Here is a 45509-nt window from a genome sequence, read left to right as displayed (position 1 = left end):
GAACTGTCGAGGTGCAGAGGAGCAGCCGCTGCCAGGCGATGTCCCAGCGGTTAGCCGGCGAACCAGAGCCTCTACCTCGCTACGACGCTCTTGTCTTTTTCAGTCGATGAGCGGACCGCGTCCGTCGCTTCAGGCGGGCACGATAGAGAGCTTGTTTGGCGCGATTTCCACAGAGAGTCATGCTGCACCAGCGGCGGGCTTGTCCGCGGGTCCGGTCAAGGAAGAATAGCGTGCAAGGTGATTTTTCACACGATTTTACCCGCGTAAGATCCTCAGAGGTAAGGAAATTCGCAATCGCGTGCGCAATCGGCAAAAGCAGAGCGTCCGGCGAGCGCCAGCGGCGCAGGGTACGCCACTCAAGTCCAGACGGAGCCGATCGATCGGCCGCATCGACTGGTCTCGCCACTATTGCCCCGTAGGCATCGTCGCGTTCCAGTATCTTATTTAGCGGCCCAAGTTCGTGTAACGAGTCTCTCGTCAACGAACGGCCCCGGTGTGCGAGAACGAAGCTTCGGAACCATTCTCTAAGGGCGCGGGCTTGAGCAGCAACCGCATCAAGTTCTCCGGGAAAGCAATTGGCGCGTATCGTTGCGGCCGCTTCGGGGGTCAGAAGCTCGGCTTGCTCAAGCCAGCTCATAAGGTCCTTTCCGTCTGCCAGCCATTCAACCACCTCATCGACCGGTGTGCCTATGGAATTAAGAAAGTCGAGGCTTGGGTCCCCGCCGATGAACATCGCGGGGGGACGAGTGTCGTTTGTCGCCATTCAGTCCTGGATGCTGCTCCTAAATTTTATTTTAGCAGGCCCTGGTTCTCTGCTAAATCTCGACCTAACCGCTCGCATCGCTCTTGACAGGTTAGCTAGTGTCAGGTAACCACATTAGGGTCTTCAGTCAGGTTACCTGCCACAATTAAACCATTTCTTTTGAGGAGTATTCTCATGCCCACAGTCCACTATCGAGCCGTCGATGTCGGTGGTCTTAAGATTTCCTACCGCGAGGCCGGCGGGCCAAACGCTCCAACCTTGCTGTTGTTGCACGGCTTTCCGACCGCCGGGTATATGTTTCGCGATCTAATTCCGCTGCTCGCCGAGAGCTTTCACCTTGTCGCGCCTGACCTGCCCGGCTTCGGCCAGTCAGACCTGCCTGCCCGTGACAGGTTCAAATACAGCTTCGAAAATCTTGCGGATGTAATCGATCGCTTCACCGATGTCATCGGGTTGAAACGGTTCGCGCTCTACATCTTTGACTACGGCGCTCCCGTGGGCTTGCGGATTGCTCTTAAGCATCCAGAACGCATATCCGCGATTGTGTCTCAGAACGGCAATGCCTACGAGGAAGGGTTGAGCGAAGGTTGGAACCCGATCCGCGCTTATTGGGAAGTCCCATCGCAGTCGAACCGCGACCAACTCCGCGCCTTCCTCAAGCCTGAGACAACCGCCTGGCAATACACGCATGGCGTCCCGGATGCGACGAGGGTTTCGCCCGACGGCTTCACTCTTGATAATTTCTACCTGGCTCGCCCGGGCGCGGATGAGCCGCAACTCGATCTATTCGGTGACTATAAGACCAACGTCGCGCTCTACCCGACCTTCCAGAAGTATTTCCGAGATCACAAGCCGCCGCTCCTCGCGGTGTGGGGAAAGAATGACCCGTTCTTCCTGCCGGCGGGCGCGGAAGCGTTCAAGCGGGACATTCCCGGGGCAGTCGTGCGCTTCTTCGATACCGGACATTTCGCTCTGGAAACTCACGTATCCGAGATCGCAGCCGCCATCCGCGAGTTTCTTGCCCGTTAATTTGGCGACTCGGTACGCTTCGCGCCGCGCGCGAGAGGCGGGCCGCCTATCCAGAGGAGAAACACTATGCGTGCGATCGTTCTCGAGAAGTTCGGCGGGCTGGACAGTCTCGTTTATAAGGACATTCCTGACCCGGAGCCCAAGGCCGGGCACGTGGTGATAGAGATCAAGGCCTTTGGTCTCAACCACGCGGAACTGCACATGCGGCGGGGTGAGTGGGCGGAGGCGGCTCCAGTCAGCGGCATCGAATGTGTAGGCCTCGTGAAATCCTGCCCGGGCGGCGAGTTTCCAGTCGGGGCAAAGGTTGCGTCTTTGATGGGCGGGCTCGGTCGGACCATCAATGGCAGCTATGCTGAATACACGCGCGCCCGCGCCTCAAATGTCGCGCTCATCGAATCCAGTCTCCCCTGGGCAGAGCTAGCGGCAATCCCCGAGACTTACGCGACTGCCTGGACCTGTTTGTTTCGTAACCTGGAAATCAAAAAGGGAGACTTGCTTCTTATTCGGGGTGCGACCTCCTCGTTCGGCCAGGCCGCGCTGAAGATGGCCCTAAATGCGGGGGTTCGCGTGATTGGGACGACCCGCAATCGCGAGCGCTTCTCCATGCTGGAGAAGTTGGGAGCCGAGCGGTGCGAGATCGAACGCCGCGATCTTTCGAAACATCTCTCGGAGGTAAAGAAGGTCGATGCGATACTCGACCTAGTCGGTAACAGTGTCGTGCTTGATTCTCTGGAGATACTCCGCCGGGGTGGTCGTTCTTGTCTGGCCGGGTGGCTCGGCGGTCTCGATCCAATTCCCGACTTTAATCCGCTGTTGCAGATGGCAAGCGGAGTTTATTTGACCTTCTTTGCGAGTTTCGCCTTCGGAACTCCCGGCTTCCCCCTGTCGGATGTGCCTCTCCAGCAGATCGCCGAAGATGCCGCTGCCGGTCGGCTCGACGTGAAGCCATCGCGGATCTTCGGCTTCGATGAAATTCGCGAGGCTCATCGGGTCATGGAGGCCAATGAGGCTGCTGGAAAGATAGTTGTCGTTCGCGCCTGACATCGCTGCCTCCAAAGGGCTAGGAAGTTTCGACCGAAACGGAGGAAGTGAACAAACAGGAGTGTAGTCAGATGGCTGTTCTTCCCCTGATAGTCTTCGACGTCAATGAGACGCTACTGGATCTTACAACCCTGGAGCCGACGTTCGAGCGTATCTTCCGCGAAAACGGCACCCTGCGCCTTTGGTTCGCCAACTTCATTTTGTATTCCTCAGCTCTCACGGTAGCCGGATGCTATGTGCCTTTCACGGATATCGGTTCGGCCGTGATGAAGATGCTGGCTGACACCGCGGCATCAGGATCGAAGAGGCGGATAAGAAGGAACTATTTGAAAAGTTCTCGACGATGCCCCCCACCCAGAGGTGCCGGGCGCACTGCAGAAGCTCCGCGAAGCAGGGTTCCGGTTATTTACCTTGACGGACAATTTGTCGGAGGTGCAGACCCGTCAGCTCGAACACGCTGGGATTGTCGGTTTCTTTGAGCGTCGCTTCAGCGCGGACGGCGTCAAACATCACAAGCCGTCGCGGCTGGCCTATGCCCAGGTTGAGAGGAGTCTCGGAGTCGAGCCCTCTCAGCTCTGTCTCATCGCTTGCCATACCTGGGACACCCTTGGCGCCGTCGCTGCGGGCTGGCAGGCGGCCCTGATCAAGCGGGTTGGCAACGACCTCTTGGGAGTCGGCGCGCAGGCGCAGAGATCGTCGGTGCCGACTTGGACGACGTCGCCGATCGGTTGATCGCGCGACAAAAGGAGTAAACTCATGTCGCGCGACAATGTGAGTGTTGTTGTAGTCCACGGAGCTTGGGCGGACGGATCGAGCTGGGCCAAAGTCATCGGGCTGCTGGCTGCCGAAGGCGTCAGGGTGCTAGCGGCGCCGTTGCCCCTGACTTCGTTTGCCGATGATACGGCGGCCCTTGAGCGCGCCTTGGAGCGAGTTTCCGGTCCGGTAGTCGTCGCCGCCCACGCTTATGCCGGGGCCGTAATCGCGGCCACACGGAATGAGAAAGTGAAGGCCCTCGTCTACGTCGCCGCCCTCGCTCCTGAGGAAGGCGAGACGGTCGCCGATGTGTTCTATCGTACCGAACCTCACCCGCTGGCTCCAAAATTGGCACCGGACAATCATGGGCTGATCTATCTGCCGGAGGAGGCGTTCGGCGCGGCTTTCGCGCAGAATGCCGCTGCCGACGAATTGGCCCTACTCTTCGCGGTTCAGCGGCCGATTTCGCCCTCGTGCATCACGGTACCTATGACCCGTCCACTTTGGAAAGACCGCCCCAGCTGGTTTCTCACGGCGGAACACGACCGCATGATCGTCCTCGAGACGCAGCGCTTTATGGCGGAGCGGATGCACGCTCGGGTGCGGTCGCATTCTGTAGACCACGCACCCATCGTTACTGCGCCTCGCCTGGTCGTCGACATCATAAGCGATGCAATCAAGGAAGCGTGCAGCAGCTGATCGATCCCATTCACGATCGACTGCACGCCATCCGCGACAAACGAAAGCCGCAATGGTGATGACTCTCGGCGCCGACCTGCTTCGAGACTAAAACCGCGACCGATGCGGGCCCTCAACGATCGCTGGCCCCTCTGCAGCGTTTTTGAAAGCCGAGCGGCCCGGGATTCGCGTTACCTTCAATCTGTCTACTGTAAGGATACACCAGACATTTGAGCGGCCGGTTCACCGTCCTGATCGCCAAGACCTGAACTCCGACGAGGTCCGCGGACGCGTGTCAGGGTCGTGAAGGCGACCGTTCGCCCAGCTTTCCCTTGGTGCCCGAGACAAGATCAGGTTACACGGCCACGTTAATCCCGCTTTACAGTGTCTCGCTAGATTAACATCGGCGGTTAACCTCTCCTTATTTTCAGCACTCATCGGGCGATCTTTTCGCGGCACCGCCTTTGCTGACTCACTCTGAGTGGATGGACAACACAAGGGGACACCCAAAATGTCAGTCAATATCAAGACGGTCAGCATTCCTCAGATAAGGCACTTCGCGGGAGACAACCAAGTCAGCGAGCCGCAAGGGTTCGCGCAGTGCAGTCGGCTCGGCGAGCTACCCGGGTTGATCTTCGGTCTGATGACTCTAGTTTACGTCGTAAGCTCGCTGTGGTTGCTTGGCTGACCCTCGCGGAAACTTACCGGATTCAGATGCGATACGGTCGAAAAAGATTGCCTTTTTCCGGTGAACACCGAGGACTCCAGTGACTCGCGATCGCACACTGCTTTTCTTAACCGTCGCCATTGCCTACCTCACAGGTCTGGGGTTGCTACCCTCGGCCATTTCCGAGGTGCCTGTAGTTCCGGATACACCCGCGGCAATCGTCTCCAACGCCGCTACCGATAGTGGCAACTCCGTGGGCTCCGAGGTCCGAGGCGCAGCCCGAGCGCGCGGGCTCGACACCGAAGGCGATGTTGAGCTCGACCGGGAAGCACTTAGACAAGTGTGCAGTTTACTGGGCCAGCCGGTCGAAGCGTGTGTGTCGAGGATGATTCGACTGGGGCGGGATGACCGTTCCGGTTCGCCCGGTGCGAACTCCGATCGCCACGTGCAGATGAACATAAGGACTTTGATCATTACTCTCCCCGATCCCTACGAAACCGCGCTGGGCGAGGAATTTGACTCCTACTACAACGCCCTCCAGCGTGCCGCTCAGGAACAGGGTTACCTGCTGAGCCAATTCCAGATTCCATGGAACAAAAGAGCGACCGCAAGTGACGATCACGCTTCCGAATCTCAAGACCAGACCAGTGGCGTCAGCGACTCGCAAGGACCAGAACCCGGTGTCGTGCTCTTTCGGCGGCCTAGTCAGGACAAGGTTAAGGGCGCGTTGCTTGTGGTTTTTCTGGTTGGCGAGCTACCTACCAAAGGAGTTCACAGACGGGCGATGCGTATGGCGCTCGCGACCGCTGATTTTCTTAACCACTCTCTTTTCTTCGATCCGCCAGATGGTAGACAACTGACAATTTCAATCCTTGGACCTTCGTTTTCCGGATCTGCCGACTCGATCGCCTGGTCGATCTATTGGCTTGGGACCAGAACACCTGTCACCCAGTCCGGACGCTCTCCTGGTGGCGACCTTAGGGAGACCTCGGGGCAAATTACAAACACTGTCCCTGCGAATTTCGCCGGACAGCGGCCTCGGCAGGCTGCGTTGATGTTCGACGTCATGACCGGATCTGCGACCAGCATCGACGTCTCTCATTTTCATGAGATCGTTAGCCGAAACTCCTGTCTGCGGGTGAGCTTGCACTCAACGGTAATTCCCGATGCGGACGCATTGCGAGATCTCTTCGAATTTCTCAAAAGAAACCTGCACGTCAAGTCCGAGGAAGTTGCAATCTTAAAGGAAGAAGGAACAGCTTACGGGAGGATGACCGCGCCCCACGGCAGGCATGTGCTCGAGCTTAATTTTCCTCTCCACATCAAGGAACTGAAAGAGAAGGCAGACCAACTGGCTCTGGAGCAGCGTTCTCGAAATTCTCTTCCATCCTGGCGGCCCGAAATCCCTCTACTGGAGGATCACGGGGAGGAGCAAGACATCTTTCCGATCCTTTCACAAGCTGAGACGAACACGAACGAATTGCAACTGGAGCGGACTCTTCGAATAGTCTCGGAACGGCATATTCGCTACGTTCTAATCGCCGCGACCGATCCACTCGATATCATATATCTCACTCAACAACTGCACGATTGGAGCCCTAACTCGAAGGTTATCGCGCTCTCCAATCACCTTCTCTTCCTGCATGGCAGCGTTAATCCCGATTTGCGGGGACTGTTGATCTTATCCACATATCCAGAACTGGACGCCAATCAGATCTGGACGCCGCCCTATAGGGGGATCGAACAGCCCAGCGAATTTGCCAGTGATTCCACCGAAGGTACGTTCAACGCGGCGACCGCACTGCTTCAACGCCAGGAGGGGCACGAGGATCGTGATTCGGAAGGCGATTCCTCTATTCTGTTTGCTCCTTCAGAAGAAACGAATCTGGTCGAATATGGTGCGCCCTTCGACTGGTCGAACAGTCATCGGGAGCCCGTGCTTTGGCTTACCGTGCTTGGACGAGCGTCTGCTCTCCCGGTGGAAACCATCTCGTCAACTCCAAAAGCTTCAGCGGGCGATCCTTTTTTACGGCGTGATGTCCACCCTCCACACTCGTGGAATGACCAAGCAGCGCGCGCCATACTGCCCTGGCGCACTCTCGGCTGGATTTTTGTCTTGGATAGCATCTGTGCTTGCCTCGCTATTCTGGTCATCCTGGGCGGCAAAGAAGACGGCCAGGACCTCTTGGGGAATCTCGGCGGCTGTCTTCCCCTGACGCTTCTCAAGTTATTTGGCGAGTGTCCCCCCGTCCGGAACCGCGCCCTGGATAGCGAATACGCTGCCGCCCTCGCCCGCCGAAGGTGCTGGCTTTTCAATCTCTCGATCATCTCAGGCGCCATACCTTTTTCGTTCGTGGTCCTAATGACCGTAGCGGCCCACGACTTTCCGTCGTTTCCTTTCACGAGCTTTCCGGATCGATGGGCAACGGCGGTGTGGGTTTGGTGTCTAGTGACGGTGACGTTCTGCGGTGTGGCAGCCGTGCGGAGCTTCAGTCGTATTTCCGTGGGCCATTCGTGGTGGTTGGGAGTCGTCACATTTGGAATCGCGGTGACCGCGGCCATTTCTCCGGTACTTTTGTCTGGGCATATAGAACGCGGTGAGCAATTTTCTCACCACCACCTGTTTGTGGTGATGCGCGCATTTCAATTCACCAGCGGGGTTTCACCTCTGACGCCAACCGTGTATGCGATCGCAGCGACTTTGGCCCTATGTTATGGCCGTTTGCTCTGCTCGCGAGTCCTCGTCGAGCGGCCCCTGCTCAAGATAGGCAGCCGATTTTTGCCTCTCAAGTCCTTCACCGACGAGATCACGCTGAGAAATATTCTGATTTGCAAAATCCTAACTCCTCTTGGCGATAAGCGCGGCTGGATTCAAGTGGCACCCCTGCTCGCATTTATAGTCGCGCTCGGCGTGGTATCGCTATTCCGTCAATGGCCGGAGAGCTCGATCGACGGTCGACTATTCGACTTTTCATTCGTGTGTTTGTCGACCGTAGTCTACGCGGCCATAGCATTGAGCCTTTATCAACTCCTGAACGTTTGGTTGATGGCGCGATCCCTTTTGCGCCGCCTGTATCGACATCCGACCCGGGAATACTATGCACTTTTCAACAAATTAACAGGTGGCAAGGTCCATGATCGCATCAATTTCCTGTCACTAGGGCCTACCACCAACTTTTTGGCCATCGCCCTTGAACGAGCAAGGAACTTGATAACGCTAGCCGCAGAAAAGCATCCATCAGGTGGGTCAGCAGAAGAGCGAATCCTGAGAGACCTCAATGACCATTGACCGCAGTGCCGTGCCCCACAGGTGGGGCTCGGAAACTTTATTTCCACCCACGACCCTGCAACGGCGATCAGTTGGAGAGATTGGCAGAGCGCGCTCGAGGATACCTGGAGAACTGAGGCGGCCATTACTGACCTTGGTGTTCGGTTGCTCGCGCCAGTCGAACCTTGGTGGGGCGTCGAATTGAAGAAGGAAGCACAGAACCCTAGCGACCGAGAAGCAGCTGCCGTGTTCGACAATGCTGGTCTTTTAGTCGCCAGTAGTGTCGCTGGATTTGCGAGAAACATTCTACCCCACCTTCAAACACTTGCGATCACCAGCACTCTGGCCAGCATCCTGATGCTTTTCGGGAGCAGCTCGTACTCGCTATTCGTGAATGCAAGCGACCTATTAACGATTAACTGGATAGTCGTACTTTCTTGCATTGCGACGACTGTCGGTGTTTACGCATCAATCAACCGCGACCGCGTTCTAAGCCTCATTTCAGGAACCGATCCTGGAGAAATCACCTGGAACAGTCATTTCATTGGACAACTATTGGTCCATGGAATAGTACCCCTGGTCGCGATTCTTGGGGCGTCGTTTCCAAGCCAGTTCTACCAAATGATTACTCAGGTCTCCGGCCTAATAGGCAAAGGCTAGTTCAATCTTTCCAAGATGGCGGCACAAAAAAGCCTAAGCAGGTGTTACGAAGTAAGATTGCTGTGAACGTCCGCTCCGAAGACGTCTCAGGCGGCCGCTACTGAAAAATGTGACCGCTGCGGCTCTGGTGCGCGAAATCTACACCCGGTTTACTGAGAGGTTCGACGCAGCGGATTTAAGCGGCGAAAGCGTTGCTCGAGGAGCACAATCGTAGCGCAGCAGGCCATTCGATGAGTGATCGCGGTTCTCGATCGGGCGCACTCCTGCCTAGCGAGGCGAGAAAGTGAGGCTGTTGCCGCGAAGCGCGTTCAATCGAATCTGAAGACCTTGAGCACGTTGTCGCGCAGATAGCCACGTTTCGCAACGTCGGCGAGTGGAACCTCCCAACCTTCACGCGCGCATCGCTCCAGCGACAGCAAAGGATGATCGCTGGCCCACATCAGCTTGTCGGGACCGCGCTTGTTGGCCAGTTGCCACAACTCAGCCGGGACGTGTTTAGGAGCCCAAGCGGAGGTGATGAGGTAAAAGTTCCGATGCTTCTGCAGCAGCGCTATCACCTCGCCCTGCCACGGATGACCCAGATGACACCCGACGACCGTGAGATCAGGGAACGCCAGTAACACCTCATCGAGCGCACCCGGCTGTTGCAGCACCGCCGGACGGAGAGGTCCTGGCACGCCCACGTTGAGCTTGATTGGAATGTCGAGCTCAACGCATTTGGCGTAAATCGGAAAGTAACATGCATGATTGGGCGGTAGGCCTACCAGGGACGGCATAATCCAGCATGAGCGGAAGCCAAATTCCCTAACTCCACGCTCGAGCCATCTCACGGCGCGCATCATGCCGGTCGGATCGATGCCGAGGCAGCCGTGAAAACGCCCGGGATGTTGTAAACGAATCTCCGCAACGCGGGTACAGAGTTTTTCGTAGGTTTCGTCGGAAATGTTTTGCCCTACTGAATAGGGGCTGGGCGCCATCCGCAATGCCGCGGCGGTAAGGACTCCCTTTTCGACACCGGCAGCGTCCATATCGCGCACCAACTCCTCGAGCGTGAAACCAAATTTTACCGCATCCCCGGGTTTAAACCATTTGGCGATATTTGGATCGATTTTCTGCTCCTGGGCTCTCCGCGAGAGTTGCGGCATCTGGAGAAAGGCATCAACCAGCTTATACCCTGCGGTCATCCTAAACCCCTCCGAAAGCTAGCGCGGGAGTTTCAGCACGCGTTCGCCGATGATGTTTCGCTGGATCTCATTGCTTCCACCGGCGATCGTCCCTCCGCGGGAAGTTAGGGCTCGCTCGAGCCACTTGCCGCCATCTATGGCGAATGGCTCTTTCCCATCAAGCTGCGCGTAGGCGCCTAGCAATTCCATCGCGAACAGCTGAATCTTGAGGTTTAACTCGGTGCCACAAATCTTGATGGTGGAGCTTTCCGGACCGGGCGACTGTCCTTTGACGCGCCGCGTAATGCCTCGAAATGCCGTGTACTTGACGGCTTCGGCCTCGCACGCGAAGGCGGCGATCTTTTGGCGCACCGCGCTGTCCTCCGAAGCTGGGCGACCATTGATGTGAACTATTTTGGCCAGCCGCGCAAGATCGCGCACGACATTGGGATAGTGACGGCCCCCAACAGTGCGCTCGTAGGAAAGCGTAGTGGTGGCAACCCGCCAACCTTCGTTCTTCTTGCCAATCAGATTCTCTCTGGGAACCCGCACATTGTCGAAGAAGACCTGGTTGAAGCTCACTTCTCCGTTTATCTCGACCATCGGACGGGTGGTGATGCCTGGGGTTCTCATGTCGACCAGTATGTAAGACAGACCACGGCTGCCCGGTGCGTTGCGATCGGTTCGACACAGAAGGAACATCCAATCAACGCGGTGCGCCTGCGAAGTCCAAATCTTCGAGCCATTGACGACGAAGTAGTCGCCCTCCTCTTCCGCCGCAGTCCTTAAGGAGGTCAGATCAGATCCGGCATTCGGCTCCGAGTATCCCTGGCACCAGGTCTCCTCACCAGAAAGTATCTTGGGAATAAAGCGGCGCTTTTGTGCTTCGGTGCCCCACTGAATGAGAGTGGGCCCGACCAGCGCGACACCTGCACCGATATAGGGAAGCTGGGCGCGAAAGCGTGCCAGCTCTTCGTGAAAAACCATCGCGTGCATTACCGGGGCGTCGCGGCCGCCATACTCGCGTGGCCAACTGATTCCTACCCATCCGCCGGAGTGGAGCTTGCGATACCAGTCCTTGCGCGCCTGCCATTCCTTATCGTTGGCTACGGTTATGGTGTCATAGGGCCGGTGCTCGCCCCGGGGGGCGTTGACTTCCAGCCAGGTGCGGATTTGCTGGCGAAAAGTTTCAGCCTCGGGCGGATATTTTAGATCCACAATCCCAGATCCTCTGAGAGTTCGATCTTATCGCAGCGTTTATCATCCTCGCATCGCCGGTTGCAATTTGCCAGACAAGCGCGCTGCGGCAGACCATTCTCATGTGATCGATGCCGCCATCGCTTTCGCCCGCATCCAGAACTGGACCGTCGTCGTCGGCGTGGGAATCCCTAGGCTCGGGCTATATCTCGAACTGCGCCCGGCAGGGCGAAGGATTCGTAAACAACCGGCCGCTCGAACTTGGCGGTGACTTTCACATCAACACGCACCCGTGAGCTTCATTCGAAGCTGCACGTGTGCGGGATCGGCGTGGAAGAGACTGCGATAATTTCGCTGACCGGTTGCGCGCTTTCCTTCGATGAATCACTTTGTCGTCGCGCTCGTTTCCGTCGAACCGAGCGCTCGATGCCAAATTTGCGTCTGTCCGAATAACGGAATGCCGATGTACGGATGAACCTCAAGGTGGTCCGCATCGAGTTCCCTCATACGACAGCGATACGTCTTGCCATTTTCGCGGTCGTAGATGTAGCCGGTCCAGACTCCGTCGCCCGTCGAGGTGAAGTCGTGCATGATTTTAAGACCAGTCCCTGGCACGTTGCTGGCCATCGATTTGCCCGGCGTGCTCATCGAATTATTTGCCAGCACGCGGACCGCGGTCCCGCACAGAGCCTGCCCGCAGGGCGCGATCTCGATCTCCAGATTGCCGCTGGCGGTGATCCATCGGCCGGTCTGAGCGTAGGCGGTTGAGGCCAGCACACACAGTACCAAACTCACTAGCGCGCACTTCATGAGGACCTCCGAAAAGGACTGAGTTTTGAAATGTTATCACTGCTTACAATTTAACTCGTCCGATGTCAACCTGAAATACGCACTGCTTACATCGGCGCGTCACCGATGCTAGGGTCGAAATGATGCCCCAGTCGCCTATCAAAACGGAGCCGCGCCGGCGAGCACGCCGGCGCACCAGCTATCATCACGGGCATCTCAAGGAAGCGCTGATCGCGGCGGCCCTCAAGATGGTCAAGGAACAAGGCGTCGAGAGCGTCAGCGTACGCGAAGTCGCGAAACGCGCGGGAGTTTCGTCGGGCGCACCGTTTCGTCATTTTCCCTCGCGCACCACTCTGATGACCGCGGTTGCGGAGCAGGCGATGCGCAGGTTCCGCGATGAAATCGTGCGCGCGCTGGAGGAGGTCAAAAGCGACGCGCCGCGCGATCGCTTCCGCGCTCTGGGAACCGCATACATGCGATGGGTGGTGCGCAACCCTGCGCATTTCCAGGTGATCTCGAACCGTAAGCTGATCGATTTCGATGGTTCTGAGTCGCTCCGCCGTGACAACGCCGAAATCAGAGAGCTGATGGAACAACTACTGACCGAACAACGCCAACGTGCTCCGCTGCTCCGTGACGACATAAAGGCGATCTCGTTTGCAGCGCGTGCCCTGGCGTATGGAGTCGCGCGGATGTACGTAGACGGACACTTTCCGCAGTGGGATATTCCGGCCGATCAGGCTGAGAGCTCTTTCGAAGCGGCGTTCGACCTCTTCACGGACGCCATCGTTTCGCAACCCAATCCGCGGTCGTAAGGACTTACGGTTCTTCGAAGGCGCGGGCCGCGCAGATCAACCACTGTCGACCTGCTCGGCTCTCCGAACGAAAACCTCCACCATGGCGAGCCACGGCTGGATCGCCGGCCGCGAGCCTCCTTGGCGTGGCAAATCAACCTTGGTGACCCACCCTCGCAGACCTAGCGTTTCCTTGGGCCTCAACCCGGACTTCACGCCGCGGTTGGTCACAGCACTTTTGGCAGAATGTCTTCCTTCAATCGCCTCAGATCGACCAGTGTCTTCGCGGTGGGTACGCCCTTAAATGGCGGCCAGAGGAGGGGAAGTGTCAAGCCGGCCTCCCTATACCGCTTGAGGTTGTCGGTGATCTGGCCGGTAGTGCCCGTCATCGAAGGTGTCAGCTTCCCTCTGGGAGTCTGATCGGTCTTCACGCTCGTGATGTCGAAGAAAAGCATGCTCACAATTTCGAGATCGTCGATCGAACGCGGACTCCCGATCATTTCGAGCTCCTCTTTGATCACCGACCGCCACTTCGCGATGTCCTCAGGGGTGTCCTGTATTCCGATCCAGCCGGCCAACCCGTATTTGGCTATCCGCTTAGCCGCGATCTTCGGTACCCCGAGCCCTCCGAAAAAGATCGGCGGATGAGGCTTCTGAACGGGCTTAACACCGAAGCCGCATTTCGGAAAGGAGGCAAACTCGCCGTGATACTCGAAGAGTTCCTCCGTCCAGACGCCCTGCATGATCTCGATGGTCTCGATGACGTGTTTGTTGCGTCTTTCGTAGATATGCGCCGCACTCGCAGCCTCAAACTCCTCAGGCATCCAACCCGTTCCGACGGCGACGTTGACCCTTCCGCCCGAAAGATGGTCCCAGGTTCCGATCTCCGCGGCCAGCACTCCAGGGGCCCGATAAGGAGTGTCGATCACGCTGACGCCTATCCTGACCTTCTTCGTGATGGCCGCCAGGTACGGAATGAGCGGCAGCCCGTGCAAGAACTCGCCTCTCGAAGCAACGGGTAATGAATGAGGAAATTCCTTCATGAAGCCGAACGGCTTGCGTAGTTCCTCGCGATCGGATGCTTCCGGAACCACGATGCGGTCCAAAGTCCAAACTGAATCGAACGCCAGTTCCTCGGCGAGGCGAGCGAGATCGACGATCTCGCTGACGGTTACCTTGTCCCGGAAGTTTGGCAGGTATAGTGCGAGTTTCATCGAGAATCGACCTCCTTCTTACTATCTTCATCAACCGAGCCCCGGCAAAGCAGGCGATGGACCTCATTTCCCAAGTCAGCAATGCCGACGCCCTGGCCGGATAACGGGAACGGGCGCATAAATCCTGGCGCAACTTTGCAGAGGCAGGATTTCGCCGACATCGTACAAGAGGGCTGTGCGCACACAACGGAGATCTACGCGGTTACCTTGAGGGACCAGCTACAAAATCGGGCGGGTGATTCGGTCTTAGAGGTAATAGCACGGTCGCACTTGGTCGCCGTTATGGCGGTTCGTGAGACTCTTTGAATGCGCTTTTTCCGAAAGCACCCAAAGCAATGCCGATGGCCGGCAAAGAGCAGGACAAACGGCGGAACAAGCGTCCCCCATTCGATCAGCAAGAGCCTCGAGCTTGACCAACCGTCATCGGACAGATCACCTTGGGAGCGTTTCGCTCTCAAAACGGCGTCGCGATGCTCGACAGAAGTCCACTTTGAGAAAGCCATCGTGAGCTTAACGATTGGAACTTATATTCTCGCCCGTATGTAACCAAGGCATGCGTTCCTCGACAAAATAATGCTTCGTCGGCTGCAATTTCGCGGCCTGATCGAATGCGCCGATATGGAAATGCGTCAACGTTATCTCGGGCAGGCTTTCGCAAGTCAAAGTAGATCCGCACCTCGCGCAAAATCCGCGCCTTGTTTTTCCTGGTGAGGAATCGAACTTGGTTATCTCGCCTTTGGTCACCGTATAGGCTCGCGGTTCAAATGCGACGAAGACAGACACGGGCGCGCCGGTATGTCTTCGACAACTTTGGCAATGACACCAATACACGCCTACTGGCTCACCGGTCGCGGTAAAACGGACCGCCCCGCAGAGGCAGCCGCCTTCAAACTGCTTTGTGGCAACGCTCATTATTTGATTCCTCGGCTCCTTGAAGTCACCATCTCAGTTAGCGAACGAGTACTACCAACGCGCGCGGCTTGAGCGTCAAATCGGCTCAAGCGTCAAGGAGCACGTGTTAATGCCTTAGCTTCTCCTCGAACTCGATCAGTAGCTGCGTAAACAACTTCGGGTCGGTGCCATGCATCGAATGCGGCATCTGGGGGAAAGACCGATATTCAATCGGTTGGCCCGAGCCGGCAACTAGCTCACACACACGCTTTGCCTGCAGATCTGAGGCGGCTCCGAGTAAAGAGCCCTCGGTCTCTTCGACATTACGGAAGTGATGCGTGTACAAGACCGGGCATTTTACGCTCGCGAGCATCCGGGCATGATCACAGCTTGCGTAGACAGATCCCTGCCAAAAACAACGTGCCCACTCGGGATCGTATTCCTTGAGGCGCTGTGGAATTTCGGCCTCGGAACCCATGGTCAGTGCCATCGCGTTCGACAACCAGCCAGGAAGCTCCGTCTTTGCGGCCTCGTGCATTCCCGCCCAGTCACCTACACTCCACTGATCGCCCAGGTATTTGCTCATCAGAGCGAAGATCGGTCCGATGGTTTGGCGGATCGAGTGTCCGCAAGCGGGGCGGACATCCGAAGCGAACAGCGGCGGGTCTTCATAGTGGGCGCCGCGGACCGTACCGGGCATCGCATAAGCAGAGAGCCATGCCGAGATCACCCCCCCTGACGAAAGCCCGCTGACAATCACCGGGCGTTTGATGGCCAGGGCCACGACCCGCACCATATCGTTGCCAAAATTATCGAGTGTGTAACGTCCGGGTGTCCGGCTCGATCTTCCCTGCCCGCGTAAGTCGACCGCAAACGCCTGGAAATGCTGTTTAAGCAAGTCCATCGCTTGCTCGTATCCCCACCACGATTCGGTTTGTCCCGGTATCAGGAGCAACGCCGGTTTGTCTGGCGATCCTACAACGGCGTAGTTGATCACGGCCTCACCGGTGTCAATCGTTTGTTCGGGAAAAGCGTGTGGAACATAGGTTTCGTTAGGATTATCCGGGCCAAATCGAAAAGCGCTCATGACAGGCCTCCGCGGAGACGGGGAAATAGCGCCTCAGCGTTGCTCCGATCGATCGCTGCGCGCTGGCTTTCACTCAGCGAGAAACCTTCGTACATCGAGGTAAACATTTGTGCGATTGCGTCAGTCGCATACGGCCAATCAGTCGCAAACAGAACTTGATCGGGCCGTGCCACTGTAAGCAGGCTCGGGAGAGCGGCAGGAGTGCCGGAGATCGCAAGGTCAAAGTGGAATTTCTCCAACTGTTCCATGCCATCCGCGAAGTCTCGCTTCGGAGACGCCGCGCCAGCAATCCGATATGCCGCGAAGGGAACGAAGCCGCCCGAGTGAGATAGGATGATTTTCAGGTTGGGACAGCGATCGAGCGTCCCGGAACCACCCAGTCGCACCGCCGCACGCGTGGTGTCCAGCAAGAAATCGGCTACGAAGGCAGGCATGCCCTTGAGCGGCTCAAGCCCGTACAAGTGTGACGGATGAACGAACACCACCGCGTTGCGTTTGTTGAGTTCGTCAAAGAGGGGATCGAAGACCCTCTCGCCGAGATAGATACCGCGGCTGTTGGCCAGAAGCTCGACGCTATCGGCGTGCAGTTTGTCGAAGGCGTAGGCCAGCTCCTCAATCGAGCCTTTAACGTCGGGCAGGCATAGCGTGGCGAAGAATCCAAAACGAGAGCGGTGCTTCCGTACGACCTCCGCGGCGTATTCGTTCACCTCGCGGGCCTTTTCGCGAGCCTCCTTGTCATCACCCAGATGAACTCCAGGTGTCGAAATCGACATAATCGAAGTCTGGATACGGAATTTATCCATCAGGGAGATAGCGGCATCCAGACTCCAACCCGGAATCGGCAGCCCCCCAGCTGCGATTCCTTTCCTCTTCAACCACGCCGTATAGGTTGGCGGCACGACATGATGGTGGGTATCAATGCGTCCTGCAGGTGCCATTTTGATCCTCGGTATTCAGCGGTCCCCCTCGCTTTGGCCCTGGTTGCTCAGCTCATCGAGCAGCGCCTTGGCGTCCTTCACGTCGGCGGTGTCGAAACCTTCGGTGAACCAGTTGTAGATATCGGCAAGCATCGCGTGCGCCTCATCCCGGCGATTCTGTCGCATAAGTAACCGGGCGAGCGCATTCGTCGCGCGGAGTTCATACCACTTCGCGCCTTGTTCTCGCGCGATTTCGATTGCCCGGCGAAATGAGTTTTCTGGCTCGCCGGACGCCTTCCCCGCGAGCAGCATTAGTTCTCCGTTTAATCGGTACAATTCGGGCTCAGCAAAACGAGCCTGGTTTTGCTCTAAGATCGCGATTCCGTGGACCACCGCCTGAAGACCGTCATTGGTGCGCCCCGCGGCAATATATGCTTGCGCCAGTGTCGGATAAATCAGCGCGCCGACCGGCGTTTGGGCAAAACGCGTCATCTCCCTCATATACCGAACTATTGGGTCCATGCCGTGATCGAATTCGCCTAGTTGCACCAGCGCCAGCGCGCGGAAAAACTCACTTACTGGGACAAGTGCTGATAGATTCTCCTCGGACGTAACACGTAAACTCTCCTCCATGCTCCGATACGCAGCGCCCGGCTCCCGGAGCAAGAGATGCAAAACTGTCGACCAGAAGAGATTTGGAGGAAGGAGAGAGCGGTCCTTTTCCTCCCGTACCAGCCGGATGGCCTCAGTGTTTCGAAGGCGCGCCCTTTCCGGATAACCCACTATCGCCAGTGCGAGTGAGCTAAGAGATCTGGTTAAAGTCTGCCATCCGCCGAAGGACAGTTCCTGTCTCGAACGAAAACTTATCGGCAATTTGTAGGCACGCTCGAGCGCCTCGAGCGCACTGTGGAAGTTGCCCTGAAACAGCAGAATGAAAGCTGACCATAAATGAGCTCGACCGATCATATCCGGGTCGTTCAGCTCGGAGGCCAGCTGGAGCAGTTCATCGCAAGCGGCCTGTGCCATTTCCCACTCGAAGCGGTTGGCAAGCAGAAACGCGAGCGCGGACAGAACGTCGCAGTGATGTGAGTCCCTGCCAAGCTTCTCGCATAGTTCATGCGCACGCTCCACGCTCGAGAGCACGGCGCTGTCCATGAATGCACCCACGTCCCGGAAGATTGTGCAGATCCCAAGATTCAACCGAACGAGACTTTCCGTTCGGTCGCGCCGAGTCGTTTCGGGAAGACTTGTCAACAGAGTCAACCCTGCTCCGAACTGATCTTGTGCTTCGGCAAATGCCGTGCGCGCCATCGCCTGCTGACCGGCATGAACCAGATACTCCAAAGCCTTGCCGGCATTGCCGCTCCTCCGAAATTGATGAGCGAGCTCGCTGTAGTGGTCGGGACTCGCGCCAAACGAGGCCTCGATACTCATCCCAACTTGTTCATGCAGAGACTTGCGACGGTCGCTCAGTAGTGAGTTGTAAGCGACCTCCTGGGTGAGCGCGTGCTTAAAAGTGTAGTCGATATCGCCGGGCGCTGGTTGTTCGTAGATGAATTCCGCCAGTTGCAGCGCGTCGAGCATCCGTTCGAGATTCGATTTCTCCTCGATGTGAGAGCGCTGCCAGACCGCCTTTACCAGCGCGACGGGGAACTGCCTCCCGATCACTGACAAAACCTGTAGGAGGTCCTTTTCGTCGGCAGGCAGGCTATCTATGCGCGCTGCTAGAACCGCCTGCACCGTCTCCGGAACTCTTAGGGTGTCGAGCGGTTGGGCCAGCTTGACCGCGCCATTGCGAACTAGAGCGCCACGGTCGAAGAGCGTCAGGATCATTTCTTCCATGAAAAAGGGATTGCCCTGCGTCCTGGCCGCAATCATCCGCTTCAGAGGCTGGAGCTCGCCGCTGCTTCCGAGCAATGCTGACAGCATCTCGTCGGCGCTTTCCTGCCCCAATGGGTCGAGTCGGATCTGAGTGTAGTAAGTCCTACTGCTCCACGCATGTGAATACTCTGGACGGTAATTCACCAGCAGCAGAACCCTCGAGCTAGCGATCGAGTCGGCCAACAGGTTAAGGAACGCTTGCGTCTCGCCGTCGATCCAGTGCAGGTCCTCGAAAACAAGCATCAGGGGCTGATTTAGCGATTCGCGCAGAAGCATCCGTTTGATCGTTTCTATCGTGCGCCGCTTGCGTACCTGGGCGTCTACACTGGCCAGTGGATCCTCACCTTCGGCGATACAAAGAAGACTTAAAAGATAGGGCAACCCGTCCTCAAGCGAACGATCGAGGGTCAGGGCCTTTCCGGTGACCTTCTCCCGTCGCTTCCGCGCGTCGTCGCCCGCGTCTATTCCGAAATAGCCGTTCAGCAAGTCTATGGCAGGGGCATACGCCGACGCCTTCCCGTGCGATACCGAGAACGCCTCCAGCACCATCCATCCCAACTGGTTCCTGGTCTTGAACTCGTGGAACAGGCGTGACTTTCCAACCCGGGCTCCGCAACTACTCCGAGGAGCTGCCCATGGCCCGAATTGACGAGTTCGGCAACATGCCTCATGATTTCCATCTCGCGCTCGCGGCCCACGAACTTGGTGTAACCGCGTGCAGCCGCCCGTTGCAGGCGGGTGCGCAACGGACCCAACCCGGTCACCTCGTACACCGTGACCGGTTCACTAACCCCCTTGACCTTGGTGGGTCCGAGCGATCTGAAGAGGAAGTAGCCCTCACACAGCTTCCGAATCGGCTCGGTCGCCGCGATTGAGCCAATCGGCGCCAAGGCCTGCATCCGCGCGGCCAGACTGGTGGCGTGACCGATGGGCACATACTCGGCGTGCGCATCACCCGTCTGGATGGTCCTGACCACCACCTCACCGGTGTTCAAACCCACCCGAACTTGAACCGGCAGACGGCCTTCTGAGCGAATTCGGTCCGAATAACGCTTGAGCTCCTCCTGCATGCGCAGGGCCGCATGCAAAGCTCTTTGCGGGTGATCCTCGTGTGCCACCGGAGCTCCAAACAGCGCGAAGATACCGTCGCCGGTCGATTGCGCGACGTAGCCGCCATAGCGCTGCACGCCCTCCATCATGAGCTTGAGTGCCGGATCGACTACGGAGCGGGCTTCTTCCGGGTCGAGGTCTTCGATCAACTCCATCGAGCCCTTGATGTCAGCGAACAGCACGGTGACGGTCTTGCGCTCGCCGTCGAGCGCGGCACTATCGGCTTGTTCGGCGCCTACTCTGACCCGCGCCGATCCGGCAGTCGCAGCGGGTGGTGCCGCTAAACGACCGAGCCGTGTGCCGCACTGCTTACAGAAGCTGGCGTCCGCAGGATTCTCGGTGCCGCACTTCGTGCAGCGACCTTCAAACGGGTTGCCGCAACCGACGCAGAATTTGGCGTCCTCGGGATTGTCACGTGCGCACTTCGGGCAGCGCATCGCGGTTACTTGGCCCCCTTCTGTAGCAAGACCGTCCAGACTAGTACGGATGCGCGTGGCGCACCCTGACCGATGAAACCTGCTAAGCCTGTATAGCACGGTGCCGGCACCGAGGTCGTCGTTGTCATTGGCGCTCGCAGCCCGAAGACTAGTTTGACCCGAAGCCTGGCGAGCACCCCGTACGTTGCCATGGACCGAGAGGTCCTGGAGCACGGTTGGTAGAGTTTGATGACGCGGGCTTCGCGCCGGCGACGTGAGAGGAGGTGCGAATGGTACCGTGGGTCCCGCCCCGGTTCCGATCTGGTAGCCCCGCGCGATACGATCGTTAGACCTACCGTGTCGCCACCTTAAGAAGAGGATATAGGGACCCGCGGGCGAAAGCTTGGAGTCATACGTGGGACCCGAGGGACCGTCAGGAACGCTCGCGTTGTGGTTCCCCGGTGAGCAGGGCTCGCGAAGAAGTTCTCCGGGGGCACTCGTCCACATCCCGTTCCCCGGTCCCACTTCGCCTCCTCCGACTACAACTTCACATCGCCCTTTCCTGCGGTGCTAATCCGGCATCACCAGTGAACAAGTCTTAGAAGCCAACCTCCAGCTTGCTCTGGCTGCACGAGTTTTTTTCTTTGTGATTAGTGCCTATCGGTGCAGAATTTCAGAGCCTGGATCTCTGACGTTCTTTCTGGAGAATTCCCGTAATCTGAAACCAAGCCGGGCTTGGAAACGGATTTCTCTCGATGCGCATTCCAAGTTTTCGCATGACAGCGATCGATGCGAAGTTGTCGTATTCGGTTCCGGCCATAATTCGGCCCACCTTCAGAACATCGAAAGCAAAACTCACGAGAGCGCGAGCCGCTTCCGTCGCGAGTCCCCGACCCTGCATCGCTGGAGTGATCATCCAAAAGAGTCCCACCTCTGCGGAGAAAGGCGCCTCCACCTCGCTGCCGAAAGTTGGTAACTGAGCGAAAGGAGCAAGCAAAGGCACCAGACCCACCAAACCAACCAATTGACCGCTCTCTCGAAGCTCCACTGCGCGATCGCCGTAAGGAGGCTGATTCAGCCGGTCGAGCTCCGTGGAGTTTCGGATTGTCCAATCAAGCCAGCTTCGCCGAATTTGGAGATTTCGCTTATCCGCGAGCCTCTGGTCAGCCCATTTCGTGTCCACATAGAGCTGATGACAAATAGACAAGTCTTTCACCGTCAGGGGTCGAATTCTCAATCGATCGGTTTTCAGCGTGGGCAGTAGCATCGGACCTCTCCTTACTGCCTCAAAACCCCAACTGGTCGGTGTTCTGAGTTTCAGGCTTGTTTAGTCGTCTGCCAGCATCCCCATTACCACGTCTCTTCCTCGGAGGCAGTCTCGACGAATTCCCAGGGTAACCCGGAGTCCGCCGGTGGCTTGCGGAACCGAGGTGATGACTAGAACACGTTCAAAGAAATGATATAGGTGAGCCCTGAACTGGGGCCGTGGGTCCCTATATAAATGAGGGCGCACTTCATCGAACCCATGCTCTGTGGCGCGACCTCGGAGCTGCCATCAGGACCTAAGTGGTCCTACGAGTTGAAGCTCGACGGATATCGTGGCCTGGCAATCAAGACTGGCGGGCTTCGCAAGCTGCTGTCGCGCAATGGCAAAGACCTGAGCACCTGGTTTCCTGAAATTACAAGGGCCCTCCAGCCCCTTCCCGACGATACGATGATCGACGGGGAGATAGTCGCACTCGACGCCGAAGCACGGCCGTCGTTCAGCCTTCTCCAGAATTCCCACGGACGTGATCACACCATCGCATTCTATGCTTTTGACCTCCTTCTCCTGGCTGGCCAGGATGTGAAGGGTTTGCCGCTAGAGGCTCGCCGCCAAATGCTGCGGACCAAACTCCTGCCCCAACTTGTAGAACCTATTCGTCTGTCCGAGAGTTTTGACGTTCCCGTCGATCAGCTCATTCGCGTTATACGGGAAGGCGGTCTGGAAGGAGTTATTGCGAAGCGGCGTGACAGTGTGTACGAACCCGGGCGCCGCTCGGGCGCATGGCGCAAGATGCGGGTAAACCGCGGTCAGGAGTTCGTCATCGGCGGTTACGTCCTGGCCGCCGAGAACTTTGATTCAATACTGGTCGGCTACTATCAAGGCAAAGACCTCATGTTCGCCGCCCGAGTGCGCGCAGGCTTTGCTCCCGCAGTGCGCGCTTTGCTATTCAATCGCTTCCGTGGTCTGAGTATTGAACAATGCCCCTTCGGGAATCTTCCCGAGACCAGAAAAGGCAGATGGGGAGAAGGTCTAACGGCCGAAGACATGAAGGAGTGCCGTTGGCTTCGACCGCGACTGGTTTGTGCCGTGGAATATGTTGAGTGGACGGAGGCAAATCATCTGAGACACGCAAGGTTCATCGCACTGCGCGAAGACAAGGCGCCCATACTCGTAGTCCGCGAGAGTCCATAAGCGGAAAGCCACGGAAAACGAGGGCTACCGATCATGTGCGGGCGCTTCACCTTAACCCGTCGAGACCGGCGCGAACTTGCTGCGTTGCTGGGCGTGGACGAAAAGGATCTGCGCGACTACCAGCCGCACTACAATATCGCGCCCCTGCAGGATCACTTCGTGATCCGATCCAAGTACGAAAGGCGCGAGCTCCTTCCAGCGCGGTGGGGTCTTGTGAACAGCTGGGCGGCCAATACCAGCTCGGCAGCTTCGTGCATCAACGCCAAGGCGGAAACGCTTGAGAAGCTACCATCCTTCAAGGACGCGTTTGCGAAGCGCCGCTGCCTAGTTCCTGCCGATGGTTTCTATGAATGGCGCGGGCGCAAGGACAACCGCGAACCGCTCTGGATTCACTCAGCCAATGGTGGGTTGCTCTGGTTGGCCGGACTTTACGAGTCGTGGCAGCCGGAACCGGGCCATTGGCAGCGAACCTTCACCATCATCACGATCAGAGCGAATGGGCTGATCGAACCCATTCACGATCGAATGCCCGTGATCTTCAATGAACGAGATGCCGAAGACTGGATGAATCCTGGCGAACGAGATCCTCTGCGACTGAAATCGCTACTGGTGCCGGCTCCCGACGACAACCTCGTCCTGAGTCCAGCGTCATCACTGGTGAACAACGTGAAGAATGACGGGCCGGAGCTGCTCATCCCCGATCGAGCCATCCCGGTGCAACGGAGCCTTTTTTAGAAAGCCGATCGAGCTTCGCGGCTCATGGGCTTCTCTGACCGTAAAGGATGGCCCCGACGGAGGTCCTCTTCAGCACGTCGCGGAAAGCGGTCAGCGGGGCGGCTCTCGAACCTAGCCGCGTCCGTGTCGCAGCAGCTTGCCTGGCGTCGCGCCGGTGGGTTTGCCGTCCTCGAATGTGAGCTCGCCATTCACGATGATCGCGCGATAGCCACGGGCGCGCTGGACTCTGCGCCATTCCCCTCCCGGCAAATCGTGCACAATCTCACCCGCCAGCTCGCCCTCGACGCCGAGTTGGTTGAGGTCATAAACCACGACATCGGCCCATCCCCCTTCGCGCAAGGTTCCACGATCGCGAAATCCCGCCGCGTGCGCGGGCAGTGCGGAGAGCCGATAGTGTGCTTCTTCGAGCGTGAGCCGCTGCTCATCCCGCACCAGCCACTGCAGGAAATCTGTCGTGTAGGCGCCGCCCAGGAAGTACTTCATGTGCGCGCCGCCGTCCGACACCCCGGGAATCGTATAGGGCGAGCCCGTAATCAGCTCCGCCATGTGCTCCGAATTGCTGCACGGCACTGGGCCGCGAAACTCGGTCTTGAGCGCGCCCGCGATCGAAAGATCGATCATAACTTCGACCGGCTGCTTGGTCTCTTCGCGCGCGATGTCGCCGATGCTGCGTCCGACGTATTTCTCGAGTTCGGGTCGATCGTTGACCCACTGCACGATGAGCGTGTGCAACGCGCCGCCGTTGGCCTTGTAGACCTCGCGCACCCGATGCTCCTCGGACTCACGAATCGCTCGCTCGCGCCACCCCGGATCCTTCATCCGCGCGATCCGATCGGCTACCGGACCGAACATCACCGCCCTCCAAGCCGGGATGCCGTCCCAGAAATTCCAGCCCTCAAGCGAAAATGAAAAGCCGCTGCGCATCGTGAAGGTCTGTCCGAACATCTCAAGTCCGCGCGCTCGGCAACGCTCGATCCATTCCATGCTGCGTCGATGAATTCGCGGGTTCTTGGTGTCGGCCGCGATTACGTTGTACAACACCGGCCGCCGCGCCTCTTCCGCCAAGCGCTCCTGGAAGGCCAAGTCCTCTTTGGGATTGATCACTTGCGTAATCTGGATGATCCCCTCGTCGCGCTCGCGCAGGACGCGCGCGAGATTGAGGATATCCTCGTCGCACATGGTGTCCGTGACCATCGGGGTGCCGTCAAAATCAGGCTGGGGCGAATTGGGCCCAAGCCGCTGGATCGAAAAGCCGCCCAGACCCGCGTCCATGCCCTGGTCAAACAGCTGCCGCATCTCTGCCCGCTCGGCCTCGGTAGCCGGGCGCGATTTGGCGGCCTCGAGCCCCATCACATAGACCATCAGCGAGGCGGTTGGCAGATACTGAATGCAGTTCACCCCCTTGGACGCGCGCTCCAGCGAGTCGAGATATTCGGGAATGGTTTCCCAATCCCAATTCATCCCCGCGCGCATCGTCTCAATCGGGATCGCCTCATTGCGCGTCATCGTGAGCATCGAACGCTCGCGATCCTCGCGCTTGACCGGTGCGAAACCGAACCCGCAATTGCCGAGCACCACGGAGGTTACGCCGTGCCACCCCGAATAAGTGCACCACGGATCCCAGCGAATCTGGGCGTCGTAATGCGTGTGGAGATCCACGAAACCTGGGGCGACGATGAGACCGTCAGCGTCGATCGTCTTGCGAGCGAAGCCAGGCACTCGTCCACCGAGCTGGGCGATTCGGCCGTTCCTGATCCATACGTCACCTCGATAGCGAGGGACGCGTGTCCCATCGACAATCGTTCCGCTCTTGATGTGAATATCGAAGTCTACCATCGGGCTCTCCCTTCCAAACCGGGTTGACAGCGCCTTGACGATGACAATTGTGTCTATACTACTTGATAGCCATTCTCGACAATCTATCCGTGAGTCCGGCGCCTGCTGACGCCAAAAGCACACAGATCTCTTGCGATTGGGTCGCGGACTTGGGTGCGCCTGGCTCGTAGGAGGCTCGCGCGATCGGCTCCGTTCCCGTACCGCTCTCTGGAAGGCGGCTTTCCCAAACCCCGTTTGGGACACTCAACACCGACAAAGGGGCAGCCCGTACCGATCCCCCCTGCTTTTAACGACCGCTCTTGTTTGGCGCGTACCGATGCTATCTTCGCAGCGCCACAGCTTTGCTATGGCTATGGTCTCGCGATGTGCTCGCGATGGTGCAAACCACTGATTGCTCTCCTGGCGCTGCTTGCCGGTGTGGCATGGAGCGTTTTTGCTCAGAACAGCGCTCTCGATGGTGACTGGTTGGCAAACCTCCAGACCGGCGATCAGTTTCAGCACCTCACCTTGCACGTCACGCAGGGATTCTCCGGATCTTTGGCTGTCTCGCTAGAAGGGATCGGCAGGAGCGACTGGGACTATCCCGGCCAGGGCATAGTGCGCACTGGGCACGTCGACTTTCACATCTTCATTGCGGACGCCAGCTTCGATGGAACGCTGAGTTCCGACGGCCAGAAGATGAGCGGAACCTGGACCGAGGGCGTGCCGGCGCCGCTGGAGTTCACGCGCCAACCCGGCCGCGGCTCGCCAGCCCGCACCTTCGAACCGACCCCCATCCCAGCCCCGGCCATCTCCCCGGTTGCGCTCACCGATCTCAAACCCATCCTCGATCGTGAGATGCGGCCGGTGGTCGAAAATGGATTACTCCGCAAAACGCTCGGAGGCGGGGTCGTTGTTGGTGTGCTCAATCGTGGCCAGCGGCGGATCTTCAGCTATGGCAGCGCCCAGCCCGACTCGATTTTCGAGATCGCCTCGATCACCAAAACCTTCACCGGTCTTGCGCTGGCGCAGATGGTCGCCCAGAGCAAAGTGGCGCTCGACGCGCCGGTGCGCTCGCTGCTGCCCGGACTGTCGATCGCCCCCTCCACTGGTACAGAAATCACGTTGCTCGATCTCGCGACGCATTATTCAGGTTTGCCTTCCGATCCGGACAATCTCTGGCCATTCAATCCGCAAAACCCATACGCGAGCTACGACAGCGCTCGGCTACTCGAATTCATCAGGAGCCGGGGTCTCACGAAGCCAAACGACACCGCATATATGTACTGCAATTTAGGCTACGGCCTGCTCGGATATGCGCTCGCGCAGCGGGCTGGCGTTTCCTACGAGCAGCTCATCAGAACCCAGATAACCGAACCGCTTCATCTGGACGATACCGTCGTCACTCTCTCGCCCGAACAGCGAAAACGCCTGCTGCAGGGTTATGACTCGGATTTCAATCGCGCCAGCACCTGGGATTTCGGTGTCCTTGATGGAGAGGGCGCACTCAAGTCCACCGCCTCCGACCTGCTCACCTATCTCGACGCGAATCTGCACCCGGAGAAATACGCGGCGGAGGCGCCGCCCGGCACCCCGCGAGCAACCCTGCCGGCTGCGACAGCGATCGATCATCAGCTGCGCGGGGATGCGGACCCGGGCGATAAAATCGCGCTGGCGTGGTTTTTCCACGAGCAGCCTCGCTACTTCAGCCACGACGGAAAAAGCGGCGGCTACAATTCGCGCGTGGCATTCTATCCGGAGAAGGATCGCGCGATCGTCGTGCTCTACAACCGCGACCATCTGAGCCCGGCCGGCCTTTCACAGCTGGTCAACCGAATTTCAGACAATGTCGACGAGCTGATGAGTGGCCGCCCCGCCACCCGTATCGATTTCGTCTATCAGGACGAGCGCACCCTAAGACCCACCAACCAGACCATCGCATCCGCGCAGCGGGCCAAAGATCTACGGCGCTCTGCTGCGCTCGTAGCTGCAGTGCCATTGCCGACGCCGGAAGCTCTTCAGACATCACCCCCAATCCCGGGTATGAACATCGACCTGAGCAACGTAGCCTCGTATGCGCAATTTCTTCCTTCGGCTGCCGAACTCGCCACCGACCACGGCTTCACCATGCGAATCGTTCCGACCGAGAAACTCGATTGGTCTAGTGGTTTCAGCTCCGAGACCGAGAAGTATTCGGCCCAGGTCGGACTCGATCGCGACGACCACATAACCAACTACGTCGCAGGCATGCCGTTTCCGATCGTTAGCATCGACGATCCCAAAGCCGCGGTTAAAATCGCATACAACTGGCACATGGGACCCTTCATGCCCGACGATTTTTCACTGGCACCGTGGGGCAGCTTTGCCTACCTGAGCATGGATTCGTCGGTTTCCTTCGCTTCCCAGGACGACAACAATTACGTCTGCGACCATTTCAGCTTTCTCCGCTATGCCCATCGGACGGAAGTCGATCCGCGCCCCACACTCGGAACCAATCCAGACGGTGTGGAGTGGAAAGCGCGATGCGATGGATGGAGCAGCGAAACTCATCGCCAAAATCTGGGCGCGAAAGGGATCTGGATTCGCTATGTAGACCCGACCAAAGTCGACAAGTTCTACTGGTACAACTGGCGGATTCCTGGGAGAGGCGGGAACACCGACTCCTGGGACGCGCTCGACCAGGGCTGCCGTTCGTGTCATCAGCCCTACTGGGCCTATGCGCTCCCGAAAACTGAAGAGTTCTCTTATCGACTACTGGGAACCACTTCGATGCTCGCTTGTCTCACTGCCGAACACGAACCCGCCGGCATCGTGATGACCGGGAGCAGCCAGCGGTTGGGAAGCGAGCCCTTTCAGCTTAGGCAGGCCTACATTCTCGAGATGATCCCGCTCCTCCCAGGTTTCGAGAATCTTCGCAACATTGTCTATCTCGACACCGAATCCTATGTCTGGCTGGGTGCGGAATTCTTCGATGGAACCGAGAGGACGGAATCTGCGTTTCCTCTCTGGCGCGCGCTTCCTGCATCCTCAGGTGGATTTCACTTCGAGTTGGCCGGCGAATTCTACTTCCCCACCGGTGCGGACAACACACGCCACGCGGCGCTCAACGGGTTTCCATTCATGAGCGGCGCCCCGAAGCTGTTCTTTCGCACCCTCGCACCCGCCCACGGTGGATTCTCTCAGCAGATAAACACCGGCAGGCTCACCGAGTCAGACTTCGACTACAAAACACTCCTGCCCCATTAGACGGCGAGCGAGCGTGCAAGTATTAGTCTGCCGCGTGCATACACGGAACCATCGGCCGCAAACCAAGGGGCTTGTGGTCGAAACGCTTTCGTTTGGCGGCAAATCCACAATAAGAATTCGGATCGATTGGGCGCCAGTGTGCGTACCGCCGAGCCGGACCGGACAGACACTCTGATTGGTTCGGCGAAGATCGATTCCCCGCCGACGAGATATTTGCAAGAGAGCTATGAGAGCGCCTCAAGCTAACCAATGAAGGGGAGATACCGTAACTGACGAACGTTCGCGCATCATTACAGCAGATTGTTCATCCGCAATTAGTCAGTCGACGCTTCTGGGTTGTTCGAATCCCGGCTGCATGAAAAATCGCGGCTCAGTACTAAAAGTAGAGCAAGATCACGTCGGCTGCGATCCACAAGAGCACCGTCAGTAACAGCGGTGTGTCGCGAATCAAAGTACGTGCAGGATCCCCTCCTTCGTTGCGCGCGTCGATCAGGTAGAGGTACCGCAGTATACCGAACGCGACAAAGGGTAGCGTCAAATACAGGTACTGCGTTCCGAGCTTCGCTTCGACTTCCGCCGAGACGGTGTAGATCATGTAGCTGACCAGCGTCGCGACGATCGCGAGCATCTGATCGATAAGGGGAACGCTGTATTGCGCCAGCACGTCGCGATGCGTCCCTGCGCGGTCGCCCATCGCTACCAGTTCATGTCTGCGCCTGCCGAGTACCAGCAGCATCGCCAGCACAAAGGTGATGAAGACGAGCCACGGCGACACTACCGCACCGATCGCGACCCCACCTCCGAATGCGCGCAGCACGAACCCAATAGCTACCGCGACCACGTCAAGCACCACGTACTGCTTGGCCCACAGTGAATATCCGACCTGAAGAGCGACGTAGAGCGCGGCAATCCCGAGGAAGTAGCGCCCGAGTGCGATGCTCAAGAGCGTCGCAATTGCGCCGAGCGCGATGGCGAAACAGGCGGCTTGCGCGATCGTAAGGTCGCCCCGCGCCAGAGGCCGATCGCGCTTTTCAGGGTTTAGGCGGTCAGCTTCTCGATCGGAAATGTCGTTGAGTACATACGCGAAGCTCGACAGGGCGCAGAATGCGACCAGCGCGACCGCGGTCAGGACCGCATCGCGCGGGTGAAAGAGCCGGTGGCTGAAGATGAGCGCTGCGAGCACCAACCCGTTTTTGACCCACTGCCAGGGGCGCGCGAGCACGATGAGGGCGAACCCTGTGCCACGTTTCGTCGCATACCTCTCCGGCGCCACATCGACAACGGGAGAACTCACCTGCCTGTCAGTGGCCGGGAGTTGCGCAGCCATTTCACTCAGAAGATCCCGCGCTCGGGGAAGAACGTCTCGGTCTGGCCGATGCCCGGTGGAGTCCAGGGAAGGTACACGCCGTCGTGCCAGCTCATCCAGCGCAACGAAGGATCTTCGAGCGGTACCGGGAAGTCGTACCGCACCTGCTCGGGGTCGCCTTGCGCGTCCAGTGCCTCGACCACGACCGAGAGACCCGGCAGCTCGAAGCGCTGCCCCAGCGAAAAGTGATCATTTTGACTGCGTACGTAGCGACTGAATGCAGTCGGAAAGAATCCCTTGGGGAAACGTACTTGTAGCGAGCGAGGTGCGACGCGCGTGACCTCCAGCGTGCCGCCTGTCGAGAGGGCGCGCAGGTGTCGCGGCGTCGGCAGGTTGTCTAGGCGACGTACGGCCCAAATCGAGGTGACGAGGTAGATGTGGTCGGGTGGGTTAACCAGCACCAGATCCTGCGACGCGATTTGCGCATCGCTGGGTACACTCGCCATCGCGCGGTTCATCCGGGAGTCGACGGTTGTCTGGTAGCCGAGCCGGGCGATCCCGAGTAACGGGGCGGCAATCACATGGAGCAGAAGAAGTAGCAGAGTCGCGATCCACGCAAATCCTTTCCAGACGCGCGGCGCATCGAGCGAACCTGCGAAAACAGCCTGCGCAAGTTGCGCGAGAAGCGCCATCGAGCCCAGGCCGACGAAACCCAGCAAGCGATTTTCCGGACCAACGGCGCCAATCGGCACCAACGAAAGCACCAGACCAAGGCCCCAGAAGCGCGCCACGCGATCGCGCAGGATGAGCTGACTGAAGAGCACCACCACAATCGCGGCGACCACGAAGCTGAAGACGCTCAGATGGAAGTACGCCGATGAGCCGGGTGCGGGGCCCATGCTCATCTCGGCCGGGAGCGGCGACCATTGTCCCATCATCAGGAATGCGGCGCGCCGACAAAACGAACCCGCGAAGCCGAGCGGATCACGAGCCGGGTCCACGTAAAAACCAGAGCCGTGCGAACCGAAATTCCCGAGCTTGTAGATCAATGCCCACGCGCCTAGCACTCCGCCGTGAGGCAGAAGCCGCGCGAGCCTGGCTCGAATGTCGTCTTGGTCAACGGTCACCGCGTAGGAAAACAGGTAGGCTACGGTCCCCAACCCCATCTCGCCGGCGGATAGCGCGAGCGCCAGCATCAAAATGCTGAGCCACCGCATCACCCCGCGTCCGTGCTTTCGCCAGCGAACGAATCCGAGCACACTCAAGAATCCAAAGCCGCAGGCAATCAAGGCATTGCGGTTGGCCAGGTATGAGGCAGGCACGGCATGCGCGCCGTCCAGCGCGTACATGAGGGACGCCAGCCCAGCGACCCAGGTCGCGCCGATCACTTCACGATAGAGAAGCGCGGCAACCAAGACAGCCGCCGACAGCCAGAGCAGGCTGTGCAGGTGCATCAGCGCCGGATAGTTCGGCCACAGGCGATAATCGAGCATCATGGTAAGCGTGCTCGCATAGCGCAGAAATGCCTGATGCAGGTCCGGCGAGCCCCACCACGGCATGGTGCCGAAATCCATCTGCGCCAGATTGTGTGCGCGATCGCTGTATTGGATGAAGGTATTGATCGGTTTGGAATCGCCGAAACCGAGGAGCGTGGCGCGCTGAAAACAATCATCCATCTCCCAGCCGGCGCTCAGCGCGGGCAACATCCCGATGGCTGCCAGGATAGCGACCACCAGCGGCATCCACCGGCTCGCGAGGGCAGTAGTGGTGCCGGCCGCAACCCGCTGGGCGAACGACCGCGGATTCGATCCCACCGCCTCGGCCCCAGGCGTATGTCCGAATTGATCGGCTGAAGCTCTCTTCGACTGTGCCGTCGACTTTTCCATAATCGTGAAGTAGACTAAATATATATGGTCTACTTAAGTCAACGCAGGGAAACCGCTGCGCACGCGACCGGCGGAAAGATCTCGGTTTTCAGCCCGAGGTTCCCTTCTCGACTTTCGATGTGTAAGTGATCGGGTGATGGGCTTACGGGAGGAGAAGAAAGCCGAGCAGCGGCGCGCGATTCTGGATACGGCGGCCGCGCTGTTTCGAAAACGAGGTTACGAGGAGACCCGCGTCCGCGACATCGTTGACCGCCTGCGCATCAGCGAGGTCACATTCTTCAACTACTTTCCCACCAAGGGCGCCCTGATAATGGCGTTCGCGGTGGATATGCTCGAGTACTCAATCGCATCGGCCAAACGCGAACTCGAACGCCACGATATCAGCATACCGGACCGTATTCGGGCTCTGATCCGCGTGTGGGCGACATCGTGGGACGAAGATCCTGAGTTTCATGGGCTGGTTGCAAAGCAATCGAGGTTGATGACCGACGCGACCGGCGTTCTGCGCGATAAATCTTTTCAGCTCTACGAGCAATACCAACGACTGTTCGCCGAAGGCCAAAAGCGCGGAGAAATCCGCACCGATATGAAGCCGTTGCATCTCGCGGAAATGATGGAGGGCATGCTCATCCTTGTTGCCGGCAACTGGGTTAGCGGATGGTGGGAAAATCGGTCCGACTCCCTTGAAGAGCGTTTCATGAATGCCATGACTATCTTTCTGGAAGGATGCGCGGCGCCCAAACCGGCGAAATCTCAAGCCCCCGTCCCGGTCGGAAAGTGGGAAGATTTCGAGTGATTCGTTAACGTTCCTGCATCTTTTTTTTTGCTATCGCCTACCGACGTCCGCGGACACGCAGGGCCTCTGGCGTGGCTTTGCGCACGCTCGCACCTTAGTCTTAGGAGTCAGGCTTCGCGCGCACAAAACTCGTACCAACGGCAAAGGTCATCGTGCTCTGCTCGCTCACGCGGCAATTTCACTTTGCTTCCAACTGGGCCAAGGAGGTCCAGATTAACGCGGATGAGTTTTGCTCCAATTCCTAGCCGCTACGAAACAATTACAGCCGAGAAACAAATGCGAGCTTGACGGAACATTGTAGAACGTCAAACTCAACTCCCGACCCTTTTTCGTCGCTTTTGGAATTTTCAGCAGAGATCGTTGCGGCTTTTGAGTGGACCATTTCCTGACTTATGCTCGGCTTGCGGGTGCAACAGCGGGACCCTGAATTGAATCAAAGGCAGAAGCCCAGAATAGGATTCTTTCAACCAAGCGCGGCCATGACCGCGTTTGCCAAACGACCATGCGCGATGGATCACGGCTGTGAAAAACACTACCGACATAAAGCGATTTCGTGAGAATTGGCAAGATGAGGTCGACAGTGCGGCCGAGTATCGTAACCTCGCAGCGGTCGAGCCGGATCCGAAGATCGCCGAAGTATATTCGAACCTCGCCCGGATGGAAGAAGCCCACGTCGCCTTTTGGGAAGATCGACTTCGCCTTGCGGGGGCCGCTTTAGGCGAACGACTCCCTTCCTGGCGCAGTCGAATATTGGGGTGGGTCGCGAGACGTTTCGGCCCCGAAGCGGTTCTCTCTACCATCGCCGCAAAAGAAGCCGCCGGTAGGAACGGGTACGCAGGTCAGGCGGAAACCCGCGGGACACAGATGAGCTCACAAGAACGCTGGCACGCACTCGTTCTGGGCAAACTGGTAGAAACCCAGCCGCGCGGCCTTAGCGGTAGCTTTCTCTCCCGTCTCGAAGGCCGTCATCGGGCGGTCGGAGGTAACGCACTTCGTGCTGCGGTCCTCGGCGCAAACGACGGCCTTTGCTCGAATTTGAGCCTGGTGATGGGCGTGGCAGGTGCTGCGATCAGTTCCCACGGAATTCTCACGACAGGCATCGCTGGCCTTCTCGCGGGCGCTTGCTCGATGGCCCTTGGCGAGTGGGTCTCGGTGACGAGCTCACGAGAGCTTGCAGAACGCGAGATTCGTATTGAGTCCGGCGAGCTTATGGAAGACCCGGTGGGTGAGGGTGAAGAGCTCCAGCTCATCTATGAAGCGAAGGGACTCTCTGGTGAGGAAGCCAAACGGGTTGTTGAGCAAGTCCTTAAGGACAAGGGGGCGGCGCTCGACGCGCTGGCCCGCGAGGAACTGGGCATCGACCCGACGGAATTGGGCGGGTCGGCGGGCGAGGCGGCATTGGCGTCATTTCTGCTTTTCTCGGTCGGCGCAATCATCCCTATCCTGCCATTCCTATTGCCGGGATATCGGGTCGCAATTATTGCGAGCTTGCTCGTGAGCAGCGTTTCCTTGTTCGCTATCGGCGCCGCGATCACAATCTTCACCGGAGTTGCGGTCTGGCGCTCGGGAGGACGACAACTCCTGCTGGGTCTCGCCGCGGCAGGCCTCACCTTCACCATTGGTCACCTCATCGGTGTGACGCTCGGGTGATGAAAACCGCGGGCTTGAGTTGTCGCTACTGACTGAAGAGTGGTAGATTTCTAATGCCTCAATGGTTCCTCCGATGATTCGGTAAGCAATCCTTTCCCTCGTCTGAACACCTGCGTTTCGAAGCGGCGGTATCAAACTGACCGGCGGGGATCGCTTATGAATCAAATCATTACGCGCGCCTATGCTGGCGCGGCGGACCTGAACCTACTAAATCGAATTCGCGCGGAAAGCCTCTAAGGCTCGCTGGCCGCAGTCCACGTACAAGAAGGTCGGCGACGTGGTGTGGAGCGGATACGGATTGGAGCACTCGGACAACTTGCGGCTCTGGTTCGATGCCGAAGACTTGATTGCCTACGCATGCTTTGAGCCGCCGATGAGCTTGGAGTTCGACCTTATGCCCGGCCTCGCACGGTACGATCCAGTAGGCCGCGAAATTCTAAAGTGGGGTGAGAGTTACCGCCAGACTTCCAGGCAGTCTGGAAAAGAGACTGTTCCCAAAGCGCTGGCGATGCTCGGGTACGAAGCAGTCACTTTGACGATGTCGCTCGAGAGTGACGTTCAGAGGACTTCGCTCTTGCAGCGGCGCGGCTACGCGCGGAGCGGTGGTTTCGATGTCCTTTACAGACGTAGTCTTGAAGATCTCCTTCCTACGCCAGAGCATGGACCATGGCTGCGGCTCAGAGATGCGACGAATGCGGACTTGTGGGAGCGCGTGGACGTTCATCGCGATGCATGGTCAGTGTGGGGGCTTTCAGCTGCCACTGTTGAAAACTACCGGCGCCTGCGAAACGCTCCAATCTACGATCCCGAGCTCGACGTAGTGCTGGAAGACGATAGCGGCCGGTTCGTCGCTTACTGCATCGGATGGCTGGATATGGCAAACCGCTTCGGCCATTTCGAGCCGGTCGGCTGCCGGCCGGCTTTCACTGGACGCGGGTATGCGCGAGCGGTGGTTAATGAGTGTATGCGCCGGATGCAGGCGCGCGGGATGCATACCGCTCTGGTCTCAACTGCGAGCGTTAACCAGCCTGCACGCGCTCTATACCAGTCCTGCGGTTTCGTTGAGGCGGATCGCGCGTATCACTACACAAAACGCGGCGATTGATGCTCTGTTCTGCGAGATCGCTAGACTCCTTCGTTGGCTCATTTGGGCTCAACGATCTCGGCACGGCGCGCTACCTCGCCCTCAAGTGCTGTTCCCTTGAAGAAGTGGCGATTATTCGCGGTCCAGAATGCAACCGCATTATCGAACAAAAACGAACGCAAAGACCCTTCGTCGATCACTCCGTGTTCAACGAGTTCGTATGACTCTTCGGCGATTTTGGACATATCCGACACATCCCAATGACCGATATCGGATCCGTAGAGCGGCTTCAGCTTTGCATCGAACGGGATCCCGCGAGGATTGAACGCCATAGCTGTGAGTGGATCGTCGCCTTCACAGCCAAAGTAAAATCTGTCCACGAAAATGTCCCGAATATCTTCTGCGGACCGAATACCGCTCTTTTCAAACTCATCAATCGGCATGTCGGAAGAAGGGCTCATGCCGGGAGTGAAGTCTTGGAGATTCGCCAGTTCGCCATCGGTCTGACGCCGCGCATAACGCGCAACCAAACTGGCGAATAGCTTCTGGTCGACCAGCGCAGGATTCAGAAACTCGTGCATAGCCTTGCCGTTGCGCTTTTGCCAGTGGCTGACCAAATCGCAATAACACATAATCGCCCAAGCAACGCCGCCTTCCAGAAAGCCGAACCGCAACTTCGGGAAACGCATCGGCACTCCTCCCATCAGCAGGCCCTTGCAGATGGCCTCCGCGCTGGCGGCGAAACTGCCGACATGGTTGTAAACGTAATTACTGTGTGACTGACGGCTGCCCCATGTGTAACCCAGGGAGTGAAACGTTGGCGCAATGCCGAGCTCTTGGCACTTAGCCCAAAACGGGTCGTAGTCGTAATCGCTGTCGATTCCATATACGTCGAGAGTATATGCGAACCGAGCAGCTTCTCGATATTTTCGAGCAACTATCGGAATTGGCCGCTTCACGAAGCTGGCCACCATCGCGCTTTTCATCCCGAGCTCTTTGACGGAGTATTCGAGCTCTTCGATTGCTTCCTGGGGCGTATGCATGGGAATGACGGCGGCGGCCGTCAGACGATCGCTGAATCCCGCAGCCATATCCGCGCGCATTCGATTCAACGCGCGGCATGACGCTCGCCGGAGCTCCTCGTCTTCTATACCGATCAGCGAAAAGCCAATCGTAGTGTAGAGGACAGTGTAATCGAGCCCGAGTTCATCCAGTCGTTCATACAGCAATCCGGGCAGCATAGCGGTGGCACGATCCAGCGTATTGGCGGCCGGCATTCCCCACCATGGCCCGCGTGTTATTCCGAGATCTCGGGCTTCAGCCAGGCTCTCGCCGCGGATCACCAGACCGTATCCGCCTCCCGAAGCAGCAAATCGTTCTGCTGTCTTGGACCCGCCCTCTGATTTGATGTATTCGGCCAATACGTGCGGATTTTCTATCGTGTGTCCATCGGAATCGATGATAGGATGGTTAAGACGGGCACGGATTTTTTGTGACTTGGAAACATGACGTGTGGCTGTCTTGTTCATGTCGCCCTCCCGCAGGCAGGTCTTATTGTTCTCTCGAAGCTCCTGAATTTTGCGGTCTGCCCGATACTCACGTCCTCGCCAACGAATCGGAGGGTGCGCCTTGCGGAGGCATCTGTTGGCCACTTGCCCACTTTGCGTGCTCCTGCGACACCAACGATTCGATTCTTTCGGCGAGCAGAGAGTGCGCGTCCTGAGCTACAGCGTAAGGGCCGGCATGTCCAAGAAACAGAAACTTCTCGTGCCTCAAACTCTCGGACGTCGATCGGTAAAGTATCCAATTGGTTTGCAGTTGGTAAAGTTGTTGAATTCCCTCAATCACCACGATTGCGGCGCCTAGCGCAGCGGTGATCGTCTGGCTAAGCTTCGCTTCCATCGGCACGGTCGTCAGAAAAGGTATGGTCGCAGCGGCTACTATGGTGACGATCTTTAAGATATTGAAGTATCTCTTCTGCTGTGCACCCTTGTGGTCGTACCAGTTTAATTTGATCCTCGAGTCGTTCAAGGGTCGGATCGTTGGCGGGCGGCAACACTGCCATAGGCACAGCACCTCCGCGACCGTCCCCTAAATTAGAGTACGGGGCGTGACTGCGAAGAACCATATCCAAAGCGATAGGTATCCACCAGAGCGGGTCGCCATTGGAAAATCTGTTCGAGCCAAGCCTAGGCCGATGGCACAGACCCTAGACCATATTAAGTTGGGAAGCGCCTGAAACGGCGCTGAGGCCCATCAATCGCCAACCCTAGATTTCGCGGCCACCAAAACATTGAGTCCAAAACTGACACCTGTGCGGTTGGCAATGGATGGTATGTCACAGAAGCTGGCGGAAGGGTTCGTCGTCGAAATAGTTAGCCGCAGAGGAGAGCAGACGGTGTTCTTTCTACGTCGCCTGTTGGGAACACCGGTCGCGATTCTTGCCCTGATCACTACGGGGTTTCACTGACTCAAGAAATCCCCCATTTGCCCCGCGAGATAGCGGTTGGGTTGCGAGCGAGAGTCTGCCCATCTCACACTAGAACCGATAATTTGGTCTCGGTCCCCTGCTCTCCCCTTCTACCCACTAAAATTGAGGCCAAGGTATTTGAAATCAATGGTCGCTTGGCTTCCACCTCTGTCGCTGATCGCTGGCGCTCGCCAATCTCGTATAACAGGTCAGCCTGCGATGGATGGTCGCCTTGCCTGCCTGCCGCCGCCCGCGCGCAATCGCGATGCAGAGCGATTCGAGCTCGCGAACCAGTGTGGAAGCAACGGAGGCCACTGATCGGGGTGTCGATAAGCGACCGCGAATATCCAGATTTGTTGACAGGCGCGTTGACGCAATAGCGAATTATGCTTCGTACTGGGCAACGCGTGAAGGCTTGCCCAGACCGGAGTCGTTAGACAGCAGCGTACCGACTGGCACCTTCGATTCCTCCGTCTTGCGACTCCCATGGCAATGCGATAGGGGCAAATCCATCGTGAGAAATTCCGATGAAGGATGTGCTCGTTTTCATCGGCTTCTTCGCAACCATTCTACTGGTTGCTCTTCTAATTCCTGCGCTCCTTGTTGCTGGCTATCTGCGAGCGCGCCGTAAAGGCTATCGCGCTCCCTCCGCCGCGCTCGTCTCTTTGGTCGGAAGTGCGGCGGGCATCTTGGCCGCTTACAAACTGATTGGGAAGTTGCCCCCGCGGTCTTTAGCGGTCCCGTTCGTGCTTTTCTGGGGTGCAGTCCTCGGCACGGCCCTCGTCATAAGGTTTCTCATTAGCGTCATGCCTAAGCGCAATCCTCGGGTCTTCGGCCGACGACGGCCGCGCTTTCCGTTCGTCACAACTGGATGGGCCTTGATCGCGGTAGGGGTACTGGTCTGTGTTTACTCTTTTATCTCGTGGGCCATTGGCAAGGCGCCCAGCTCAGTAGCCCCGATTCGCTAGGGGTACTGGGCTTCGCCATCGTCTTTGGCGGATACCTTATCTATGTGTTGCCGGCGCGTGAGTGCAGCCAAGTCGCTCGAGGAGGTCGCACAGACGGATCCTCGACAACCAGTGCTCTACCTCCGTCCGTTTAACCAAGAGTCCGAGTTCTTCGTCAGCGGCCCGAAGTCGCAATATGGCCAATACGCCAGGGGCTTCCAACTATTTGTGATAAACATGGATTTTCGCGAAGACGCTTCGGATGACGATCCCACAGTGGGTATTCGATTTGAAGACTACTTCACCGACGCGCTTGAGGCTCGCATCGGCCCGTTCTGCGCCCTCGGCAATCCAGAAGACGATACGCTGCCCGAGGAGGCGGTTCGGACCTATGCGACGGACACGGACGGAAGGATCATCTGTCGCGGCTAGCTAAAGATCGTCTTGCATCGTGGCTGAACCAGCCGGTTCGGACAATCTACGTTGGGAATTCGAGTACCTCCGCGGCGAAGGGCTTCACCAGAAGCTATTCATCCTGACGCGTCCACCCAGCGCCGGCAACACGGCGACCGACGCGTTCTACGGACTAGTCGCGTTTCTGAAGGGAGTTCGCCCGGTTACTTGGCGGAGCTTCTCTGAAACCCTGGGCGCCCTCGGCTACCGGCTGCCCGCCAACCCCGGTCCAGGTGCGGTAGTCACTTTTGACGATTCTGGCGAAGGTGTGATCGTTGCCCGCGGAGCGAACTCACCTCTGGACTATGTCGAACCGGTGCGCACGCGCTTGATCGAAACCCGCGGCTACCCAGCTGAACGGCTCAATCCGCCGCCGAAACCGGAGCTCGATACCCCAAAGCTCGATTCCCAGGCAGCGCCAGCTATCTCGGCCCCGCCCGCGAGGCGTCCTTGGTCGAAAACCCAGGCTTGGGGGCTAGCCGCGATTTTCGGAGTACTGTATTCCGCATTGGCCTTTCGTCCCGCCATTCCTGTGCTTCGCGACATAGAAGTTGCTGGTGGTGCGGACGAGCGGAAAGCGCTGGAGCTCTACAACCGGCAAGAATACTCGAAGGCGCTACCCTATTTCGAGCGGGCAGCTGCGGCGGGAAACACGGGCGCAATGACGCAGCTCGGTTTCATGAACCAGAAGGGTCAGGGTGGTTTCCCTCCGAATGATATAGAGGCTGCACGCTGGTATCGAAAAGCCGCTGACGCGCGCGACCCCAGGCGATGGTCGACTTGGCGGTATTCTATCTGCAAGGGAGGGGCGGCCTGTCTAAAGACTACCAGAGGGCAGTTGATCTCGGCCGAAAGGCCACCGAAGCGAACAACTCCAAAGGAATGTTATTGCTAGCGCTTATGTATGAGAACAGAATGGGCCTTCCCAAGGATCTCGTGGCGGCGAGGGGGCTGTATCAAAAGTCTGCCGACCTCGGCGACAGTTACGCGAAGGCGCAGCTCGAGCGACTCGACAAAGGTTCGAAAGCCCAGCGACGAGAGTAACGCAAAGTTCCCGGTCCTGCAGGGCATCGTCGAATACGATTTCGTCGCGCTCGACTGAGTCAGATACTGCGGACTTGACTTGAAAGAAGCGAAAGACGCTGCTGAAAGAACTGAGCTTGGCAGAACTACTACTCAAAAGAGGCTTCGTGACGATCATGGCCGAGGGCCGGCGCGAGGTCGAGACGAGAGCGTAACGCTGGAGGAGCTGCGATGAAATTCGGTCTGCTGACACTCTTCGATCAATACGCTGAGGAGTGTACCGAGGAGCAGTACTACAAGAACTTCTTCGACGAGGTCAGCTACGCGGAAGAGTTGGGCTTCGATTCGATCTGGATCGGCGAGCATCACTTCTGCCGCTACATCTGCCCTGCGCCACAGATTATCGCCGGCGCGATCGCGCAACGTACCCGGAAAATGCGTATCGGCACGGCGATCGTGCTGCTGCCCCATCACGATCCGATCCGTTTGGCTGAGGATTATGCGCTGGTTGATCTCATTAGTGGCGGCCGCCTTGATCTCGGCGTCGGCCGCGGCTTTATCAAGTCGACGTACGACGGCTTCAACCAATCGATGGATGAGAGCCGCGGTCGCTTCGACGAATGCCTCGATATTATCGAGGGCTCGTGGAGGCAAACGAAATTTTCCTATTCGGGGAAGTTCTACAACGCGAACAACATCACGATTCTGCCCCGACCGTTGCAGAAACCTGCACCACCGGTCTTCATGGCTGCCGCGGCGAGCGAGGAATCATTTGTCGCGGCCGGCAAGCGGGGTCATTCGCTGATGCTCGCGCCCTTCTTCCAATCGCGCCAGCGGCTCAAGGATAACGTCGCGCTCTACAAGGAGACACTGAAGAATTCCGGGTTTCGTGGGCATCCCGAAATCGTGTCGGGTTACCACAGCTTCATCGATGAGACTCCCGCGCTGGCGGAACGCAAGTGGGCCGATCACTACATGCGTTACCTCCATTTCGTGAATGGGCTGATTAGTCCCAACGAGTACACCAGCGGAGATTACAAAGCCTGGCGACGATCCGCTGAAGCTTTTCAGCAAGTGACCTGGAAGCGGATGTATCCGGACCAGGTCATGTGCGGTGACGCGCAACAATGCGTCGATCGCGTCTCACTCATGCAAGAGCAGTACGGTGTGACCCATTTCTGGGTATACATGGATCTCGGCGGTCTGCCGCAGAGCGATCTGCGTGCTTCGATGGAGCGTTTCGCCACCAGGGTCATCCCACAATTCCGGCGTTAACTGTTGGCAGCGTAGAGGTTCAGCTACCGATTTCAACGTCGGGCCGGAAGACTAAGCCTTCCGCAGGGAGCTGCTGTGCTAGGTCGAAAAGAACGTTCCAGGGACTAGCGCGACCACGGCCGAGATGGCTGATCCGGAGACGAGTACGGAATTTGAGTGTCGCCGCGACAAGGCACGCAAGATGCCCGCCGAGATCTACAGCTAGTTCATCGAGAGTTTCGAGACCGCCGATCTGAAAGATGTCAAGGCGCTGCGCGACCACCTGAGCAAATGAAGTGCGCAAAGTGCGGAATTGAAAAATCGAGAGGGGCGCGAGTTTTGCGCGAAATGCGCCGCCCTGCTCGCACACCCTGTGTCCGCGATGCGTTGCTTGGAACGAACGCGACGAGTGTGGGCATCCGCCTCAGAGTGACCAGGTTGCCACCGTTGTGAACACTATCTATCGATTGGCCGCTAGTACTTGCTTGATTCCAAGAGAGGATGCCGGAATGGCACCGGGTTTCGGGTGCGCTGGAACCCTGGGGAATGCCCTCTCGGGCGCCGATGATTGCGGTCGGCTTGTGCCGAAACAAGGTGGGGACTGCCCCAGTCGCTCCTAGAGGGAGGTTCTGTCTCGCCTCTGGCACCGTCTTCGGCCTGCGTAGCGCGCCTGTACTTTGAGATCTCCCCGGCCCTAAGTATTTGCGGGTCACGAATCTTTGCCAGCGCTGAACAGGATCCCGGCGCGGGTTAGTTGCTCGATTTTTTCTTTAGAGTACCCCAGGACTTCGCGCAGGACCCATTCATTGTCCGCGCCAAGCGATGGGGCGGGTCCGTTAACCTCGACTATTGAATCCGAGAAACGAAACGGGGCTTTCGGTAACTTGAGAGTTCCGACGCCCGGCTGTTCGATCTCCTGCAGCGTGTTCCGCGCGAGGTTGTGCGGATCGTTCATAACGCCCTCCGTATCAAGCACCGGCGTGCAGAGGATATGCGCCTTCTGGATCAGGGCGATCGGTTCGTCGCGGGTGGGGAAGGATTGCAGCCATTCCTCGACGATCCGGATGAGCTCAAGCCGATTGGCGTTGCGACGGTCAGAGGTATCGAAGCGCGGATCGGTCGCAAGCTCCGGCCTGCCCATCAGCGTCGCGAATGTTTCGAATTGGTGAATCAGCACCGTAAGTGCGATGTAACCGTCACGCGCTTTGAAGATGCCGCATGGCGTCAGGCTGACAAGATGAGCACCCGTGCGCATCGGGTGATAGCTTGGGCCGAGAAAGCTGCGGGTCGTGATAAGCGAACTGGTGAGGTGGATCAGCGTATCGGTCAGCGCGAGGTCGATATACTGTCCTCGCCCGGTGCGTTCGCGATGATAGAGCGCAGCCGAGACCGCGGCGAAGATGTGGACACCCCCAATACTGTCGGCAAGGGTTCCGCCCCCTGGATAGAGCGGTGAGCCATCAGCGTATCCGACCATATTGAGAAGGCCGCTGGCCGCCAGTGCGATAAGATCGTTGCCCTGCTTGCTCGCGTTCGGACCCGTCTGACCAAAGCCCGAGAGCGAGCACATGATGAGCTGCGCATTCAGAGGATGCAGGGCCTCGTAGCTAACACCATACTTGGCCAGGACGCCGGGGGTCCAATTCTCGACAAGGACGTCGGCGCCGCGCACGAGATCACGCATCAGATCGGCCCCTTCGGGCCGTTTGAGGTCGAGGCCGACGCTGCGCTTGCCGCGGTTCTCGTCGAGAAAGACCGTACACTGCCCTTCGGGCAGTCCGTAATAGCGCATCATGTCACCGCGCGGAGCAAGCTCGAGCTTGATTACTTCGGCGCCGAGATCCGACATCAACTTGCATGCCAGCGGCCCGGCAACATACTGCGTGAGGTCTAGGATGCGGAGACCGGAAAAGATTCCACGCTTCGACGAATCAGCCATCGGCTATGCTCCTCTGAAGCGGAAGGCCCTCGCGCCGTCTAGCATGAGCTCGGCGAAGCCTCAAAGGGTCGAGCCGCATTATTCGCGTTTTGCTTGGCGCTACATTTCTTCGATCACAGACTGATCGTTGGTGTAGACGCAGATTTCGGCAGCGATCTTCACGACGTCTTCTCCGATCTGGCGCCTGAGATCCTAGGCGAAACCGATCAGAACGCGCGCCGTCGAGGGCGCATAGTTCCAACCACTGTCTCTGAGCCGAGTTGAGGACCGCGATTGTCCGATGTGCAGCGATCACGGTTGCGCTCTTCTCCTATTGCGAGGAAGTGCAGTCAGAAGGTGGCGGTCAAGACACGAATCGCCGAAAGAGAAACCGGACGAACATCCTTGCCGAAGGTCATTTTTGCAGCGACTGAAGGAGCCTGGCAAGATTTTGTGGTTGAACGCGAATAACCCCGGCCCGTGGACTGTCAATATCTGCTATCAGCGCAAGCGACAGCGAGATCGTCACAGGCAAGATAGTTACGAGCAAGCCTTTCCGAACTTTCCCTTTGACCCCGTAACCCTGCACTACACAACCAAATAGAGCAATCAGGATCATCAGAAACCACACTTCAATGGGGATATGGTTGATCCGTGCCGCCTCAGTGTAATCTTGTGAGTTGAGCACGTCGTTCATCCCAGTGACGATGATAGCGCCTATAGGTGTCGGCTTATCCCTGGGTACCTGAGTTGCGAGTTCCCATAGCTCGGATTGGAGAGCTGCAGTATCACGTCCGATCCGTGCGAGCTCCTGCGATTTCCGCGTCTGGTAATCTTCCAGTCTCAAACGGGTGTATCGCACCAATGCAGCCTTGATCTGCGCCTTGGCTGAAGCATCCGCCAAATTCGATCGTGCGTATTCGGTACCGATGGCGTTGGCTTCCTCTTCCTCCAGATTCTTGCGCTGGTCATAACGACTGACCGCCATCGAGAGACTGAAACCGATGACCAGCGCGAGCAAGGTAAAGGTTGCCGTCTGTACCACATTGAAGTTGTCCCGTTCGTCGTCGGGAAGTGGCACAACTCGCCGAAGAATAACCGCGCCAAATGCTACCGCTGCGCTGAAGAGCACTAGAAGCACAATGAACAAAACGGCCGGGTCGCTGACGAATGCCTCCATACGATGCCTCCGACACTGGCTTGCCAATCATCTTCAAGAAAGTCACGCGGGCGTTTGCGGAAGGGAGTTTGGGTTCAGTTAACTACCCGTCAGCTCTGCCATCCTCCTACCTCTGCATAGGTGACCTATGACGTAGTACAAGATAAAAGGTAGTGCGGTACCATACCATGGATCCGCGATATTATGCCCGGAATTCGGAACTTCTTCGTCGTCGGAAGGCGGTTCGGAGAGCGCAGGGTATGGTACCGTGGAGAGTCGCCCTCGCATCGTACTCAGGACGATATTCTCCACTTCTGATTCGCGATTTCTCTTGGGTGATTTTTCCCTTCACGCATCGCGCCTCGGGGGGCTAGAACAAGGCGATTCGGGTAATGGCGAGTTTTCGGTTTATGTTTACGGCGAGCCTCACGGTCGGGGCTCCGCTAGCGGACCTTACGAGCACCGCGGTCGGTGTGTGCAAGACGATCGCCGCCGGTTCGCTGATCCTTCTCGCGGCGGCAACGGCGTTAGTGTTGTCGTCGGCATTAGACGCGCCGAGGAACTCTCAAGCTCAGGTGTCTCCGTGGCCTGTGAAACGACCGAACGCGAAGAGGATAGCTTCGTCAAACATCAGCAAAGGAGTAGTCACTGCTGGACTCATCTAACATTGCAGTGAGCATTCGCAGAGTTGATGCGGCGGTCGGCGACGTCGAGGCGTATCGAGAGCTCCGCATCAAGCTATGGCCGATGATCGACGAAGAGAATCGACGAGAAACCGCGCAACAGCTCGCCGCGCCTGAGAAATGGGCGGTATTTCTTGCACGAGACGACTTGTGACAGCCACTTGGTTTTGTGGAGGTGCGGCTGCGCGAGTATGCGGAGGGTGCGACCACTTCCCCGGTCGGATTTCTAGAGGGTTGGTACGTACTCGCGGAGGCGCGTAGGAGAGGCATCGGTCGGAGACTGGTGGAGGCCGGGGAAGAATGGGCAC

General features: G+C 58.0%; 34 protein-coding genes and 1 pseudogene. 20 read left to right on the top strand and 15 right to left on the bottom strand.

The genetic code is table 11. The annotated features are described in order from the left end of the window. The first annotated feature begins 937 nt into the window (after positions 1-937). The 7 genes and pseudogenes from VGI36_18110 to VGI36_18080 all read left to right on the top strand — a co-directional run bounded on the left by VGI36_18110 (position 938) and on the right by VGI36_18080 (position 8859). Entirely contained in the window at positions 938-1792 is an 855-nt protein-coding gene (locus tag VGI36_18110) for an alpha/beta hydrolase (GenBank protein HEY2487063.1), read from the top strand. Positions 1793-1858: 66 nt separating this feature from the next. Next, on the top strand, positions 1859-2833 hold the full coding sequence (locus VGI36_18105) for a zinc-binding alcohol dehydrogenase family protein (protein ID HEY2487062.1): 975 nt from the start codon (positions 1859-1861) through the stop codon (positions 2831-2833). A 351-nt stretch (positions 2834-3184) separates the two neighbouring features. After that, positions 3185-3565 (top strand): annotated as a pseudogene (locus VGI36_18100) (HAD hydrolase-like protein). Positions 3566-3589: 24 nt separating this feature from the next. Next, positions 3590-4285, top strand: coding sequence for an alpha/beta hydrolase (locus VGI36_18095; GenBank protein HEY2487061.1), 696 nt, complete (start codon positions 3590-3592; stop codon positions 4283-4285). Positions 4286-4775: 490 nt separating this feature from the next. Then, the gene (locus VGI36_18090) at positions 4776-4952 is read left to right on the top strand and encodes a hypothetical protein (protein ID HEY2487060.1); all 177 of its coding nucleotides are present in this window, start codon (positions 4776-4778) and stop codon (positions 4950-4952) included. Between the two features lie 79 nt (positions 4953-5031). Beyond that, positions 5032-8220, top strand: a complete 3189-nt coding sequence (locus VGI36_18085; protein HEY2487059.1) for a hypothetical protein — start codon at positions 5032-5034, stop codon at positions 8218-8220. Between the two features lie 21 nt (positions 8221-8241). After that, on the top strand, positions 8242-8859 hold the full coding sequence (locus tag VGI36_18080) for a hypothetical protein (GenBank protein ID HEY2487058.1): 618 nt from the start codon (positions 8242-8244) through the stop codon (positions 8857-8859). A gap of 308 nt (positions 8860-9167) precedes the next feature. Here VGI36_18080 and VGI36_18075 read toward each other — a convergent pair whose 3' ends face one another. The 3 genes from VGI36_18075 to VGI36_18065 all read right to left on the bottom strand — a co-directional run bounded on the left by VGI36_18075 (position 9168) and on the right by VGI36_18065 (position 12029). After that, the gene (locus VGI36_18075; GenBank protein ID HEY2487057.1) at positions 9168-10043 is read right to left on the bottom strand and encodes an amidohydrolase family protein; all 876 of its coding nucleotides are present in this window, start codon (positions 10041-10043) and stop codon (positions 9168-9170) included. An 18-nt stretch (positions 10044-10061) separates the two neighbouring features. Beyond that, the gene (locus VGI36_18070; GenBank protein HEY2487056.1) at positions 10062-11240 is read right to left on the bottom strand and encodes an acyl-CoA dehydrogenase family protein; all 1179 of its coding nucleotides are present in this window, start codon (positions 11238-11240) and stop codon (positions 10062-10064) included. A gap of 363 nt (positions 11241-11603) precedes the next feature. Beyond that, positions 11604-12029: a DUF2147 domain-containing protein gene (locus VGI36_18065; protein ID HEY2487055.1), complete on the bottom strand. Its 426-nt coding sequence runs from the start codon at positions 12027-12029 to the stop codon at positions 11604-11606. Between the two features lie 122 nt (positions 12030-12151). Between VGI36_18065 and VGI36_18060 the strand changes: the two genes are divergently transcribed. Beyond that, positions 12152-12823 (top strand): TetR/AcrR family transcriptional regulator, encoded by a 672-nt coding sequence (locus VGI36_18060; GenBank protein ID HEY2487054.1) that lies wholly within the window; start codon positions 12152-12154, stop codon positions 12821-12823. A 206-nt stretch (positions 12824-13029) separates the two neighbouring features. Here the strand turns inward: VGI36_18060 and VGI36_18055 are convergent, their stop codons facing one another. The 5 genes from VGI36_18055 to VGI36_18035 form a co-directional block, all read right to left on the bottom strand. Beyond that, positions 13030-14016: an LLM class flavin-dependent oxidoreductase gene (locus tag VGI36_18055; protein HEY2487053.1), complete on the bottom strand. Its 987-nt coding sequence runs from the start codon at positions 14014-14016 to the stop codon at positions 13030-13032. Positions 14017-15034: 1018 nt separating this feature from the next. Next, positions 15035-15994, bottom strand: coding sequence for an alpha/beta hydrolase (locus VGI36_18050; protein ID HEY2487052.1), 960 nt, complete (start codon positions 15992-15994; stop codon positions 15035-15037). After that, positions 15991-16932: an amidohydrolase family protein gene (locus tag VGI36_18045; protein ID HEY2487051.1), complete on the bottom strand. Its 942-nt coding sequence runs from the start codon at positions 16930-16932 to the stop codon at positions 15991-15993. Before VGI36_18045 ends, VGI36_18050 begins: the two co-directional genes overlap by 4 nt. Before the next feature lie 15 nt (positions 16933-16947). Further along, positions 16948-19341, bottom strand: coding sequence for a hypothetical protein (locus VGI36_18040; GenBank protein HEY2487050.1), 2394 nt, complete (start codon positions 19339-19341; stop codon positions 16948-16950). After that, entirely contained in the window at positions 19281-20339 is a 1059-nt protein-coding gene (locus tag VGI36_18035) for an adenylate/guanylate cyclase domain-containing protein (protein ID HEY2487049.1), read from the bottom strand. The genes VGI36_18040 and VGI36_18035 overlap by 61 nt, the downstream gene beginning before the upstream one ends. A gap of 1480 nt (positions 20340-21819) precedes the next feature. On the opposite strand from VGI36_18035, the gene ligD reads away from it, so the two are divergent. Next, on the top strand, positions 21820-22776 hold the full coding sequence (gene ligD / locus VGI36_18030; protein HEY2487048.1) for a non-homologous end-joining DNA ligase: 957 nt from the start codon (positions 21820-21822) through the stop codon (positions 22774-22776). Between the two features lie 33 nt (positions 22777-22809). Further along, positions 22810-23511, top strand: coding sequence for an SOS response-associated peptidase (locus tag VGI36_18025; protein ID HEY2487047.1), 702 nt, complete (start codon positions 22810-22812; stop codon positions 23509-23511). Positions 23512-23622: 111 nt separating this feature from the next. On the opposite strand, the gene VGI36_18020 is transcribed toward VGI36_18025, so the two are convergent. After that, the gene (locus VGI36_18020; GenBank protein HEY2487046.1) at positions 23623-25347 is read right to left on the bottom strand and encodes an amidohydrolase family protein; all 1725 of its coding nucleotides are present in this window, start codon (positions 25345-25347) and stop codon (positions 23623-23625) included. Positions 25348-25812: 465 nt separating this feature from the next. Here VGI36_18020 and VGI36_18015 point away from each other — a divergent pair, with 465 nt between their 5' ends. Continuing rightward, a complete protein-coding gene (locus VGI36_18015; protein HEY2487045.1) occupies positions 25813-28572 on the top strand; it encodes a serine hydrolase domain-containing protein in 2760 nt (919 codons plus the stop codon). 376 nt (positions 28573-28948) lie between these two features. On the opposite strand, the gene VGI36_18010 is transcribed toward VGI36_18015, so the two are convergent. Both VGI36_18010 and VGI36_18005 read right to left on the bottom strand, forming a co-directional pair. Then, on the bottom strand, positions 28949-29899 hold the full coding sequence (locus tag VGI36_18010) for a UbiA prenyltransferase family protein (GenBank protein ID HEY2487044.1): 951 nt from the start codon (positions 29897-29899) through the stop codon (positions 28949-28951). Between the two features lie 5 nt (positions 29900-29904). Beyond that, entirely contained in the window at positions 29905-31692 is a 1788-nt protein-coding gene (locus VGI36_18005; GenBank protein ID HEY2487043.1) for a hypothetical protein, read from the bottom strand. Positions 31693-31900: 208 nt separating this feature from the next. Here VGI36_18005 and VGI36_18000 point away from each other — a divergent pair, with 208 nt between their 5' ends. The 3 genes from VGI36_18000 (at position 31901) to VGI36_17990 (ending at position 35315) form a co-directional block, all read left to right on the top strand. Beyond that, positions 31901-32560, top strand: a complete 660-nt coding sequence (locus VGI36_18000) for a TetR/AcrR family transcriptional regulator (GenBank protein ID HEY2487042.1) — start codon at positions 31901-31903, stop codon at positions 32558-32560. Between the two features lie 522 nt (positions 32561-33082). Beyond that, on the top strand, positions 33083-34210 hold the full coding sequence (locus tag VGI36_17995; GenBank protein ID HEY2487041.1) for a VIT1/CCC1 transporter family protein: 1128 nt from the start codon (positions 33083-33085) through the stop codon (positions 34208-34210). A 277-nt stretch (positions 34211-34487) separates the two neighbouring features. Beyond that, positions 34488-35315, top strand: coding sequence for a GNAT family N-acetyltransferase (locus VGI36_17990; GenBank protein HEY2487040.1), 828 nt, complete (start codon positions 34488-34490; stop codon positions 35313-35315). Positions 35316-35353: 38 nt separating this feature from the next. Here the strand turns inward: VGI36_17990 and VGI36_17985 are convergent, their stop codons facing one another. Together VGI36_17985 and VGI36_17980 are read right to left on the bottom strand one after the other, a co-directional pair. Beyond that, complete coding sequence (locus VGI36_17985) at positions 35354-36535, bottom strand: amidohydrolase family protein (GenBank protein HEY2487039.1); 1182 nt, start codon at positions 36533-36535, stop codon at positions 35354-35356. Between the two features lie 355 nt (positions 36536-36890). Then, positions 36891-37325: a DUF4231 domain-containing protein gene (locus VGI36_17980; protein HEY2487038.1), complete on the bottom strand. Its 435-nt coding sequence runs from the start codon at positions 37323-37325 to the stop codon at positions 36891-36893. Between the two features lie 295 nt (positions 37326-37620). Here VGI36_17980 and VGI36_17975 point away from each other — a divergent pair, with 295 nt between their 5' ends. The 5 genes from VGI36_17975 (at position 37621) to VGI36_17955 (ending at position 41462) form a co-directional block, all read left to right on the top strand. Then, positions 37621-37764, top strand: a complete 144-nt coding sequence (locus tag VGI36_17975; GenBank protein ID HEY2487037.1) for a hypothetical protein — start codon at positions 37621-37623, stop codon at positions 37762-37764. 527 nt (positions 37765-38291) lie between these two features. Beyond that, a complete protein-coding gene (locus VGI36_17970) occupies positions 38292-38732 on the top strand; it encodes a hypothetical protein (GenBank protein ID HEY2487036.1) in 441 nt (146 codons plus the stop codon). 57 nt (positions 38733-38789) lie between these two features. After that, a complete protein-coding gene (locus VGI36_17965) occupies positions 38790-39143 on the top strand; it encodes a hypothetical protein (GenBank protein HEY2487035.1) in 354 nt (117 codons plus the stop codon). 19 nt (positions 39144-39162) lie between these two features. Next, entirely contained in the window at positions 39163-40059 is an 897-nt protein-coding gene (locus tag VGI36_17960) for a hypothetical protein (protein HEY2487034.1), read from the top strand. A 359-nt stretch (positions 40060-40418) separates the two neighbouring features. Beyond that, positions 40419-41462: an LLM class flavin-dependent oxidoreductase gene (locus VGI36_17955; GenBank protein HEY2487033.1), complete on the top strand. Its 1044-nt coding sequence runs from the start codon at positions 40419-40421 to the stop codon at positions 41460-41462. A gap of 688 nt (positions 41463-42150) precedes the next feature. Here the strand turns inward: VGI36_17955 and VGI36_17950 are convergent. Both VGI36_17950 and VGI36_17945 read right to left on the bottom strand, forming a co-directional pair. Then, positions 42151-43380, bottom strand: a complete 1230-nt coding sequence (locus VGI36_17950) for a CoA transferase (protein HEY2487032.1) — start codon at positions 43378-43380, stop codon at positions 42151-42153. 394 nt (positions 43381-43774) lie between these two features. After that, entirely contained in the window at positions 43775-44539 is a 765-nt protein-coding gene (locus VGI36_17945; protein HEY2487031.1) for a hypothetical protein, read from the bottom strand. Positions 44540-45190: 651 nt separating this feature from the next. On the opposite strand from VGI36_17945, the gene VGI36_17940 reads away from it, so the two are divergent. Then, the gene (locus VGI36_17940; protein ID HEY2487030.1) at positions 45191-45355 is read left to right on the top strand and encodes a hypothetical protein; all 165 of its coding nucleotides are present in this window, start codon (positions 45191-45193) and stop codon (positions 45353-45355) included. Positions 45356-45509 lie beyond the last annotated feature (154 nt).

This window comes from Candidatus Binataceae bacterium (assembly GCA_036495685.1).
Lineage (GTDB): Bacteria > Desulfobacterota > Binatia > Binatales > Binataceae > JAFAHS01.
Note: the sequence above shows the minus strand (reverse complement) of the source record. Positions and strands in the feature narration are given on the sequence as shown.

Bases quoted from the DNA above. Each gene is read 5' to 3' on its own strand.
- VGI36_18110 (HEY2487063.1), top strand. From the start codon at position 938: ATGCCCACAGTCCACTATCGAGCCGTCGATGTCGGTGGTCTTAAGATT.
- VGI36_18105 (HEY2487062.1), top strand. From the start codon at position 1,859: ATGCGTGCGATCGTTCTCGAGAAGTTCGGCGGGCTGGACAGTCTCGTT.
- VGI36_18095 (HEY2487061.1), top strand. From the start codon at position 3,590: ATGTCGCGCGACAATGTGAGTGTTGTTGTAGTCCACGGAGCTTGGGCG.
- VGI36_18090 (HEY2487060.1), top strand. From the start codon at position 4,776: ATGTCAGTCAATATCAAGACGGTCAGCATTCCTCAGATAAGGCACTTC.
- VGI36_18075 (HEY2487057.1), bottom strand. From the start codon at position 10,043: ATGACCGCAGGGTATAAGCTGGTTGATGCCTTTCTCCAGATGCCGCAA.
- VGI36_18065 (HEY2487055.1), bottom strand. From the start codon at position 12,029: ATGAAGTGCGCGCTAGTGAGTTTGGTACTGTGTGTGCTGGCCTCAACC.
- VGI36_18060 (HEY2487054.1), top strand. From the start codon at position 12,152: ATGCCCCAGTCGCCTATCAAAACGGAGCCGCGCCGGCGAGCACGCCGG.
- VGI36_18055 (HEY2487053.1), bottom strand. From the start codon at position 14,016: ATGAAACTCGCACTATACCTGCCAAACTTCCGGGACAAGGTAACCGTC.
- VGI36_18050 (HEY2487052.1), bottom strand. From the start codon at position 15,994: ATGAGCGCTTTTCGATTTGGCCCGGATAATCCTAACGAAACCTATGTT.
- VGI36_18045 (HEY2487051.1), bottom strand. From the start codon at position 16,932: ATGGCACCTGCAGGACGCATTGATACCCACCATCATGTCGTGCCGCCA.
- VGI36_18040 (HEY2487050.1), bottom strand. From the start codon at position 19,341: ATGGTGCTGGAGGCGTTCTCGGTATCGCACGGGAAGGCGTCGGCGTAT.
- VGI36_18035 (HEY2487049.1), bottom strand. From the start codon at position 20,339: ATGCGCTGCCCGAAGTGCGCACGTGACAATCCCGAGGACGCCAAATTC.
- ligD (HEY2487048.1), top strand. From the start codon at position 21,820: ATGAGGGCGCACTTCATCGAACCCATGCTCTGTGGCGCGACCTCGGAG.
- VGI36_18025 (HEY2487047.1), top strand. From the start codon at position 22,810: ATGTGCGGGCGCTTCACCTTAACCCGTCGAGACCGGCGCGAACTTGCT.
- VGI36_18020 (HEY2487046.1), bottom strand. From the start codon at position 25,347: ATGGTAGACTTCGATATTCACATCAAGAGCGGAACGATTGTCGATGGG.
- VGI36_18010 (HEY2487044.1), bottom strand. From the start codon at position 29,899: ATGGCTGCGCAACTCCCGGCCACTGACAGGCAGGTGAGTTCTCCCGTT.
- VGI36_18000 (HEY2487042.1), top strand. From the start codon at position 31,901: ATGGGCTTACGGGAGGAGAAGAAAGCCGAGCAGCGGCGCGCGATTCTG.
- VGI36_17985 (HEY2487039.1), bottom strand. From the start codon at position 36,535: ATGCTGCCCGGATTGCTGTATGAACGACTGGATGAACTCGGGCTCGAT.
- VGI36_17975 (HEY2487037.1), top strand. From the start codon at position 37,621: ATGGATGGTATGTCACAGAAGCTGGCGGAAGGGTTCGTCGTCGAAATA.
- VGI36_17970 (HEY2487036.1), top strand. From the start codon at position 38,292: ATGAAGGATGTGCTCGTTTTCATCGGCTTCTTCGCAACCATTCTACTG.
- VGI36_17955 (HEY2487033.1), top strand. From the start codon at position 40,419: ATGAAATTCGGTCTGCTGACACTCTTCGATCAATACGCTGAGGAGTGT.
- VGI36_17950 (HEY2487032.1), bottom strand. From the start codon at position 43,380: ATGGCTGATTCGTCGAAGCGTGGAATCTTTTCCGGTCTCCGCATCCTA.
- VGI36_17945 (HEY2487031.1), bottom strand. From the start codon at position 44,539: ATGGAGGCATTCGTCAGCGACCCGGCCGTTTTGTTCATTGTGCTTCTA.